Source organism: Morganella sp. HMSC11D09 (assembly GCF_001807955.1).
Lineage (GTDB): Bacteria > Pseudomonadota > Gammaproteobacteria > Enterobacterales > Enterobacteriaceae > Morganella > Morganella morganii.
On sequence record NZ_KV791691.1, the window covers coordinates 1 to 57,671 of the forward strand.

Below are 57,671 nucleotides of genomic sequence, written 5' to 3' on the forward strand. Positions count from 1 at the left end.
GTCATTTCGCCCTCAGCCGGAACCGACCCCTATATGACAAAGATGAAAGAAACGGCGTTGTTCACTGCGCCGCTGACGCGGCGCGGGTTTGTCAAAGCCTCCGGTGCGGCCGGCGGTCTGGCAGTTGCAGCGGGCGGGTTATCCCTCCCGTTCAGCCATGCGGCGTCTGCCGCTGAAACTACCCCGGCACCTGCGGCGGCTTCTGATGAGAAAGTGGTCTGGAGTGCCTGTACGGTTAACTGCGGCAGCCGCTGTCCGTTACGGATGCATGTGGTTGACGGCGAAATCAGATATGTTGAAACCGACAATACCGGTGATGATGTCTACGAAGATCTGCATCAGGTACGCGCCTGCCTGCGCGGCCGTTCCATGCGCCGCCGGGTGTACAACCCGGATCGCCTGAAATACCCGATGAAACGTGTGGGTAAACGCGGTGAGAACAAATTCGAGCGTATCACCTGGGAAGAGGCGTTTGATACTATCGCCGGTACCATGAAACGCCTGATCCGCGATTACGGCAACGAATCTATCTATCTTAACTACGGCACCGGCACCCTCGGCGGCACCATGACCAAATCCTGGCCGCCGGGAGCAACACTGATTGCCCGTCTGATGAACTGCTGCGGCGGTTATCTGAATCACTACGGTGACTACAGTACCGCGCAGATTGCAGCCGGTCTGAATTACACCTACGGCGGCTGGGCGGACGGTAACAGCCCGTCAGATATTGAAAACAGCAAGCTGGTGGTTTTGTTCGGTAACAACCCGGGCGAAACCCGCATGAGCGGCGGCGGTGTGACCTATTATGTTGAGCAGGCACGCGAAAAATCAAATGCCCGCATGATTATCATCGATCCGCGTTATACCGATACCGGTGCAGGGCGCGAGGATGAATGGATCCCGATCCGTCCGGGTACGGATGCCGCACTGGTCAGCGCGCTGGCGTATGTGATGATCAAAGAAGACCTGGTGGATAAGCCGTTCCTTGACAAATATTGTGTCGGTTATGACGAAACCACCATGCCTGCCGGTGCACCGGCCAACGGCCACTATAAAGCGTATATTTTAGGTGAAGGGCCGGACGGCGTGGCGAAAACCCCGGAATGGGCAGCCAAAATCACCGGTATTCCGGCGGCGCGGATTGTGAAACTGGCGCGGGAAATCGGTACTGCCAAACCGGCGTATATCACTCAGGGCTGGGGCCCGCAGCGCCGCTCAAACGGCGAAACCGCATCCCGTGCCATTGCCATGCTCTCTATTCTGACCGGTAACGTGGGGATTAACGGCGGTAACACCGGTGCGCGTGAAGGCTCTTACGCAATCCCGTTTGTCCGTATGCCGACCCTGACTAACCCGGTGAAAACCAGTATCTCCATGTTTATGTGGACAGATGCGATTCTGCGCGGCGAAGAGATGACCGCCACCCGGGATGGTGTGCGCGGTAAAGACAAACTGGATGTGCCGATCAAAATGGTCTGGAACTATGCCGGTAACTGTCTGGTGAACCAGCACTCCGAAATCAACCGCACCCATGACATCCTTCAGGATGAGAGCAAGTGCGAGATGATTGTGGTGATCGATAACCATCTGACCTCGTCCGCCAAATATGCGGATATCCTGCTGCCGGACTGCACCGCTTCCGAACAGATGGATTTCTGCATGGATGCCTCTGCAGGCAACATGGGGTATGTGATTTTTGCCGATCAGGCAATCGCCCCGCGCTTTGAAAGCCGCAATATCTATGACATGACCAGCGAAATCGCCAAACGGATGGGGGTCGGTGATCAGTTTACCGAAGGCCGTACCCAGGAAGAGTGGCTGCGTCACCTGTATGAGCAGTCCCGCGCCGCGCTGCCGGAACTGCCGGAGTTTGATGAGTTCCGCAAACAGGGTATTTTCAAAAAACGTGACCCGCAGGGACACCATGTGGCGTACCGTGATTTCCGCAACGACCCGCAGGCAAACCCGCTGACCACGCCGTCAGGTAAAATCGAGATCTATTCCGCACAGCTGGCGGAACTCCGTGATACCTGGGAACTGAACGAAGGGGATGAAATCCATCCGCTGCCGGTTTATTCCGCAGGCTTTGAGCATGCCGGTGATCCGCTTCAGGAAAAATACCCGTTACAGATGACCGGTTTCCACTACAAATCCCGGACTCACTCCACTTACGGCAACGTTGATGTGCTGAAAGCCGCCTGTCCGCAGGAACTGTGGATTAACCCTGTCGATGCCGCGAAACGCGGGATTGCGCACGGTGATAATGTGAAGGTCTTTAACGATCGCGGGGAAGTGCGCGTCAATGTGAAGGTCACACCGCGTATTCTGCCGGGCGTTGTCGGTCTGGGTGAAGGTGCATGGTACAGCCCGGACGGCGATCGTATCGATCACGCGGGCAGCATTAACGTGTTAACCACTCAGCGCCCGTCGCCGCTGGCGAAAGGGAATCCGTCCCATTCCAACCTGGTTGAAGTCGTTAAGGCCTGAGGAAGCGATTTATGTCAACGCAATATGGTTTCTACATTGATTCAAGTCGCTGCACCGGCTGCAAAACCTGCGAGCTGGCCTGTAAAGACTTTAAAAACTTATCTCCGGAAGTGAATTTCCGCCGTATCTATGAGTATGCAGGCGGCGACTGGACAGAGCAGGATGGTGTGTATCAGCAGAATGTGTTTGCTTACTATCTCTCCATCTCCTGTAACCACTGTGATGATCCGGCCTGTGCCAAAGTTTGCCCGAGCGGTGCAATGCACAAGCGGGAAGACGGCTTTGTGGTGGTGAATGAGGAAGTATGTATCGGCTGCCGTTACTGTCATATGGCGTGCCCGTACGGCGCACCGCAGTTTGATGAGGTCAAAGGCCATATGACCAAATGTGACGGCTGCTATGAGCGCGTCGCGGAAGGCAAAAAGCCGATTTGTGTTGAATCCTGTCCGCTGCGGGCACTGGATATGGGACCGATTGAAGAGCTGCGGGCTAAATACGGCACACTGGCGGAAATCGCGCCGCTGCCGTCTGCGGAATACACACATCCGAATATCGTTTTAAAACTGAATGCCAACAGCCGTCCTGTCGGGGATACCACAGGCCATCTGGCGAACCCGGAGGAGGTATAACATGGGATCGGGAATTCATGAATGGCCGCTGATGTTTTTTACCACCATCGGGCAGAGTGTGGCAGGGGCATTTATTGTGATGGCGGCAGTGCTGCTGTCCGGAAAACTGTCACCGGAACTGAACCGTAAAGTGCATTACAGCATGTTCGGCCTGTGGGTGCTGATGGGCGTGGGTTTCCTGCTCTCCATGATGCACATGGGCACGCCGCTGCGTGCGTTTAATGCGTTTAACCGCCTCGGCAGTTCATCGCTCAGTAATGAAATTGCGGCCGGTTCGGTCTTCTTCGCTGCCGGTGGTTTTTACTGGCTGCTGGCGGTACTGAACAAAATGCCGGCGGCGCTCGGTAAGCTCTGGCTGCTGGTGGTAATGGTTCTGGCGGTGGTCTTTATTTACGCCATTCCGCAGGTTTACCAGATTGCCACGGTGCCGACCTGGTATACCCCGTACACCACGGTTCACTTTGTGCTGACAGCTCTGCTGGGCGGGCCGGTACTGGCTGCTCTGCTGCTGCGGATTGCCGGGTTTGACCTGCGCTGCATCAGCTGGCTGCCGCTGGTGGGTATCGTTGCGTTGGTGGCGAGTGCGGTCGCAGTGACGTCACAGGCGTTTGATCTGGCCTTTATCCGCAGTTCCGTACAGAGCGCTTCCGCGCTGGTACCGGAATTCGGCCTGTATATGGGCTGGCGTCTGGTTCTGCTGGCGCTGGGTCTGACCTGCTGGATCCTGCCGCTGGTGAAACGGACAAATCCGCCGGTGATTATGATGCTGATTGGTTTTGTTCTGGTGTTATCCGGGGAAATTATCGGCCGCGGTATTTTCTACGGACTGCACATGACAGCCGGTATGGCCTATCTGTCCTGATACAATCAGCGCGTATCCTGTTACTGTTTTCCGGACGGAAATCGTGGCAGGATACGCGGATATTTTATTGTGAGAGTCCTGAGTTATGAGTGAGCAAGCTGTCAGTGATGTTGCCTTAACGGCCCGTATTCTCGGGGCGGCATTTTACTACCCGCCGTCAGAAATCGTACAGATAACGGAACTGCTCTCTTCCGGGGAGTGGGTGGCGGAATGGCCGTACGGTAATGATGCGCAAAAGCAGGCCGCCGCACAGAAACTGGGTCTGACTGTCACCGGTGAGGAAACTTTAGCGCAGGCCTATCAGCGGCTGTTTATCGGCCCGCAGGCACTGCCCGCATCGCCGTGGGGCTCTGTCTGGCTGGATAAAGAACAGGTGCTGTTCGGGGATTCCACTGTTGCCCTGCGTGAGTGGATGCGTGCACATCAGGTGGATATTGTGCTGTCGCAGAATGAGCCGGAAGATCACATCGGCCTGTTACTGATGATGGCGGCCTGGACGGCGGAAAATCGTCCGGATGCCCTGAATTCACTGCTGGCGGAACACCTTCTGCCGTGGGCACGCTTTTATCTGGCGCGGATGCAGGAAAAATGCGGCAGCCCGTTCTATGAAGGATTATCTGCTCTGACGGCTCTGACTCTCAGAGGCTGGCAGGATGCACTGCTGGTGATCCCGGCAGAGAAAACCATTTTCGCCTGAGATATCACACTATCAGATCAAAAAGCCCTTCCGGTGCAGACCGGAAGGGCTTTTTTTACGGCGGATGTTACTGGCCGAGGTCAAATTCATTAATTTTTGCGAGCATCTCCGGGTCATTGCGGTACTTTTCACGCAAGACTTTTTGCTGCTCTTTGGCCGGAGGACAGGTTTCATCCAGTGCTTTTTTGATATCTTTTTTCTGATCTGCCGGCAGGGACACATCCCATTCACCGGCAAAATGGATGCAGTTTTCTGCATTATCCGTAAAGATTTCCAGCTCATCCGCACTGTTCTGATCTGCCGCGGCGGCGGGCAGTGAAAGCGCTGCCAGGCTCAGCAGCATTATCAGGTATTTCATCCGTGTCTCCTGTTTAAAAGGTCGTCTGTGTGTGCTGCGGGGTCAGCAGCGGTCATCGTGAAACGAGTATGATAATCACACATTCCGGAACGGGTTTAAAGCAGGGAGAACCCGGGATTACATATTCTTACACGGCTGCGGCGGAGCCGAATAACCGGCGGTTAAAATCCTCGATTTTACCGGTCATCAGACGGCGCTGCATGGTCAGTGTCCAGCTGGCGGAAAGTCCGGATGCCTGTAACAGATAACGGTATTCTGTTTCATCAAACGGCAGATGAAAAGCGATGGCAGCGGCTTCCCTGACAGACACCGCGCTGGTGCGGGTCAGCAGTTTCAGCGGCTGATCACTGCTGACATCCCCTTTCCCGACGACACGGTACAGCCAGCCGGTACGGCCGCAATCCTGCATCACCTGTGCAAAATCAGACACATCTGTCAGCGGATTCAGTTTGTAGCACGGTGAGCGCGGCTGGGTGACCTGAATCACGGCGCTGCCCCACTGATAAATATCCCCGATGAATACGGTTTCTTCTGTCATACCGAGGGTGGATATATTTTCCCCGAAGAACGGCGTGACAAAGCGATCCTCAATCTCCGGATACATCATTTTCCAGTAGTCGTAGTGTTCGCGGGGATAGTGACACAACGCACGGTCAGGGCCGCCGTGAAAGGCTTTTTCCGCCTGCTCGTCACCGGCGAGTCCGGTGGCACTGAGGGCAATCACGCCTTCGGTCTGACGCTTTTCAATTGCGCTGCGCCCGCAGCGGGCTGTATCCCTGACGGGACCGGTGAAAACTAAAGGTGTGTATGCCATGCCGCCTCCGTATTGAGTGAGACGGATATCATAATCGAAAGCGGGAAAGAAGAATATGTGCGGACAGCGTCCGCACATATTTCAGGACTTATTTTGCAGAAGCGAAACGCGCTGCTGCCTCATCCCAGTTCACCACAGACCAGAATGCTTTGATGTAATCCGGACGGCGGTTCTGGAACTTCAGATAATAGGCGTGTTCCCACACATCCAGACCGATGATCGGATAACCGGAGGTGCCGGAAATCGCTTCACCCATCAGCGGGCTGTCCTGGTTGGCGGTTGAAACCACAGCCAGTTTGCCGTCTTTCAGCACCAGCCAAGCCCAGCCGGAACCGAAACGGGTTGCGGCGGCTTTTTCAAACTCAGCCTGGAACGCCTCAACGCTGCCGAAATCGCGCTCAATCGCTGCTTTCAGGTCGCCCTGTAATGTGGTACCGGTTTTCAGGCCTTTCCAGAACATGCTGTGGTTGGAATGACCACCGGCGTTGTTGCGGATAAAGGTACGTTTGTCCGCCGGGAATTTATCCAGCTGTGTGATCAGATCGTCGATATCCAGATTTGCCATCTCAGGGAAGGCTTCCAGCGCGGTGTTGGTGTTATTCACATACGTCTGATGATGTTTGGTATGGTGAATTTCCATTGTCATTTTATCGAAATGCGGTTCTAACGCATCATAAGCGTACGGTAATGCAGGTAATACATAGCTCATAATTATAACTCCAGTAATTGACCGAACCGCTCACACCGTGTGTGAACAGGCAGACATTATAATGAAACAGATGATAATGAAAACGATTATCAGATCTGTGCGATCTGTGCGGATTCTTTTTATTTGTTAGTTTACTGTCTTATTTTAGTTAAATATTTTAGTTGGCGCTTCTCATCTGATGTCATGTGCTGTTTTTTATGTAACAGGTGATTTTTTATATCGCCGGTGGTTTTCGCATCAAATGATAACGCTGTGAATACCCCCTTTTTCAATCCGTGATCTTTAGCGCAAAAAAGAAACAAAGGCGGAAAGGTAACTTTATTTAACGTGATTTTGACATAGCATTAACAATTGAAAGGAGATGCATCATGACAAAAATAACGAAATATCCTGTACCCGAAGCAATTGCAGAAAACGCGCTAATCAATCATCAGCAGTATCTGGACGAGTATCAGCGGTCTGTTGAGGATCCCGACAGCTACTGGCGTGAGAAAGGTCAGATTGTAGACTGGATAAAGCCCTATACGCGGGTGAAAAACACCTCTTTTGATCCGGGCCATGTCAGTATTAAGTGGTTTGAGGACGGCACACTGAATCTCAGTGCCAACTGTCTTGACCGGCATCTGGCGGAGCGTGGTGATAAACCGGCGGTGATCTGGGAAGGTGACAGCCCGGATGAGTCCCGCACACTCACTTACCGTGAACTGCATCATGATGTCTGCCAGTTTGCCAATGTCCTGAAACAGCAGGGGATCCGCAAAGGTGATGTGGTTGCGATTTATATGCCGATGGTACCGGAAGCGATGGTTGCCATGCTGGCCTGTGCCCGTATCGGTGCGGTGCACTCGGTGATTTTTGCCGGGTTCTCACCGGAGGCGGTGTCCGGCCGTGTTATTGATTCCGGGGCAAAAATGGTGATTACGGCAGATGAAGGTCTGCGCGCCGGGCGCACTATCCCGCTGAAGAAAAATGTGGATGACGGCCTGAAAAACCCGGGCGTGACCACCGTCAGCAGTGTGATTGTTTTCCGCCGCACCGGCAATCCGGTGGAGTGGCAGGAAGGGCGTGATATCTGGTGGCATGACGCTGTCAGCGGTGTCAGTGCGGACTGCCCGCCGCAGGAGATGAATGCGGAAGATCCGCTGTTTATCCTCTATACCTCCGGCTCAACCGGCAAGCCGAAAGGCGTGCTGCACACCACCGGCGGTTACCTGGTTTATGCCACTCTGACATTTAAATATATCTTTGATTATCATGGTGATGAAGTGTTCTGGTGTACAGCGGATGTCGGCTGGGTAACCGGACACACCTACCTGGTTTACGGCCCGCTCTCCAACGGGGCCATCACGCTGATGTTTGAAGGCGTACCGAACCATCCGAAGGTCAACCGGATGTGTCAGATTGTCGATAAACATCAGGTCAATATCCTGTATACCGCACCGACCGCGATCCGCGCCCTGATGGCGGAAGGTCTCAGTGCGATTGAAGGTACCTCCCGCAAATCACTGCGCATTATGGGATCAGTCGGCGAGCCGATTAACCCGGAAGCCTGGGAGTGGTATTACAAAACTATCGGTGACAGCCGCTGCCCGATTGTCGATACCTGGTGGCAGACCGAAACCGGTGCCTGCATGATAGGTGCGATGCCGGGAGCGATTGAACTGAAACCGGGCTCCGCGACCGTCCCGTTCTTTGGTGTTCAGCCTGCGCTGGTGGATAACCAGGGTGAAATTCTGGACGGCGAAACCGAGGGGAATCTGGTGATCCTCGACTCCTGGCCGGGCCAGGCCCGTACCCTATTCGGTGATCATGAACGTTTTGAACAGACCTATTTTTCCGCCTTTAAAGGTATGTATTTTGCCGGGGACGGTACCCGCCGTGATGAAGACGGCTATTACTGGATCACCGGGCGGGTGGATGATGTGCTGAATATCTCCGGGCACCGCCTCGGTACCGCCGAAGTGGAATCCGCACTGGTTTCACACCCGAAAATTGCCGAAGCGGCCGTGGTCGGGATCCCGCACAGTATCAAAGGGCAGGCTATTTATGCCTATGTCACACTCAATCACGGCGAGGAGCCGACACCAGAGCTGTATGCGGAAGTGAGGAACTGGGTCCGTAAAGAAATCGGCCCGATTGCCACCCCGGATATTCTGCACTGGACCGACTCTCTGCCGAAAACGCGATCCGGTAAAATTATGCGCCGTATCCTCCGTAAAATCGCCGCCGGTGATACCGGTAATCTGGGTGATGTATCAACACTGGCCGACCCGGGTGTGGTCGAAAAACTGCTCGAAGAAAAGCAGGCCATCAAAATGAACTAGCACGCTAACCTCAGTCAGTGCCGTGTTACGCGGCACTGACACTCCGGATAACAAAAACAGAGGAGTATCCTCAATGAGCGCATCCATTTATCAGCAGGTGGAGAATGACCCTCGCTTTCAGGAACTGGTCAGAAAGCGCAGTCGGTTCTCATGGACATTGTCCGCTATCACACTTGTGCTGTATGTCAGCTTTATTATTCTGATTGCATTTGATCCGCAATGGCTGGGCACGCCACTCGGCGAAGGTCTGACGATTACCCGCGGGATCCCTGTCGGCGTCGGGCTGATTGTCAGTGCGTTTGTCCTGACCGGTATTTATACCATCCGCGCAAACGGGGAATTCGACCGTCTGACCGCCGAAATCATCAGCGGGGTGAAACAATGAAAACGCGCCTTTCTGCTCTTCTGTTATCCCTGCTATTTCCGCTGCTCAGTCACGCGAATGCCATCAGCGGGCCGGTGGAGCGCCAGCCGGTAAACTATCAGGCCATTATTATGTTCCTGGTTTTTGTCGGCCTGACACTGTACATCACTTACTGGGCGGCAAAACGGACACGTTCCCGCGCAGAGTATTACACCGCCGGGGGAAAAATTACCGGGTTTCAGAACGGGCTGGCGATCGCCGGTGACTTTATGTCTGCCGCCTCCTTCCTCGGGATCTCCGCACTGGTTTACACCTCCGGTTATGACGGCCTGATCTACTCCATCGGTTTCCTGATCGGCTGGCCGGTGATCCTGTTCCTGATTGCGGAACGTCTGCGTAACCTCGGGCGCTACACCTTTGCGGATGTGGTTTCTTACCGTCTGAAAGCCAGGCCGATTCGTGTGCTGTCTGCCAGCGGTTCGCTGGTGGTGGTGGCGCTGTATCTGATAGCGCAGATGGTCGGGGCCGGTAAGCTGATTGAGCTGTTATTCGGGCTCAACTATATCGTGGCGGTTGTGCTGGTCGGCATCCTGATGGTGTTTTATGTTCTGTTCGGCGGCATGCTGGCAACGACCTGGGTGCAGATTATCAAAGCGGTTCTGTTACTCGCCGGTGCCAGCTTTATGGCACTGATGGTGATGAAAGCTGTAGATTTCAACTTTAACACCCTGTTTAAAGACGCGGTTGCGGTACATAAAAACGGATTGGCGATTATGAGCCCGGGCGGCCTGGTATCAGATCCGATCTCCGCATTATCGCTGGGGCTGGCGCTGATGTTCGGTACCGCCGGGCTACCGCATATTATCATGCGTTTCTTCACGGTCAGTGATGCCAAAGAAGCGCGTAAGAGTGTGTTCTATGCCACCGGATTCATTGGTTACTTCTATATCCTGACCTTTATTATCGGCTTCGGCGCTATTTTGCTGGTCAGCCCGAACCCGGTATTTAAAGATGCGGCGGGGGCACTGATCGGCGGCACCAACATGGCGGCGGTGCATCTGGCGGATGCAGTCGGTGGTAATCTGTTCCTCGGCTTTATCTCCGCCGTGGCATTCGCGACCATTCTGGCGGTGGTTGCCGGTCTGACCCTGGCGGGGGCTTCTGCGGTTTCCCATGACCTGTATGCCTGTGTTATCAAAGACGGCAAAGCCAATGAACGGGATGAATTAAAAGTCTCCAAAGTGACGGTGATTATTCTCGGGATTGTCGCCATCGGGCTGGGTGTTCTGTTTGAAAAACAAAATATTGCCTTTATGGTGGGGCTGGCTTTCTCTATCGCGGCGAGTTGTAACTTCCCGATCATTCTGCTCTCCATGTACTGGAAACGCCTGACCACACGCGGTGCACTGGCCGGAGGCTGGCTGGGATTATTAACCGCTGTGATCCTGATGATCCTGGGACCGACTATCTGGGTCAATATTCTCGGGCACGAAAAAGCGATTTATCCGTATGAATATCCGGCACTTTTCTCAATGTTTGCTGCCTTTATTGCGGCCTGGCTGGTGTCTGTGACGGATAACTCCGCACAGGGTCAGGAAGAACGCAGCCGCTTTGAGGCGCAGTTTATCCGCTCTCAGATAGGCATCGGAATCGAGCAGGGCAAATCTCACTGACAGACGTCACAGCGCGGTCTCCGTTCCGGAGGCCGTGTTTTTCTTTCTCTCCGGCACTTGTTTTATCAGGTTGTTAATGGTTTACTGCAACCCGCTTGTTTATGTTATTTAAAAGTTAATTTATGCGTCTGTTTTCTTCTGTTTTACTGATTGTGCTGATTGCTCTGGCACCGGCGGTGTTATCCGGCGGACCGGGGGCGGAGTACAATGTGAAAATTACGGTGATGGGCACATTATTGCTGCTGGCGAATGTGTATCTCTGCCGCTATACCGCGGGCAAAATAGTTGTTGGCCTGCTGACCATTTTGTGGGGGCTGAATTTATCTGCCTCTGCGCTTTTCCGCCGCGAGGCGGGCGCTGAATATCTGACGAACCTTCCTGAGCTGCTCCATCAGGGCTATCCGTTATCAGCCGGTGATTTCCTGTCTGAAAACAGTGGTATCGTACTGTTTTTTATCGTGGTTTCTGTGGCGTATTTCGCGGTGGTTCACCTGCTGAGCCGTGCGTTGCCGCGCCGTGCTATCCGTAATGCCGGTATCTCGCTGTTATTACTCTCGTTTATTCTGCCCGTTGAATATTACGCGATGGAAAAAGATAAAACGCCGGGGCTGACGGTGTATGACCACTACCTGCTGGGTACGCCGCTCTATAATCTTGCCACAGTACCGATGGCATGGCGGGGATGCACCGGTATCAACTGAACAGCAGCAGCCGTCCGGGAGATCCGGACGGCTGCTGTATCAGTCAAACTGCAGAATAAATTGTGTGTTTGCTTCCAGCCTGCCGGGTTTAACGGAATCGCCATAGCGGTAATATTCAGCAACAAGCGGAACACGTGTTTTTCCGTCCTGTAAGTCCGCGATTTTAACAAACTCCTGATTAACCAGTACGGCATCATTATTCATCGGTGATGTGACAACAAAACCGACACCGGACGCATTATTATTACCTTCATCATCAGGAACGATAACAGACTCTTTTCCGTTATAATTTTCTGTTTTAGCCGCCATTAATTTCATATGAGCAGACAGATCGCCGTTACATGAAATAAATAAATTATCTTCAGCTTTATAATTACCGTCCGGAAATCCTTTGGACGAAAAGGCATTTACCGGTGCCCGTGGTAATTTAAATTCCAGGTCAGAATTTTCCAGCGAACATGATGACGGTGCGCTTTCAATCTTGCCTTTCAGTCTGTAACTGTATCCTACCGCTGTTGTGCCGCCGCCGGGGTTATATGCCTGAATTAAGACAGTACCAATATATGCTCCGCCGGTTAAAGAAAGCGTATCCGGATTATCTTTTGCGGCATAAATAATAACTGTTAAGTCAAGCGGCAGGAGCGGACCTGCCGGAACCGGAATATTACTTCCCGGCTGGTTTTGAAAATGCATACCGGTTCTGTTATCGATCAGAACATAAACAAAATTCCGATCTCCGCCCGGATAAATATGATATGCAGGATAGCCGTCAATATCACCATAATGCTTGGCGACAATACCACTGCCTTCACTGTAGCTGGTATAGCCGTGAATACCGGCATTCGGTCCGCAGTCTGCCACGCCGCCGATACCGCCTTCACGGACAAATGTGAAGCGGCCGACTTCCTGATTCTGCTTTATACTGCCGGTAAGACGCAGATTGATGGTTGACGTCATTGTGGAATGGTTCTGATTTCCGCCTCTGATACAGTCCTCGAGTGCATAAGCATGGCCGGCCGTACCTAATCCGCCTGCGGTAATTATCAGAGATAATATCAGATGTCTGGTTTTTTTTATCAGGTGACAGTATTTCATCAAATCTCCCGCTGACAATTCAGCTTTGTAATATATATTCCGTTCGTGGGTAAAGTGCCGGTAATGTCATACCGGATAATGCATTGCTGCATATTTCCGTCCTGCTTCCAGGTCACGCGGATATCACCTTTTTCTTTATCCGCAATGAAATAGAGCGTATTAAAATTAGATACCAGGTATTCAGTATCACCACCCATCGTTGCTTTTGCGCCTAACGGTATTTCTTTATTATCAGGTGTTTTCAGTGTGATCAGCAGTTTGTAGCCTTTCTTCACATTGAAATCGGCCAGAATTAGCGCGCCTTTTGTCGGAACAATATCGTTAATAATATTATTTTCGATCTCGGTATCACCGGGGATGGTCTGAGTATCAATCACAATATTATTTTTCCGGTATGGCGTCATACCGGAAACAACAGCAAGGCCCGAATTATTTGTCTGAGCAGACTGACCGTTAATGATACCCACACCGGCAGTATCTTTGGTCAGTACCAGTGCATTGGTATTCTGCAATGCGGGAGCGGTAACTACGCCATATTGTGTGGCCAGCAATGAACCATTCATACCATAGCTGAGATTTTTATTATTTTTACTGTATGAATAACCGGCATTAACAGACGCATATTGTGAGCGATAGGAACTACTCAGACCGCCTGAATTCCCGGTGCCTTTATTACCCTGACTCTGATAAATATCCCAGCTGCCTTGTTGGTTCTCACCATAATTCCCGCTGAGCCCGGCAGTCTGTAACGTCTGATGATCGGCATCGGAAGAAATATTATAATTTGCCCAGATGGTATTATCTTTAATATTGAGCGGAATATTAAGGTTCATACTGACATTATAGGTATTATTTTTACCATTCTCAGTTCTTGTGCCCTGATAATAATTATAATATATACCGTAGTTCATTTTGTTAAATGAGCTGTTGAACCCGGCATTATAGGATTTTTGTCTTTTACCGGATGTATATTCATAAATAACAGTCGACAGATTAAGCGATGAATTGCCGGAAAAAACAGGCTGATTCAGTGATAAAGTGTATTCATTTTTAAGTTTATTATGGTCGTTCCGGTTTTCATCATATGACATTGCATCCTCGAAACGATAAAATTTAGCATCAAAGTGACGGTAACCCACCAGGGATACGCTGGTATTTGTTGCTTCTATTCTCTTTGAGTAGTTAACGCGAAACGCATTCCCGGCAGAGGCTTTATCGTGATTAAGAGTTGCTTTTGCATGCAGGATATCGGCTGTGATTGCACCAAAAGCACCAAAGTTAAATGCAGCACCGATACCGCCGGATTGATAATCTTTGGCAACAAATGCTCCGCCGAAAACGGTGACAAAATCGGTCAGGCCATAAAATATTTCTGCCTGATTGATTTTCTTTCCGTTACCTTTGTTATTGCTGTCATAGGTTCCGCCGGAAATGCTGTAACGCATATTTCCTTTCTTTTCCAGTGTGGAAATTGAAGAGAAAGGAACGATGAAATTTTTCTCACTACCATCAGTTTCTTTAACATTAACATACAGGTTTCCGCCATTACTCATCGGGTAATATTCGGTGAGATTAAACGGACCGGCAGGAACACTTTGTCTCAGGATAATTTCACCATTCTGAACAACAGTGACAACGGCTTCTGAATTTGCCATGCCGGAAATTGACGGAACATAGTTTGTTTTACTGACCGGATCCATGGTTCTGTCTGTTGTCAGACGAATACCACGAAATTTAACAGAATCAAATAACTGTGATGATGAATATAAATTACCGACAGTAAATTCACTTTTCAGTGAATTTATGTTTCTCGATAAGGTATTACTGATATTTTTCCATTTGTTTTTATTATTATCATCATTCATCCAGGTAGAATAATTCTGATAACGCCATGCGCCCAGATTGACTCTGGTCTGGATATTTCCATAATAGCTGTCTTTTGTTTCGCCATTGTGCTGACGATTTACTGCCGAAAATAAATAGTTAACAAAAAGTGCAGGGATACCATTATCCCAGTTTTCCTGCTCTAATGCTTCCAGTTTATCTTTATTAATGTATGACTGTGGTGTTGTCAGTGCATAAATCCGGGTGTTAAGGTCGAGATAGCCATGCGTATATTCAATGTCATTGATATTAAAACAGCCACCGGTATCATCATTATCTGATGACGGAAAATCGAGTCCTGTGTTTTCCCATTCTTCTCTTGAAAAACAGGGAATGAGCTTTTCATTACCAGCTTTGTTTTTTTTCAAAACAAAATCAATCTCTTTTGTGGTAATTTTATTATTGTTAATAACAAGAGTTACTTTGTATTTTCCGGGCGCATTATCATTTTCTTTGAAAACATTGACATCTTCATTAGTCAGTTGTGAGTTACTGCCGGGAATGTTAAATAAACTGGCCGGATAATAATCATCGGCCATAACGGAGAAAGATGTCCCTGCCATAAGGACAGGCATCACGGATAATGACATAAAATGGTTTTTATTATGATATTTTTTCATCATCATTATCATCTGTTATTTAGCAGAATAACTTAATTCAACGGCTTTACCGTAATCATTTATGTATGTCAGTTTTACATTTGCAGGTGCTTTAATTGCCTGCGGGACAGTTATTGTTTCCACCGATTTAGGCGATATATATCCGGCAGGCAGTTTTACTTCCTGGTTGTTGACGGTGATTTTTGAAATATTTACATAATAAGGCGTGCTGTTATTAACCGTAAGGCGGTTACCTGAAACAGACCAGTCTAACTTATTCGCATAGGTTTCAATATCACGGCTGTTATCGAGAGCCGCCGGACGATACAGGATTTTTATTCTGTTGGTCATCGAGTAGCGCAGAACGTTTTCCTGGCCTTCCTCACTCGGCGCCACAAACTTAACATTCAGCCAGTAAAGAGACTCTCTGTCAGCCGGTAATGGCGCCACTTTTGTGATCTGTAATGTATTCTTTTTTTCAGCCCGTAATTTGACGAGTGGTGGTGTTGAAACAAAATCAGGGCTGACATTTCCTGCTTTATCTTCAACCCATGACTGCAAAAGATAATTTCTGCCTTTGTCGGTATTAAAGGCAACAACACCCTCGCTGTTATTTTTTTCATGATAAATAACGCGGGTTGTTTCTAAACCAAAACCGGCATAGCTTTCTGATACCAAAAGAAGTAATGCACAAGCAGAGAGAATATTTGTTTTAGTGAACATGATTAATCCTTGGTTATTTTATTATAGTGAGGGCGCGCAGAGTATTTCATCTGCGCATAAATATTAATTATATGAGAGCGTATAATTCAGCGTTGCATCCGCCTGGCCGGCTTCAACGTCGTCAGCGGTACTGTAGTAGTATGCGGTATAACTTCCCTTCCATGATGCGCTGGAAGATACGTTATATTCCTCTGTTTTTGAGCCATCAATCACAACAGGGTCATTATTGGTATCACCATTCTCAAATATAAGGACAGCAATATTTTTAGCCGTTGTACTTGCGTTCGGGTTATCTAATTCTAACAGCTCGTTATCACCATCTTTTGGCTTACCATGTAACTGTAATTTTACTTTTCCCTGATCCGGGCAGTCTGTTAATGAAATATTCAGTTCACCGTAGCCATCTTTTCCGCCAACCATAGTGCCGGTTTCTGTAAATGCACTGGTCGGATAACGACCCATTAACACATCAACATTAGGAGAGTTAGTATCGTTAAGATCAATCGAACAGGTGGCATTATAAATAAAGCCTTTAAAGGAAATTGTACCTGTCTGATCAACTGCGGATGCACTCATAGCAGTACCGGCAAGTAATGCAGAAATTAATGATTTACCAATTATAGATTTTTTCATCTTAAACCTTATTTAAATGAGTTTTTTATTATTCAGTGTCAGCTGAATAAAAATGAGATCGTGGTGTTTTATGCGAAACAATAATGAATAAAGGCAGAAATAATTCTGGTAATGATAAATACAATTTTCATTGTCCGGAGTTGAAGATTATTTTTTCTGCTGCTTACTATTTGTCTGGTTTAATGTATAGATATATGAGTGTCTCTGAATAACTCACAGAATGAGTATATCGAAATAATGTATTGAGAATACCCTGCGGTGTATCTCTGTGTAATCTGATGTTTCAAACTATTGCGCTGTTAGTATTGGATTTAATCTTTTGATTTTTATGTGTATTTTTATTGTATTTATTTTATCTTATTTCTTTTTCACCGGATGTGAACAAAATGAATAGTAAGTAATGATTTAAATATCAATAGGTTGAGTAATAATAAATGAAAGAAAAACGGGGAGGAAATGCATTATTTACTTACATCTCACACGCGTATTTTTTTTAAAAAAGAACACAGGAAATGATTTTTTATCGGCCTGAATAATGATTTACATCGGAATTTGATGTGTGATTTTTTCCGGAAATGAGAGGTATTATCAGAGAGGCGGGAAATAACAGATACCGGAACAGGGGATATTGCCGGTATCTGTCAGATGTTATCTGTAAATTATAATATTATGGCGGACAGCTTTATATTGCTGCGCTCACTTCCTGATAAGCGAACAGTCCGGCGGCACCGCCGGTGTGCACAAACAGAAGTGGTGAAGTATCTTCCGGGTGTCTGCGAACCTGGTCAATCAGCCCGGCCATGGCTTTACCGGTGTAAACCGGATCCAGCAAAATACCTTCGTGACGCGCCAGCAGTTCAATGGCTTCCAGCCCGCCGGCATTCGGCATGCCGTATTCCGGGGCAAAATAGCTGTCCCACAGCACAATCGGTGCCGGTGTTTCAATATCAAACAGCTGTGCCAGTTCGTTTTGCAGTTTAACCACTTTCGGCGCCTGGTCAGCATATACCCGCGATACGGTGACACCGATAACCGGGGTCTGCGGCATCACCAGCTGTAATCCGGCAGACAGCCCGGCGTGTGTTCCGGCGCTGCCGGAGGCGACCACGACAGCACCGAATTCTGTGCCTTCCGGTGTCTGCTGCACGATTTCCATGGCGCACTCCGCATAGCCGAGGGAACCCAGCATATTGGAGCCGCCGACCGGCACGATATACGCATCACTGAGCTGCATATGGTTGATCAATGCCTGCATCTGCGCATCCGGGTCAGTCAGGGCATCACACATCACACAGTGTGTGCCAAATAAATCCGTCAGCAGCTTGTTGCCGTTATTCAGAAAATTGGCTTCCTGACTGCCGATCGGGTTTTCCAGCAGCGCCACACATTTCAGGCCGTACATTGCCGCAACAGCCGCTGTCTGGCGGACGTGGTTGGACTGAATGGCTCCGGCAGTGACAATAAACTGTGCGCCTTTTTCCAGGGCATCCGCCATCAGGAATTCCAGTTTGCGCAGCTTGTTGCCGCCTGCCGCCAGCGGTGTCAGATCATCACGTTTGATGTAAATCTCCCGTCCCAGCAGGCGGGAGAGATTATTCAGTTTATTCAGCGGCGTGACACCGCTGAGCAGATTAAGCTTACTGAACTGCGCCAGTGTCTGTTGCAGCCGGGTTGCCCCGGCAGTGTTTACAGAAGAAGACATATCATTTCCTTATTGAATTCGCAGTCATACTCAGTAGGTGAATCCTAGCCAGAGATAGACGGCCAGCGCAAAACTCGCGGTTAATACCGCATACGGCATCTGGGTACGGATATGCTCAATATGGTCACAGTCTGTCGCCATCGATGCCACGATCGCATCACTGGAGATAGGGGAGGTCATATCACCAAAGATAGACCCGGCGATAGCCGCACCAATCATGTATTCCGGCGGCATACCGACAGACAGACCCAACTGCACACCAATCGGGATCATGATGGCGAATGTACCCCAGGAGGTGCCGGTCGCCAGTGACATAATGGCACTGATCAGGAAGATAAAGCCGACAGAGAAGCCCGGCGCGATAACCCCTGATGTCACCTGAGCAATATAGGCACCGGTGTTAAGGTCGGAAGAGACAGAGCCCATCAGGAAGGCGAGGATCATCACCGAGCTGATTTTAATCATATTGGCATAGCCGATATAGAGCTCTTTAAAGAAGGTATCGACATTCATCACGCGGCGCGCCAGGAACCAGACAAATGACACCGCCGTCCCGAACATTACGCCCCAGTAAACCGAGGTGGAACCACTGCCTTTGCTGAACTCGCCGTCACCGGTGATATACAGCGCGACCGGCACCATCAGAATGGTGGAAAGGATCGGGATAAAGAAGTTCAGTGACGTATGACAGTTTGGATGATCAATAATGTCTTTATCATCTTCCGGCTCGTCGTGCGTTTCTTCCGGTGTACCGGTGATAACATCCGCAGAGCTGATGAGTGCCTGCGCACGCATTTCTGCTTTGCGCATCGGTCCCCAGGAGACATTACTGAAGATATAGAACAGAATGCTGGCGAGTGAGAACCAGGCCATGATGTTGTAAACCATGGAATGTGCCAGGATATCAAACGGTTCGCCGGTGATCAGCCCCTGAGAGATCTGCACACCGATAACGCCCATCATTGCCGCACCCCAGCCGTTGATCATGGCGGAAGAACAGACAGACACACAGGCGGTCTGGATGATGTAAGACATTTTCTCCGGCGGCACGCCGTATTTTTTTGCCAGCGCTTTGGTGGAAGCACCGGAAACCAGCTGGTTAATCGAGCTTTCGATAAAAATCAGGGACGTGATAATCACCGCCAGCAGCTGAACACCCTTGCGGCCTTTGATGATCTGCGTTTTGTTGGTCAGCAGGCGGACAAGCGCCCGTACACCGCCGGTCACCACGACCAGCCGCATAATCCCGCCAATCATCAGCATAAAGATGATGGTTTTGGCGTTTCCTGATGATTTAAAGACATCAATAATCCCTTCGAGGGTCGCGCGGATCCCCAGTAAGAGGTTGTGATCATGAATAACAGTAAAGCCGACAAGTATCCCGATCAGCAGTGATAAAATCACCTGACGGGTACAGATGGCCAGAATAATTGTGACGACCGGGGTAATGACCGTCCAGATACCATAGTCCTGCATACGCTTTCTCTTTTATTATTGTGGTAGTGATGCTGTGTCAGGCCAGAGCCTGCTGTAAATCAGCCAGTAAATCGCCGATATCTTCGATGCCGACAGACAAACGCAGTGTGCTGTCAAAAACACCGATGGATTCGCGCTCTTCGCGGGTCATGGAGCCGTGGGACATGGTCGCGGAGTGATTCACCATGCTTTCAACACCACCCAGCGATTCAGCGAGCACAAAATAGCGCAGTTTTTTCACAAATGCTTCGGTTTCTGCGAGGCCGCCTTTCAGCTGAATAGTGACCACGGCACCGCCGGTGCGCATCTGTTTTTTGCATAACTCATATTGCGGATGATCTTTCAGGCCCGGATAAAATACTTTTTCAATCTTGTCGTGACCGGACAGGAATTCCGCCACGGCCTGTGCATTGCTGCATTGTGCCGCCATCCGCAGTGCCAGGGTTTTCAGGCCGCGCAGGGCGAGATAGGCATCAAACGGAGAGGCAATCGCGCCGGTGGTGGTTTTCAGGAAATTCAGTCTTTCCGCGAGGTCGTCACGGTTGGTGATCACCGCACCGCCGATTAAGTCAGAGTGACCGCCGATATATTTACTGGAGGAGACCATGATCAGATCCGCGCCCATGGTCAGAGGTTTCTGGTTCCACGGTGTCGCGAAGGTGTTATCGATGCAGGTTACGATATTGTGTTCTTTGGCCAGTCCGCAGATGGCTTCAATATCAACCAGTTCCAGTAACGGGTTGGTCGGGCTTTCTATCCAGATCATGCGGGTGTTGTCTTTGATTTTGCTGCGGACTGCGGCTAAATCATTGAGATCAACATAATCGAACTCGTGGCCGCAGTTCTCTTTTGCCACACGCTCAAACAGACGGAAAGTTCCGCCGTACACGCCTTTCATCGCAATAATATGGGAGCCCTGCGGGAAGATATTCAGCACCAGTGCCGCCGCCGCCACACCGGAGGCGGTTGCGGTGGCGTAAGTACCTTCCTCGACATCGGCCAGCAGTGTTTCATAGGCGTGGCGGGTCGGGTTACTGACACGGGAATAGGCGTATTCACCGTGCTCGCTCAGGCTGGTCTGCACAAACGTACTGGCGGTGGTGATCGCCGGGAAAATAGCATGGTTTACTTTATCCTGCTGCTGTCCGCCGTGGATCAGCACAGTGGCAATTTTCTTACTCATAGTTGGTGTCCTGTAAAATATGCGATGAATATTTAATGGTTATTGTAATGGCCGGATAGTGGCACAGGTAGTCAGAAAAAATTTTCTAAAAAAATTCCGCTGCCGCAGACGGCAGAGAATAAATTTCTCTGTTATAAAATAAGTGTTATATATCAGATAATTGCATGTTTTATATGAATGAGAGGTGAATCACACTATGAATAATAAGGTTATTATTTTTATTTTACGGTCAAAAAAACCGGGTTGATTTTGCCCGGTTTCTGGTGTCTGAGAGTAAAAAAGGTGTGCAGGGGGATCAGTTCCGCACCAGGTCAACAGGATAGGAATTGAACAGATAACCATCAAAATTCGGGTCATCGACATCCGACAGCTCCAGCAGGCGCTGTTTTACATTTTCCAGATGCTGCCACATGGCTTCTTTGGCCGCCGCCGGGTCTTTCTTAATCATGGCGGCGAGGATCACCTGGTGATCGGTCATCCACTCTTTGCGGTAATCTTTATTGGTGATGCGCGTATGCAGCTTCAGCCACATCGGGTTGTTTTCCCGCCATGCCCAGGATTGTTTCAGTAACTCCACCAGCATGCTGTTATGGGTCGCCTGCGCGATGGCCAGGTGAAACTCGCGGTCGCCGGTTTCATCTTCCCCGGTTTTCAGTTCGTCGCGTTCCCGCTGCAGGGCACTGCGCATATTGGCGATATCCACCGGTGTGGCCTGGGTGGCGGCAAATTCCGCGATATTGCTTTCCAGCAGCTGCCGCGCCTGTAACAGCTCAAACGGACCGGCGGCATTGAGCGAACCGTTATCCGTATAACCGTCTTTCTGATGCGGCAGGTCAGTAATATAGATACCGGATCCTTTACGGACCTCTATCAGGTTTTCCAGTTCCAGCATAATAAGTGCCTCGCGTACCACGGTACGGGACACACTGAGCATCTCAGCAATTTCGCGCTCAGGAGGAAGCTTATCACCCACAGCATAGTGCATATTGGTGATCATCTGACGCAATGCGTGGCCAACTTCCTGATAAGGACGTTTTGATTCGATAAATTGAGTCATCTGTGGTGCCATAAATAAAATGAAATCGGAGTCAGTTTACCAGATATTGGTCAACCAAAAATGATTTTGATGACTATAATATAAAATAAACCACCCAATATTGGTAATACAGGGTGGTTTATCTGAGAGGTGCAACGAAGATTATTTCACGTCGCGGATACGATCTGCCATTTTGGATAACTCAGGGTTGGACTTGGCAATATCGTCATACATCGGTTTTACCGCATCCTGGAAGGTGACTTTATCAACGGTGATAAATTCAACACCCTGCTTCTCAACTTTCGCACGTTCTTCTTTCTCTGAGGCTTCCCAGAGTTTCGCCATTGTCTGTGCGGAGTCTTTGGCTGCCTGCTTCACAATTTCCTGCTGTTCCGGTGTCAGCTTATCCAGTGATTTGGTCGACATCACCAGCACATCCGGCACCATTGTATGCTCATCCAGAGAGAAGAACTTGGTGACTTCGCTGTGACGGCTCAGTGTATAGGACGGGATATTGTTTTCTGCCGCATCCACCACGCCCTGCTGTAAGGCGGTATAGAGTTCACCGTAAGCCAGCGGGGTCGGGTTACCGCCGAGTGCTTTTACCATTGAGATAGCCGTCGGGCTCGGCTGTACGCGGATTTTCAGACCTTTCAGATCGTCCGGTGTGCGGATAGGTTTCTTGGCATAGAAGCTGCGCGCGCCCGCATCATAGTAAGTCAGACCGACAAACCCGCTGTCTTTGCTGGAGTCGAGGATCTCCTGTCCGATATCACCGTAGATAATTTTTTCGTAGTGTGGTTTGTCACGGAACAGGTAAGGCAGGTTAAAGACGGAGTAAGCCGGTGAGAAAGCTTCCAGTTCAGCAGCATTGGATTTGACGATATCCAGTGCACCGTTCTGCATTAATTCCATGGATTCACGCTGGTTGCCCAATTGCGCGTCCGGGTAGATACGGATGCGGACGTCACCGTTTGTTTTGGTTTTTACGTCATCCGCAAACTGTGTCATGGCTTTGTGAACAGCATGATCACGGTTCTGGTTATGGCTGAGTTTCAGCGTGGTGGCGGCGAAAGCCTGGGTAGCGCTGAGAGCAAATACCGCGCCGATAACAGTGCTGAGGATACGTTTGCTGTTTTTCACGTTAGGGTTCTCCGGAGGAAAATGAGCTTCTTATTATGTTGTCTCACCTTAATCACAAGTCACTAAGTGGTCAAAAGGTAAACCTTCATTGGTTGACCACTATCACAAAATAACCCCAATCTCTGGTTAACCAAATCATAATGTGATCACCGTCACTCACTGTTTTCAGCGGGATAGACTATGCTCGAACAGCAAAATTTGTATTTGGTGTGACAGTTGCCAAATTGGTTAACCAAAATAAGAACAAGGACAAGGCCAATGAAAAACCTTGTAGCGCTGATTAATAAAGGGCTTGCTGTTTTTACTATCTGTTTATCAGCATTCCTGGTGTTCTGTGTGACATGGCAGGTGTTATCCCGCTATATCCTCAGCTCCCCGAGTACCATTACTGATGAACTCGCCCGTTACCTTTTTATGTGGGTCGCCATGATTGGTGCGGCTTACACCACAGGACAACACCGGCACCTCGCGATTGATCTTCTCGTTATGAAACTGTCAGGTGCAAGAAAGCAGTTTGTCAGTTTATTTATCCAGATTGCCATTATTGCCTTTGCAGGCATTGTGCTGGTGTACGGCGGCAGCACACTGGTCTCTTCCACACTGGAAAGCGGTCAGATCACCCCGGCACTGGGCTGGCAGATGGGTTACATCTATCTCTGTTTACCAATCAGCGGCTTACTGATGATTATGTATGCACTGGTTGATATCTTTTCACTCTTTCAGCCGGGTTCAGCAAATACTGAACTGACTGACAGCCATTAATGGTGCGATGAGAGGTTAATTATGGATTGGTATGTGATTGCCGCGCTCTTCGGCACCTTTGCGTTTCTGCTGGTTCTCAGTGTTCCGGTTTCCTTCGCTATCGGCCTGTCATCGTTAGTGGCGATTGCCATGACGCTGCCGCTCGACTCCGCGATTACTGTTGTCGCCCAGCGTATGGCGGCAGGGGTGGATAACTTCTCGCTGCTGGCGATCCCGTTCTTTATTCTCGCCGGTAACATTATGAACCAGGGCGGTATCGCTGCCCGGCTGATTAATGTGGCAAAAGTGATCGGCGGTCGTCTGCCGGGCTCACTGCTGCACGTGAATATCATGGCGAACATGCTGTTTGGTGCGATTTCCGGTTCTGCAGTGGCTTCTGCGGCTGCGGTCGGCGGCACCATGTCCCCGATGCAGAAAAAAGAGGGGTATGACCCGGAACTGTCCGCTGCAGTGAATATTGCGTCCTGCCCGTCAGGCCTGCTGATCCCGCCGAGCAACACGCTGATTGTTTACTCGCTGGTTTCCGGTGGTACGTCGATTGCCGCACTGTTCCTGGCCGGGTATATTCCGGGCATCCTGATGGGGCTGTCTCTGATGATCGTTTCCGGGATTATCGCGAAAAAACGCGGTTATCCGGTTGCACCGCGCCCGACATGGAATGAGTTTTTCTCAACCCTCTGGAAAGCTGTTCCGTCACTGATGCTGATCGTGGTGATTATGGGCGGGATTATCGCCGGTATCTTTACCGCGACAGAAGCATCCGCGATTGCCGTGATCTACAGCTTTGTTCTGGCCGTGATTATTTATCGTGAAGTCAGTTTCAGCCGCCTGCCGAAAATTATTCTGGAATCGGCAGTGACAACTTCTATCGTGCTGCTCCTGATCGGTGCCTCCATGGGGATGTCATGGGCGATGGCGAACGCGGATCTGCCGTATCTGATTGCTGACGGTCTGATGGCGATTTCCGATAACGCGCTGACTATCCTGCTGGTCATTAACATCATCCTGCTGATTGTCGGTATCTTTATGGATATGACGCCGGCGGTGCTGATTTTCACCCCGATTTTCCTGCCTGTCGCCATGGATATGGGGATTGACCCGGTACACTTCGGGATCATCATGACATTCAACCTGGCTATCGGTATCTGTACCCCGCCGGTCGGCAGCGCACTGTTTGTCGGGTGTTCCGTGGGCGGCGTCAGTATTGATAAAGTCCTGAAACCACTGGTGCCGATGTATATCGCACTGATTGCGGCGCTGGCGGTGGTGACCTATTTCCCTCAGCTCAGCCTGTGGCTGCCTGAGTTAGTCCTGAACTATACACCATCGTAATACCGGTGTTGTCACTCATCTGCCCTGCCGGATGAGTGACCGTTTTGGTTTACCTATTTAGTGAAATGAAAGTAACAAAAACGCACTTTTCGTTGATGTATTTTTATTTACAGTAAAAACAATAAATTAATCATAAAACAAAATGTGATATTGGTTGACCAATATTGTTTTCAGGCTTGACGTCTCTCTGTGTTGATAGGAAGATGACAACGCTGTACACGTGACAGCAAGGTTTGACAGCAATACTCGTCACACCGGGGATTTAATTGGTCAACCAAATACACAGTGATGATATTCGCGGAGCATAAACGAGGTTTAGTATGAAACAAACTTGGCGTTGGTACGGACCGGCAGATCCGGTTACTTTATCTGATATTCGTCAGGCGGGCGCTACCGGTATCGTGACAGCGCTGCACCATATCCCGAACGGTGAAGTCTGGACCACAGACGAAATTCAGAAGCGCAAGGCGCTGATTGAAGCTAACCATCTGGAATGGACCGTGGTTGAGAGTGTGCCTATCCACGAAGATATCAAAACACAGACCGGTGAGTATGAAAAATGGATTGCCAACTATCAGCAATCGCTGCGTAACCTCGCCGCCTGCGGGATTTATACTGTCTGCTACAACTTCATGCCGGTTCTTGACTGGACCCGTACTGACCTGGAATATGAGCTGCCGGACGGCTCAAAAGCATTACGTTTTGATCAGATTGAATTTGCGGTGTTCGAAATTTACCTCTTACAGCGCGAAGGGGCTGAGCAGGACTACACCGCAGAAGAACTTGCGCAGGCCAAAACCCGCTTTGAAACCATGCGGGATGACGAAAAACAAAAACTGATAAACAATATTATTGCCGGTCTTCCGGGGGCGGAAGAAGGCTATACACTTGAACAATTCCGCCAGCACCTGAAACGTTACGCCGGTATCGATAAAGCGAAATTACGTGAGCACTTTGCGTATTTCCTGAATAAAATCATTCCGGTGGCTGAAGAGTGCGGCCTGAAAATGGCTGTGCATCCTGATGATCCTCCGCGTCCTATCCTCGGCCTGCCGCGCATTGTCTCCACGATTGAAGATATGCAGTGGATGGCGGATACCGTCAACAGTGATGCCAACGGTTACACCATGTGCACCGGCTCTTACGGCGTGCGTGCTGACAACGATCTGGTCAATATGATTCAGACCTTTGGTCCGCGGATTTACTTCCTGCATCTGCGTTCAACCATGCGCGAAGAAAATCCGAATACTTTCCATGAAGCGGCGCATCTGGCCGGTGATGTGGATATGTATAATGTGATCAGCGCGGTTGCCGCCGAAGAGAACCGCCGCCGTGAGAGCGGCTCTGAGTCTCTGATCCCGATGCGTCCGGATCACGGTCATCAGATGCTGGATGACCTGAAAAAGAAAACCAACCCGGGCTATTCCGCCATCGGCCGTCTGAAAGGGCTGGCTGAAATCCGTGGTCTGGAAATGGGTATTCACCGCGCATTCTATACAAAATAATATCTCATACCTTTGTACCTGCCGGGCTGCGGGATCTCTCCCGCAGCCTGCTCCCCGGGAGCCTGTAATGGAAAAGAATCTTGTCACTGCGGACATCACCGCAACGCGTCCTGACTGGACGACTGATCGTCTCACCACCCGTATTGTTCACCTCGGCTGCGGCGCGTTTCACCGCGCACATCAGGCGCTGTATACCCATCACGTATTAGAAAAAACAGACAGCGACTGGGGTTACTGCGAAGTTAACCTGATGTCGGCACAGGATGCGGCACTGATCGAAGGGCTGAAAGCCCAGTCCATGCTGTATACCGTGGCGGAGAAAGGGGTGGATAAAACAGAGCTGAAAATTATCGGTTCAATGAAGGAAGCGATGCACCCGCTGATCGACGGTATTGATGCGGTGATTGAGAAAATGGCGTCTTCGGATGTCAGTATTGTTTCCCTGACTGTGACCGAAAAAGGCTACTGCACCGATCCGGCGACCGGGCAGCTTGACCCGGAAAATGCACTGATTAAACAGGATCTGGCCACACCGGAGACCCCGCGCTCTGCTATCGGCTACATCACTGCAGCACTGAAACGCCGTCGTGAACGCGGTCTGCCGCCGTTTACTGTGCTCTCCTGTGACAACGTCCGTGAGAATGGTCATGTTGCCCGTGAAGCCGTACTCGGCCTGGCGCGGTTACAGGATCCGGCGCTGGCGGCGTGGATTGAAGCCAATGTTACTTTCCCGTGCACGATGGTTGACCGTATTGTTCCGGCGGCCACCCCGGAAACACTGGCGGAAATCGCGCAGCTTCTGGGAACAGAGGATAACTGTGCTATCGCCTGTGAGCCGTTCCGTCAGTGGGTGATTGAAGATAATTTTGTCAACGGCCGTCCTGAGTGGGATTGCGCTGGTGCGCAGTTTGTGCAGGATGTGGTGCCGTTTGAATTAATGAAGCTGCGGATGCTCAACGGCAGTCACTCCTTCCTGGCGTATCTCGGCTATCTCGGTGGTTATGCCCATATTTCCGACACCATGACCAACCCGGATTACCGCAAAGCTGCCCGCGCGCTGATGCTGGATGAGCAGGCTCCGACTCTCACCATGCCGGAAGAAACCGACCTGGTTGCCTATGCGGATAACCTGATTGACCGGTTTACCAACCCGTCCCTGAAACACCAGACCTGGCAGATTGCGATGGACGGCAGCCAGAAGCTCCCGCAGCGCCTGCTGGACCCGGTTGCGCAGCATATCGCGGACGGCAGTGATTACCGCCATCTGGTACTGGGCGTGGCGGGCTGGATGCGTTATGTCAGCGGCACCGATGAACAGGGCAATAAAATCGATGTGCGTGACCCGCTGGCAGAAACCTTCGCGGCAATCTACGCAAAACACGGCCTGTCTGTGGCGGTGGTGGATGAGCTGCTGGCAATTGAATCCATTTTCGGTAACGACCTGCCGAAACAGCAGGGCTTTGTTGATGCGGTGAAGCGCGCGTATCAGCAGTTACTTGATGTCGGTGCCCGTCAGGCCGTTGCCGCACTGTAATCCCGGAGAGTTTATGAAACAGTTTCTTTGCGAAGATTTTTTACTGCACAGCGACATTGCCTGCCGTCTTTATCATGACTACGCGGCGGACATGCCAATCTATGATTATCACTGCCACCTGAATCCGCGTGAAATCGCGGAAAACCGCCGTTTTGATAACCTCGGGCAGATCTGGCTGGAAGGGGATCACTACAAATGGCGCGGCATGCGTTCGGCGGGGATCCCGGAGCAGCTTATCACCGGGCGCGACAGCAGTGATTATGAAAAATATCAGGCGTGGGCAAAAACCGTGCCGATGACTCTGGGTAACCCGCTTTATCACTGGACACATCTGGAACTGCGCCGCCCGTTCGGTATCTCCGGCAAAGTGTTCGGGCCGGAAACGGCGCAGAGCATCTGGGATGAAGCCAATGAAAAACTGGCACAGCCGGAATTTTCCTCACGCGGCATTATGCAGCAGATGAATGTGCATATGGTCGGCACAACAGATGACCCGGCAGATTCGCTGGAATACCACCGGCAGATTGCACAGGATGACAGCTTTGATATTGAAGTGCGTCCGAGCTGGCGTCCGGATCGCGCTTTTAAAATTGAACTGGACGGCTTCACGGACTATATCACGAAGCTCGGACAGAGTGCCGATGTGGATATCCGCCGTTTCAGCGACCTGCTGACCGCGCTGGAACGCCGTCTGGCACACTTTGCGCAGCATGGTTGTGTTGCCTCTGACCACGGTATTGAGATCCTGCGCTACGCACCGGTACCGGATGAATCGGTGCTGGATGCGATTCTGCAGAAACGTCTCGCCGGGGAAATCCCTGATGAAACCGCCACCGCGCAGTTCGCAACGGCGGTGCTGGTCTGGCTCGGAAAACAGTATGCGAAACGCGGCTGGGTGATGCAGCTGCACATCGGTGCGCTGCGTAACAACAATACGCGCATGTTTAAGCTGCTCGGTGCCGACAGCGGTTTTGATTCCATCGGTGACGCGCCGGTGGCTTATCCGCTTTCACGTCTGCTTGATGAAATGGATAAAACCGATGAACTGCCGCGCACCATCCTTTACTGCCTGAATCCGCGTGATAACGAAGTGCTGGCGACCATGATCGGCAACTTCCAGGGCGGCGGTATCGCAGGTAAAGTGCAGTTCGGTTCCGGCTGGTGGTTCAACGACCAGAAAGACGGCATGCAGCGTCAGCTCGAACAGCTGTCACAACTGGGACTGTTAAGCCAGTTTGTCGGGATGCTGACAGATTCACGCAGTTTCCTGTCCTATACTCGTCATGAATACTTCCGCCGCATTCTGTGTAATATGCTCGGCACGCTGGCGGTAAACGGTGAAATTCCGGCGGATGAGAATATGCTGGGGCAGATGGTGCGTGATATCTGCTTCAATAATGCACAGCGTTATTTTTCCGCTGCAAAAGGTGAATAATGACAGTGAAACGCATTGGTCTGATCGGCGAGTGCATGATTGAACTCAACGGTGCGCCGTTCGGGGAGATGGTTCAGCGCTACGGCGGTGATGCCCTGAACAGTGCGGTTTATCTGGCCCGCGCGGCCGGAGACGCCGTTGAGGTGAATTTTATCTCTGCCATGGGAACCGACCCGCTCAGTAAAGGCATGATCAGCCGCTGGCAGGCGGAAGGGGTCAATACTGCGCATGTACTGATCGACCCGCATCATCAGCCGGGGTTATACCTTATCCAGCTGGATGAGCAGGGCGAGCGCACGTTTCTTTACTGGCGCAATGATTCCGCAGCGCGTTATCTTGTCCGCCATCCGGAATACCCGGCGCTGCTGGCACAGATGGCGCAGATGGATGCCATTTACCTCAGCGGGATCAGCCTTGCCATTCTGCCGCCGCAAGACCGGCTGCAACTGCTGGATGACCTGAAAACGCTGTCACAGCAGGGCAAGACCATTCTGTTTGACAGCAACTACCGCCCGGCACTGTGGGCGGATGAAAATGAAACCCGTGACTGTTATCAGGCAATGTATGCACTGACCGACATGGCACTGGTCACTGATGATGATGAAGCACGTCTGTGGGGCGACAGCGACCGCAACTCCACCTTTGCCCGTCTGGCAAAAGCCGGGGTGAAGCAGGCGATTATAAAAGCGGGTGCTCAGGGGTGTGACTACCGTGATCTGCGCACTGACGCACCGGCCATCACTATTGCCACCACCCCGGCGGAACAGGTGGTTGATACCACGTCAGCCGGTGATGCATTCAACGCCGGGTTCCTGGCGGGCTGGCTGACCGGCGCGGATATTGAACGCGCTGCCCGGATGGGCCACCGGCTTGCGGGTGTGGTGATTCAGCACAAAGGGGCGATTATCCCGCAGGCGGCGACCCGCCCGGTCACTGATACTTTACTGAATAACACGTTTTAACGGGAAAAGAGGAGAACGAGATGTCCGAATTACAGGCAATGATTACCCGTTTCCGGCAGCTGAAAATTGTGCCGGTGATCGCCGTGGATAACGCGGAAGATATTATCCCGTTAGGCAATGCGCTGGCGGATAACGGTCTGCCGGTGGCGGAAATCACTTTCCGTACTGAGTGTGCGGCGGAAGCGATCAAACTGCTGCGCGAAGCCCGCCCGGATATGCTGGTAGGCGCGGGAACCGTGATTAACCGCGAACAGGTGCGTCAGGCGAAAGCCGCCGGGGCGCAGTTTGTCGTCTCTCCCGGTCTGAACCCGAACACCGTGCAGGCGTGTCAGCAGATTGATATCCCGATTGTTCCGGGGATCAACAACCCGAGCGCGGTTGAGCAGGCTCTGGAGCTGGGCATCGATTTTGTGAAATTCTTCCCGGCGGAGCCGTCAGGCGGTATTCCGATGATCAAAGCCATGCTGGCGCCGTATCACCAGTTACAGGTGATGCCGACCGGTGGTATCGGGCTGAACAATATCCGCGACTATCTGGCTATCCCGCAGATTGTGGCCTGCGGCGGCTCGTGGATGGTTCCGGCTTCGCTTATCAAAGCAAAAGACTGGGCAGCCATCGGCAAACTGGCGCGTGAAGCCAGTGAGTTTGTGAAGTAAGGATTTTTTACCGTTCCGGCAGCAGATCCCCTCTCTGCTGCCGTATTATCAGTTTTCTCCTGCCTGTAACATTCTAAATCATCAATTATCCTGTTGTTTTTACAGAGATTCCGGAACTATGACCGTTCGCAAAGATATTTTTTAATCAGTTGTATATGCTGGTGAATCATACTGCTTTTCAGACGGGCCTTCTGTGTTGCATAAATATTATCCATTCAGTCTGCGTGACAAACTCATATTGATGGCTATTCTGCTGGTCACCGTACCGACACTTATCATCGGTTATTTTGTGGAAACAGAGGGGCGTTCCGCGTTGTTGCAGGAGAAACGGAACAAACTCTATTCTGTTGCCGGGTTGCTGGAACAGGCGCTGAATGATGAATATGACCTTGCCGCATCCCTGCCGCGTGACCAGCGCCTGGCGCTGATCAGCGAAAAGCTGTATCCGGCGGCGGAAATTATCACCTCCACCTTCCCGGGGGTCGGCGCCGGGTATTACCACCGTGAGCTTGACGGTATTGTGACCTATTCTCCGCGTGCCCGTTACGGTAACAAAACCGGCACCCGAATCAGTGAGGATCACCCCGGCCGTCATGTGATGGCAACGGGAGAGCCGGAGGTCGGCTGGGGAAGCCAGGTGCGCGGTAATATTATGAACGCCATGATTCCGGTCAGGCGTAACGGCGAGGTGATCGGCTATATCTGGGCGAATGAACTGACGGATGATATTGACCGCCAGGCGCTGGCGATGGATGTCAAAATTATCGCGGTTATTGCTCTCGGGATCCTGTTCAGTCTGCTGATTATTATCGTCTTTTCCCGTCATTTCAGCCGGGATATCGGCGCGATAAAAAGCGGCCTCAGTGATCTCTCCCGTGATCTCAATACCCATCTGCCGATGATGAAAGGGGAAATGGGGGAGATCAGCGACAGCGTCAACGCCCTGGCACAGACACTGCGGGAGATGAAAACCCTCAACGAACTGATTATTGAAAGTGCGGCGGACGGTGTGATCGCGGTGGATATCAACGGCTGCGTCACCATGATTAACCCGGCGGCAGAAGAGATAACCGGCTATCTGGAGCGGGATCTGCACGGCAAATATTACGGTGATGTTTTTGAGGGGCGCAGTTTCTCCAGCCCGGTTCTCGATACCCTGAAGCGCGGTATTGAGCACGTCAGTCTGGAAATTGCCTATCCCGCCCGTGACCGCACCATTCAGATAAACGTCAGCACCAGCCGCATCCGTAATGCGGGCGGGGAGCTTATCGGCGCGCTGGTGATATTTAAAGATCTTACTGCGCAGAAAGAGGTTCAGCGCCGTATGCAGCAGGCGGAAAAACTCGCGACACTCGGCGAGCTGATGGCGGGAGTGGCCCATGAGGTGCGTAACCCGCTGACGGCGATCAGCGGTTTCGTGCAGATCCTCAAAGAACTGGAAAATCACCCGGATAAACTGGAATACATCAGTATTATTCTCAAGGAAGTGGATTCCATTGACCGGATCATCCGCCAGCTGCTTGATTTCTCCCGGCCGCAGACCGGCACATTCCGCCCGATCAGCGTCAACCGGCTGATTGAGGAAGCCCTGGTGCTGGTCAAAACCAAAGGGGTGGAAGCGCGGGTCACCTTTACCTGGGAGCCGGATGACACACTGCCGCTGATTGAGGCCAACAGCGAGCTGCTGCGTCAGGTGCTGCTCAATATCATGATAAACGCGGTGCAGTCGATTCCGGCCAGAGGCAATCTCTTTATCTCCACCTGTTACATGGAAGAGCAGCGGGTCATGGTGGTGATCCGCGATGACGGCACCGGAATTCCGGCGGCGCTGCAGAAGAAAATTTTTGACCCGTTCTTTACCACCAAAGCCTCGGGAACTGGGCTGGGACTGGCTATCAGCCAGCGGATCATTGCCGGTCACGGCGGTGATATTTTCCTTGAAAGTCAGGAACATCATGGAACGACGTTCACCATAACGTTGCCGATAACGCAGGGTAAGAAAAATGATTACACATAAATCGTACCGGCTTCTGATAGTTGATGATGAAAAGAATCTCTGCCGGATGTTACAGACCGCCTTTTCTATTGATGGTCATGAAACCCGGGTGGCGGAGGACGGCGAGGCGGCGCTGATAAGCTTTGTGCAGGATAAACCGGATGTGGTGCTGATGGATATCCGCATGCCGAAACTGGACGGTATTGAGGCCCTCAAACGGATGCGGGAGCTGAACCCGGAAGTGCCGGTCATTCTGATGACCGCCTATGCCGCTGTGGAAACGGCAGTGGACGCGCTGCGTCTCGGGGCGTTTGATTATGTGATAAAGCCCTTTGACCTGACGGAGCTGAAACTGCTTATCTCCCGTGCATTACAGTTGCAGGAGATGAAACAGGAAATCAATCTGCTGCACCGCGAACTGAGCGACAGCTACCAGTGGGGACGGGTGCTGACCCGTAACCCGAAAATGATGGAAATCTGCCGCGATATCGCCAAAGTCTCGCGCAGTCAGGCGACAGTGCTTATCACCGGGGAAAGCGGCACCGGGAAGGAAGTGGTGGCGCGGGCAATCCATTACAACAGCGAAAGGGCCAACGGCCCCTTTATTAAAGTGAACTGCGGGGCGCTGCCCGGCTCGCTGCTGGAAAGTGAGCTGTTCGGCCATGAAAAGGGCGCATTTACCGGGGCACAGGTACAGCGTCAGGGATTATTTGAACGCGCCAGCGGCGGAACATTGCTGCTTGATGAAGTCGGTGAAATGCCGGCGGATTTACAGGTGAAACTGCTGCGGGTGGTGCAGGAGAAAGAATTCGAACGGGTCGGCGGCAGTAAAACCATCCGTGTGGATATCCGCATTATTGCCGCGACCAACCGCGATATGCATGAACGGGTGCGGGAAGGGCATTTCCGCCAGGATCTGTTTTACCGTCTCAATGTTATTCATCTGAACCTGCCGCCGCTGCGTGAGCGGCCGGAGGATGTGGGTTTGCTGGCCTCCCATTTTCTGCAGAAATTCAGTCAGGAAAATAACCGCGATATTGTCGAGCTGGCACCGGAAACCCTGGCATTGCTGATGAACTACCAGTGGCCGGGCAATGTACGGGAGATTTCCAACGTGATTGAACGGGCAGTGATTATGAGCACCGGTTATGTGATTTTCCCCGAAGATCTGCCGGAGCAGTTACTGGCACAGGTCCGCAGCCAGCCGGTGGCACTGATTCCGGTCACGCAGGAGCCGGGCCTGAACCTGAAAGAGAATATTAAAGCTTACGAGAAAGAGCTGATTATTTCCGCCCTGGCGGAATTTCAGAATAACAAAACCCATACCGCATCTGCGCTGGGGATCAGCCGCCGGGCATTAATGTATAAATTGCAGGAATACGATATTGAATAATTAATAATAATTTTATAAAAATAATTTTAAAAAGCACGGTGAAAATAAATTCACCGTGCTTTTTTTGTTGTGAATAAATTTTCACACTGTGCATTTTATTTCACCATCAGGAATGAATCATTTATTTATAATATGTTAATAAGTTTATTTTTATAATATTTAAAGCAATATATATCAGTAAGTTAAAGTGATGTAAATATAACAAAATACAGGTTTTATTATTGGCATAGCGCTTGCTATTACCTTTGTGTCTATATTTTTTTATAAAAGGGAAGTGCTATGAAGAATAAACAAATAACGGTGAAAAAAGCCGGTGAATTTTTTCGTGACGGCATGACAATTATGGTCGGCGGATTTATGGGGGTCGGTACACCGCCGCGTTTAATGACTGAATTATTAGAATCCGGCGTCAAAGAGTTAACCATTATCGCCAATGATACCGCATTCGTGGATACCGGCCTGGGCCCGCTGATTGTCAACGGACGGGTGAAAAAAGTCATCGCTTCCCACATCGGGACAAACCCGGAAACCGGGCGGCGCATGATCGCCGGTGAAATGGAAGTACAGCTGATCCCGCAGGGCACGCTGGCAGAGCAAATCCGCTGCGGCGGTGCCGGACTGGGCGGATTCCTCACCCCGACCGGTGTCGGTACGGTCGTGGAAGAAGGCAAACAGAAAATTACCCTCGATGGCCGTGATTACCTCCTTGAACTTCCCCTCCGCGCTGATCTGGCGCTGATTCAGGCACAAAAAGCCGACCCGCTCGGCAACCTCACCTATGACCTCAGTGCCCGCAACTTTAACCCGCTGATGGCGCTGGCGGCGGATATCACCATTGCCGAACCGGACGAAATGGTCGCGGTGGGGGATATCGACCCGGATTGTGTTGCCACACCAGGGGCAATTATTGACTGGCTGATTGCAGAATAAGGAAAACATCATGAATGCAAAAGAATTAATCGCCCGCCGTGTGGCACTTGAACTGAATGACGGTGATGTGGTGAACCTCGGGATCGGGCTGCCGACACAGGTGGCGAACTATCTGCCGGAAGGTGTGCATATCACATTACAGTCAGAAAACGGCTTTCTCGGCCTCGGGCCGGTAACCACGCCGGATAAGAATCTGGTCAATGCAGGCGGTCAGCCGTGCGGCATCCTGCCGGGCGCGTCGATGTTTGACAGCGCCTTCTCCTTCGCCCTGATCCGCGGCGGTCATGTGGATGCCAGCGTACTGGGCGGCTTACAGGTGGATGAACAGGCCAACCTAGCCAACTGGGTGGTACCGGGAAAAATGGTGCCGGGTATGGGCGGCGCGATGGATCTCGTGACTGGTGCGCGCAAAGTGATCATAGCCATGGAACACTGTGCAAAAGACGGTTCCGCCAAAATCCTGCCGGAGTGCACCATGCCGCTGACCGCCGTGAAAGCGGTGGATGTGCTGGTAACGGAACTGGCGTTATTCCGCTTTGAAAACGATCAGATGATTTTGTGTGAATACGCGCCGGGTACGGATATCGATACTATCCGCGAAAAAACCGCCGCGCATTTTATTGTTTCACCGGCTATCTGTGAAATGCCGCTGGTGACTGCGGGGGAAGCCGTATGATAGGACGCATCTCACGAGTCATGACCCGTGTGGTGAGCCGTTATCTGCCGGATCCGCTGATCTTCGCAATGCTGCTGACCATGCTGACGTTTATCATCGCGCTGGCACTCACACCAAGCACACCAATGGATCTGGTGAACTTATGGGGGAACGGATTCTGGAACCTGCTGGCGTTCGGGATGCAGATGGCGCTGATCATCGTGACCGGTCACGCGCTGGCCAGCTCCCCGCCGGTTAAACGTATTCTGCGGCTGACCGCCTCACTGGCAAAAACCCCGGTTCAGGGGGTGATGCTGGTGACGTTTTTCGGCTCGGTTGCCTGTGTCATTAACTGGGGTTTCGGGCTGGTGGTCGGGGCGATGTTTGCCCGTGAAGTGGCCCGCCGTGTACCGGGCTCTGACTACCCGCTGCTGATCGCCTGTGCCTATATCGGGTTTATGACCTGGGGCGGCGGTTTCTCCGGCTCTATGCCGCTGCTGGCCGCCACACCGGGTAACCCTGTCGAGCATATCGCCGGGCTTATTCCTGTCAGCCAGACCATGTTCACCGGGTATAACCTGTTTATCACCCTGACACTGATTCTGGTGATGCCGTTTGTCACCCGCATGATGATGCCGCGCAAAGACGACATCATGATGATCGACCCTGCGCTGCTCGAAGAAGAGCCGGATTTCCAGAAAAAATTACCGGAAGACGCGCCGGTTTCTCTCCGGATGGAAGAAAGCCGCCTTATCGCATGGATTATCGGGATTCTGGGCTTCACGTTCCTCGGCATGTATTTCATCAAAAACGGTTTCAACATCACCATTAACACCGTGAATATGATTTTCCTGCTGACCGGTCTGCTGCTGCATAAAACCCCTATGGCGTATATGCGTGCCGTCAGTGCCGCCGCCCGCAGTACCGCCGGGATCCTCGTGCAGTTCCCGTTCTATGCCGGTATCCAGCTCATGATGGAAGGCTCCGGACTGGGCGGGCTTATCACTGAATTCTTTATCAACGTCGCCAACAAAGAAACCTTCCCGCTGATGACGTTCTTCAGCTCTGCGCTGATCAACTTTGCCGTGCCGTCAGGCGGCGGTCACTGGGTGATTCAGGGGCCGTTTGTTATTCCGGCTGCCCAGGCGCTGGGGGCTGATCTCGGTAAGTCCGTGATGGCGATTGCCTACGGTGAACAGTGGATGAACATGGCGCAGCCGTTCTGGGCGCTTCCTGCACTGGCGATCGCCGGGCTGGGGGTCAGGGACATTATGGGGTACTGCATCACCGCCCTGCTGCTCTCGGCACCGATTTTCATTATCGGCCTCGCTTTCTTCTGACAGATACTAAACAGTAAGGATTTCGCAATGGAAAATATCGTTATTGTCAGTGCCGTGCGTACCGCAATCGGCAACTTTAACGGCGCACTGGCGGGTGTCAGTGCCGTGGAACTCGGCTCGGCAGTGGTCAGCGCGTTACTGAAAAAAACGCAGCTGGAACCGGGGCTGGTGGATGAAGTGATTATGGGGAACGTGCTACAGGCCGGACTCGGACAGAACCCTGCGCGCCAGATCCTGCTGCGCAGCGGTATACCGGAAAGCGCCTGTGCTTTCACCGTCAATAAAGTGTGCGGCTCCGGCCTGAAGAGTGTTGCGCTGGGCGCACAGGCGATCAGCAGCGGTGACGCGGACATTATTATCGCGGGCGGCACGGAAAATATGAGTCAGGCGCCGTATCTGCTCGACAGCCGTGCCCGCTGGGGTTACCGCCTGGGCGACGGTGCAGTGCATGATGTGATTCTGCGTGACGGGCTGTTATGTGCCGAGAATAACTATCACATGGGGATCACAGCGGAGAACATCGCCAAAGCCTATAACCTGACCCGCGAAGAGCAGGATGCACTGGCACTGTCATCACAGCAGAAAGCCGTCAGCGCGATTGAGCGCGGCGCCTTTAAGGCTGAAATCGTGCCGGTGACGGTGAAAAGCCGTAAAGGGGATATCGTGGTGGATACCGATGAATTCCCGAAAGCCGGATCAACGGCAGAAGGGCTGGCGAAACTGCGCCCGGCCTTTGATAAAGCGGGAACGGTGACTGCCGGTAATGCCTCCGGTATCAATGACGGTGCGGCAGCTCTGATGCTGATGACGGAAACCCGTGCTAAATCACTGGGACTGACACCGCTTGCCCGCATCCGGGGTTATGCCTCCGGCGGGGTTTCACCGTCGATGATGGGGCTGGGGCCGGTTCCGGCCACGCGGAAAGTGCTGGAGAAAACGGGGCTGTCACTGAAGGATATCGATCTTATCGAAGCCAACGAAGCATTTGCCTCCCAATTTCTCGCGGTCGGCCGTGACCTGGGTTTTGATCCTGACAAAGTAAACATCAACGGCGGGGCGATTGCCCTGGGTCACCCGATTGGTGCGAGTGGTGCCCGTATCCTGGTGACACTGCTGCATGCATTACAGGCTCAGAATAAAACCACCGGTCTGGCGACACTCTGTATCGGTGGCGGGCAGGGGATCGCGATGGTGATTGAACGTCTGTAATCCGGTGAAATAACAGGCGGATATTCAGCCGGTGGCAGGGTAACTGTCACCGGCTTTTTTGTGCCGGTTTCTGTGTTTCTGACAAAATTCGAATTAAGTTAATTTTTCGTGTAAAATATTTACATTAATTTAATTTATTAACTGCGGTTTGCTGTTCATATTAGGATGAGTCATCAACCTATTATGCTGAAATCCGATGTGTGGGATCAAACACACTTTTTCACATCCTGTAAAAACTCGGAATTTGTATTTGAATGGAGTGAAAACATATTTTTTTTCTAATTATTTGGTATATAACACTTATTCTACTAATTCATTGTACTTTCAATCGATTAATATTTTGTAATATTATTTCGTTACACTATGATTTTAAAGGCGAAATATATCGAAACATTCAGTCTCATTTACCCCCTCATGTACTCACAAACAGCATAACCTTTGGTTTTTCAAAAATGGCCCTATGTACGATAAACTACTTATAGTTTTAAGTGTTTTTTCTATGATCAGTGAGCTAAATAAGGAATTTTAGTGATGGTCTTTATAGGGTTATTGATTAATGATGAAGAAATATGCGATATCCGAAGCTATCGGACAGGTTATCAGACAATACCGGACCAATGCAGGTTTAACCACAAAGCAGCTGGCACACAGAATAGGGATTAGCCAGCAGCAGCTCTCGCGTTATGAGCGGGGGTAAACCGTATTGATGTGGATACGTTGTTGCGTGTCAGTCTGGCCTTTAAACTCACTCCGGGTCGTTTCTTTGAGGAAATGAATATGACCGGCACCGGGCTGGATGACATTCTTTATGAAAATGAAGAAGGGGATATTCAGGAAATCCGGATGAGCCTTATTGCGGACAGTATTATTTCCCCGCGCGATTTTTAATCACCATAATTTCCGCTTTTAAATAAAAAAGACAGACCAGTACAGCTGATTTGCGGATTACTGTACGGGTTTGCCGTGCCCGCCATCCGGCAGAAACAAAACTGTAATACAGATGACAGAGCAGCACCGGGACAAATTTCAGACGAAAAAAAGCGGGAGATGATATCTCCCGCAATATGCTAACCAATCAAGGAACTTAATAATATATTGGTCAGAAGGACAGAGGTTTTTTTATTCAGACTGCGGTGCTGAGTTTTTTAACTTTCCGGAACCGGTGCTGTGACCGGTTCCTGGTTTTACTTTATTTCAGTCAGTGCGGGGCACCGACGGATGGCCTGTTTTCTCTTACCCGTCACTCAAGGTATTTGAAGAACGGTGCGATGAGCAGCAGGATACCGAAGCCCATAACACACCAGGCTTTCCAGTCTTTGAATTTTTTCAGTTTCGCGACACGGAATACCAGGTAAACAGGAATTAAGCAGGAAACGATAGCGTATAACGGACTACCAATCTGGAAGAAGACAACCACGGAGAACCCTGTTGACACCCATGCAGTCAGTAATGCAACGATGAAGACAGAGATACAGATGTTTAATACGGTGTGGTTGATTTTCTCTTTATCCATGAAGCGGGAAAGGATGTTAACCGCAAGGCCTTTCACTGATTCCTGGAAGCCCAGATAGATACCGAAGAATGCTGTCAGAACTGCAAAGATGTTCAGAACGGTGGTCATCACACTCACGACCGCGCCCGGGATAACCTGAGCAGCAATAGCCAGTGCAGAAATGTTCTGTTCAAACGCGGATACGGCCTGCTCATGACTGATAGAGAACGTAAAGGAGAATGAGAAGAACAGGATGATTGTCACCAGGGTGATATAGGCCACGCGGTGAGCGCGGATAGCACGGTAGGTGGCAACACGTTTGTCTGATTCCAGTTTACGGTACGCGATATTCATCGGGTTCAGAATCTGAACGAAGACCGCAGAGAAGAACGCAAACGGTACAGTCAGCAGCACGTCACGGGTAAAGTCACCAATCGGCGGGAATGCAGTGATGTTATTGAAATCCCAGTGAGGGATCATCACCAGACCCAGCGATACAATGATACCGACTTTGACGATAACCATCGGACCGGAGATTTTAAACAGCAGTTTCTCGCCCTTGGAGGCAATGAAAATCAGCGCGGCAAAGACAGCCACACGATAGATCAGTGAGCTTGAAAGCACACCCTCTGTAACACCAAACGTATGGAGATAAGAGGCACTGTCGAAAATAACAGAGAGAGAGTAAATAAAGATACCGTGGATAAGCATCAGGAAGTAAATAACCCCCAGCGCCACACCCCAGTTACTGCCCAGATACTGTGTGATTATGTTTGTGTAGTCTTCACATTCTTCACTTTCAGACAGCGTATTCATGTACAGCTTCTGCAACATATAGGTTGCCGGATACGCAATCATGAAAGCTAAAATAAATACCCAAATACCTTTCAGACCGATCTGAATCGGCATTACAACGGTACCGGCACCGATCGCCATACCAATACAAAGTACTACCCAGCCGGCGTCATACATTGTAAATGGTATTTTGCCCAGCGCTTTCGCGGAATTCTCGGTTGAGGTCATGTCCGCCATACTAAGCCCCCTTGGTTTTCATAATAATTTATTGTGATTATGGTTTCTAAAAAATTTCAGCACTGCGTTGTTCTTTTTATTACCGCTAAAAATAACCTGTTAAATACTTAAAAAGCACGCCGGAGAGAATTCAGAGTGGCTCTCAATGAATTTTTCCGCGTGCTTCGTGTACTCACCCCGTCTGTGTGTTAACGGCAAATGAGGTGAGTACATACTGCAGGACTTAATTTTCCGCTCTGGTCTTAAGCAACTGCTTTCGCAATAGCCTGTTCCAGGTCAGCAATGATGTCTTCAGGTGTTTCCAGACCGACAGAGATACGAATCAGACCATCGGTGATACCTGCTTTCAGACGCTCTTCAGCCGGAACCGGAGAGTGAGTCATTGATGCAGGGTGCTGAATCAGAGTTTCAGTATCGCCCAGGCTTACTGCCAGCATGCATAACTCAACAGAGTCCATCACTTTACGGCCTGCTTCGATACCGCCTTTGATTTCAAAGCTGATCATACCGCCGAAGTTGCTCATCTGTTTTTTCGCTAACTCGTGCTGCGGGTGAGACGGCAGACCAGGGTAGAATACTGCTTCTACGTTCGGGTTAGATTCCAGATATTTAGCCACTTTCATTGCGTTAGAGCAGTGACGTTCCATACGGACGTGCAGTGTTTTCAGACCGCGCAGGGTTAACCATGCGTTGAACGGGCTCATTACACCACCGGTGATGTCTTTAACACCAACCAGACGGGCAGGAACCAGGAAGTCAGCAGGACCGACAATCACACCACCGATAACGTCGCCGTGGCCGTTGATGTATTTGGTCACACTGTGAACCACGATGTCTGCACCTAATTCCAGAGGACGCTGGCAGTACGGAGACATGAAGGTGTTATCCACAACCAGCATTGCGCCGCCTTCGTGAGCAACATTTGCCGCTGCTTCGAGGTCGATCATTGCCAGAGTCGGGTTAGCCGGAGTTTCGACGTAAACCATTTTGGTGTTTGGTTTCATCGCCGCTTTGATGTTCGCAGGGTCATTTGCACGAACGAAAGTGACTTCGATACCGAATTTAGGCAGGGTGTGAGACAGCAGAGCATAAGTACAGCCGTACAGAGTGTCAGAAGCAACGATATGGTCGCCCTGGCCGCACATAGTCAGGATAGTGGTAGAGATAGCTGCGATACCGGAAGAAGTCGCCAGAGCTGCTTCGCCGTTTTCCAGTACACGCATTTTTTCTTCTAATGCTGCGTTAGTAGGGTTACCTAAACGTGAGTAGATATAACCTTCTTCTTCTAATGCGAAACGTGCTGCCCCTTGTGCTGCGCTGTCGAAGACGAATGTAGAGGTCTGATAGATTGGGGTTGATAACGCACCAGTCAGTGGATCAGCCTGCTGGCCAGCGTGAACAATCTTAGTGTCATAACCTTTATTCGTATAATCGTGCATAAATCCTCCAAAGAATAATTTTTTATTATGCCAACATGTGTTGTTGTTGCAGTAATAAAAGCAATAGCCGTGCCAACTCAGGAGTTATTTTTATAACACATTGAATTAAAAGAGATAAATAATTTTAAGGTATAGATTAGACAAAGTCAGTGCGGAGGAAGTGGAAAGCGGACTGTAAGTAAAAATGACAAAGTGGAAAGAAAGTTGACAGTAAGTTGCCACTTTCTGATAGTGAGGTTAATCACATTGAGGGATAAAACCGGACTTGCGTCACATTATAGCCCCAAAAGGGAAGGGTGATCCAGATCTCTTTTTAAATTTTTTCCTGAATCGATACGTCCGGCGGTTGATAATGATCAAAGCCATGAATAATCAATTCCATTAATTACCGCGCGTTTAATGATTTGCCACTCCAATAAATGCAGGTGTAAACCTGACAATCTGCGGACTTTTTTTCATAGAATTGAGATATCTGGCGGGTACAAGCCGACTGAACTTGTTTATAGTAAGTAACGTAACAAAACCCAAAATAACAATTACACTCTGTATGATAAGGCTACTTATCATATGGTTTTTTTATTGCGCACTATTTTGTTGTATTTCGCCCTTTGTTCACCTCTCAGTGATTACCTAAGATGGGTTAACCCTGGTCGGGTGGGTGAAAAATGAGCACTACATACACTAACCGGGAGTGACTAATCACATGTCTGCATATAGATGGTTAATTAATACCATTGACCGCGTCGCCATGGTGGAAGAAGTCATCAATGAATTTTCGGCCTCCGAAATCAGCATTAATTCCATGGAAGTCTTTCCGTGCAAAATTTATGTCAAATTCAATACGGAGTGCGAGCGGGATGTTAAGCTGCTGCTGAGCAAACTCCTGCTTAATCCTGATGTTATCAGTGTCACCCGTTCCAAATTACAGCCCTACGAGCGTAAAGAAAAAGAATTACAGGCGATTCTGGAATCCACCACGGACGGCATTATCGGTATCAATAATCAGGGTAATATCAACTACTTCAACAAAGTGGCGGAAGACTTTTTCTCGATCTCACGGGAAAATATTGTCGGCGTCAATATCAGCAAAATTCTCAGCGGCAAAAACCAGTCGGTGCTCACCAAACTGCTCGGCGGCAACAGTTTCGATCACTATCAGATGGTCACCAGTACGCCGAAAGGGGAGTTGTACTATATCTGCTCCGGCCGTCCGATTCTGAGTGAAGAGTCTCAGGTGATGGGGGCGGTTATCACCTTCAAGAGTCTGCGCTCAGTGCAGCAAATGGCGTCTTCGGTGAATAAAAGCCTGCCGTTCAGCTTTGATGACATTATCTGTGAAAGCGAAATCATGATGAACCTGATTGATTTCGCTAAAAAAATCTCAATAAGCCCGTATACGGTACTGATCCGCGGTGAAACCGGTACCGGTAAAGAGCTGTTTGCCCGCGCCATTCATAACGCCAGCGACCGCAGCGCTCACCCGTTTGCGCCGATTAACTGTGCGGCACTGCCGGAAAACCTGATTGAAAGTGAGCTGTTCGGTTATGAGGGCGGCGCGTTCAGCGGCGCCAGCAAGGGCGGAAAGATGGGGTTGTTTGAATCCGCCAACCACGGCACCGTGTTTCTGGATGAATTCGGCGAGCTTTCCCTTATCCTGCAAAGTAAATTACTGCGGGTATTACAGGAAGGCGTGATCCGCCGCGTCGGCGGGCACAAAGAGATCCCGGTGGATGTGCGGATCATTGTCGCCACCAACCGGAATCTGGAAGAGATGATCGAGAACAAATCGTTCCGTGAAGATCTCTATTACCGGATCAACGTGATCCCGATTAATATCCCGCCGCTGAAAGAGCGGAAGACGGATATCCCGCTGTTACTGCAGCGCTTTATCAGCAAATACACGACAGAGCTGAATAAACAGCTCAGTCTGTCCCAGGATGCATATCACCAGTTAATGGCCTATTCCTGGCCGGGTAACGTGCGGGAACTGCAAAACGTGATTTTGCGGGCCATCCATCTGGCTTCCGGCCGGGAAATTACCGTCGGGGATCTGTGGCTGCCCCATGAGGAAGTGATGGCCTCTCCGGTGCTCAGGCCGCAGCCGGTACCGAAAACGGAAATACCCCCTGCGGTATTGCCGGTGCAGGAAGATATCAACCTGAAAGAGTCTCTTGCGCGGCAGGAAAAAAGCCTGCTGGAAGATTATCTGCGCCGCTACGGTTCGGCCCGCAAAGTGTCCCGTGAAATCGGGATGTCTCACACCACCGTACTGAATAAAGCCCGTTACTATAATCTGGAGCATCTGCTGACCTACAGCACTGTGCGCCGGTCAGCAGACAAAACAGATTAATACGGATTATCATCCCCGCCGGCAGCGGTCCGGCGGGCGGTTTCGTAAGCATCGATAGCGCGGATCCTCGCCATCCGGTGATCCACCACCGGTTTCGGATAATCAATCTCACGCTGATTTTTCTCCGCCCATTCATGGGGTGTATGAATGTATTTCGCAGGTACTTCTGCCAGCTCCGGCAGCCAGCGGCGGATAAAGCTGCCGTCCGGATCAAACCGTTTTCCCTGCGTGACCGGGTTGAAAATCCGGAAATACGGCACCGAATCATGACCGGTGGAGGCCGCCCACTGCCAGCCGCCGTTATTGGCGGCAAATTCACCGTCAATCAGCTGTGACATAAAATAGTGCTCGCCGCGCCGCCAGTCAGTCAGTAAATCCTTGACCAGAAAACTGGCCGTGATCATCCGCAGGCGGTTATGCATCCAGCCGGTTTCATTCAGCTGGCGCATGGCCGCATCGACCAGCGGGAACCCGGTTTTACCCTGCTGCCAGGCAAGCAGCCCGCTGTTATCCGGTGACCAGATAATGGACTCTGTCCAGCGCTGCATCGGGCGGTGACGGCTGATATCCGGGTGCTGTGCCAGCTGATGCAGATAAAATTCCCGCCAGATAAGCTCACTGAGCCAGGTATAAGCGCCGCTTTCCGGCTCATCAGCGACCATCGGGAAATGCAGGCGCAGACGGCTCAGGCACTGGCGGGGGGACAAAATTCCGGTGGCGAGATACGCGGAGATGCGGCTGGTGCCGTCAATCGCCGGAAAGTCCCGTTCTGTTTTGTAATCCGCAGCCTGTTTCTGACAAAAATCCGCCAGCCGCTGCAGTGCGGCCTCTTCTCCGGAAGGGAAGAGGGCATGCTCCTGCTGCGGCAGATTAAGCGGTGCCGGGGAGACCGGCTGGCCTTTGGCCTCCGGTACCGGCAGCACGCGGACGGTGGTCTGCATCAGTGCGGTGAGAAATGCGCGCCGGAACGGGGTGAACACTTTGTAGAGTCCGCCTTGTTGTGTGCTCACACTGCCCGGCGGCAGCAGGACACTGTCATCAAAGGCATAAAAGCGGCAGGTGTCCGGCAGACGCGCGGCAAAGCGGGCATCACGGCGCTGTTCATTCAGCCCGTACTGTTTATTGACATAGACAGCGGGGATACGATGTTCGCGGCACCACGCGGCCAGCCAGTCAGCGGCATCCTCAAAGGTATGGCACGGCTGCACATGCAGGGTGATCCCGAGTGCGGCTGCGGATGTGTTCAGCGCGTGCAGCTGACAGAAAATCAGCGCCTGCTGTGACGGGGACATAGCGTGCTGCTCCCACTGTCCCGGCGTGAGTGTAAAAATCAGTTTTACCTGCCGGTGTGCCTGACAGGCGGCGTAAAGCGCCGTGTTATCTGTCAGCCGCAGATCGTGCCGCAGCCAGACAACGGCCGGTGCTGAATCCGTCATAACTTTACCTCCCGCATAAACAATAAAAGGGCCCGCATCCGGAGAGGCGGGCCTGAGCAGGACATCAGTCCAGTTTAGGGTGCTGATCAATCAGTGACTGACGGCGTTTCTGCAACGCGGCAATCTCCTCATCAATCGCCTCAATCTTGTGTTCGATATTATCGTAATGCTCGAGCAAAATCTCTTTGGCTTCCGCGCGGTCAGATGCGGCCGGTGTGGCACCGCGTAACGGCTTATTGGCGGTTTCTTTCATCACAATCGCGGTAATCATCCCGATAACGGCAATCACCATCAGATAATAGGCCGGCATATACAGATTATTGGTCGCCTCGACCAGCCAGGCGGCGGCGGTCGGGGTGGCACCGGCAATCAGCACTGAGATATTGAATGAGATAGCCAGTGCACTGTAACGGATTTTTGTCGGGAAAATGGCCGGTAAAATAGAGGCCATCACACCGGTAAAGCAGTTAAGCAGCACCGCCAGGATCAGTAAGCCTAAGAAAATCAGGCCGATGACACCACTGTTAATCAGCATAAATGCCGGAATGGCCAGCACAAATAACCCGATACTGCCCGCGAGGACAAACGGTTTACGGCCGATGCGGTCACTCATCATCCCGATCAGAGGCTGTACGAACAGCATGCCAATCATAATCGCGATAATAATCAGCACACCGTGATCCGCACTGTAATTCAGGTTATGCGACAGATAACTCGGCATATAGGTCAGCAGCATGTAATAAGTGACGTTGGTGGCAATCACCAGCCCGACACAAATCATCAGACCCTTACCGTACTGTGAGGCAATGCTGCGCAGTGAAACGCGGGGCTTATCTTCGCCGGTTTCCGGGTTGGCATTTTTCATATCCTCAACATGCTGCTGGAAAGCCGGTGTTTCCTCCAGGGCATGACGCAGATACAGGCCGATAACGCCCAGCGGCAGCGCCAGGAAGAACGGGATACGCCAGCCCCATTCACGGAAGGTTTCCTCACCGAGAATACTGGAGATCAGCACCACCACACCGGCACCGCAGACGAAACCGGCAATCGAGCCGAAGTCCAGCCAGCTGCCCATAAATCCGCGTTTACGATCCGGTGAATATTCCGCTACAAAGATAGCTGCACCGGAATACTCACCGCCCACGGAGAAACCCTGAGCCAGTTTTGCCAGCAGTAACAGCACCGGTGCCCAGATCCCGATACTTTCATAAGACGGGATTAGACCGATACAGAAGGTACTGACAGCCATAATAATGATGGTGACGGAAAGCACTTTCTGGCGGCCGAATTTGTCGCCCATAATGCCGAAAAAGACCCCGCCCAGCGGACGTACCAAAAACGGTACGGAGAACGTCGCTAACGCCGCGATCATCTGTATGCCCGGGGAGGCGGAAGGGAAGAAGACCTGACCCAGTACATACGCCAGGAAGCCGTAGACCCCGAAATCAAACCACTCCATGGCATTACCCAGAGAGGCGGCGGTGATGGCTTTCTTTAATTTTCCATCATCAATGATAGTAATGTCATTGATATTTAAAGGTTTTTGTTTTGTTTTCTTGCGTCTCATCGTTGTATCCTTTTGTTTTATGACGGGGATTCACGTAACTGAGATTTCACTCAAATCTGCAATGACTTTTTGTGTGATAGTGAATTCATCGGCAGCAGGAGATGTTTAATACTAAATTGGTAAGTATAAATACGTATTTTTTCCCGTATTCATGTTTCCCGTTAAATAGATTGATTGTTGAATATGTGACGCTAACGGCAGACGGTACAGGAAACCGCAGACAGGACAGGAAGAATAGGAAAGTATTGTGTTGTAATAACCAAAAAAAGCACCTTTGTTTTGAAACGAGGTCACCTAATTTAGCATAAATCATATTTTTTGTAAAATTAGTGGGTTTTTGTACTGATTAATATCGTGTATTTGGCATTTAACTTCTCTGCATCGTAAAATGTTCAATGCTATTTTTTTCTGAAAAATCAACGGAAGTGCAGATCACCCCGGAAATAAGGCATCTTAAACGGATGCTTTTCAGCATATTTTGTTGTGTGAAACGGAACATGTTTAGTATCACAATCCGATGTATTTTAAATTATCAGCATAATTATAATGTGAGTGGTTTAAATTTAAGCAATATATAGGGCGGTTTCAGAAAACAGACAATGTTATCAGTATGTTTCACCTGATTTCTCAATTTTCTGTATGCGTTTTCCTGATAATTACATCTGATGTAATTAACGCATAATCACAGTCCTCAATGATTTCTTTACGTAATAATAAGATAAACTTTGGTGTTATCTGCTGAATATGAAAATCATGCAGTGATATCTGCCAACAGCAATTTAAGAAAGATATAAATGTTTCAAGATATATCGTTTTTTTTCCATTTAATTGTGGTTTGTTACTCTATTAAAGCTAAATAATTACTATTTTATACCACTAATGAGTCATTTTATTTTTAGTGGTTTATACCTGGTACGGGGGTGAAAGAAAAGGTAAATATACTATAATACATAGGGTTATCACTCTTTCGGACACCGAATAATTCTTTTTTTTACAATTCGTTAGGTGTCTGAGTGGCAGGTTTCAATTTGGTAAATGAATATGTAATATGTGTTTCAACATGTGTACGAGGCTGGTTTGCATAAGTACATACATGCGGCAGTTAAAACAACAACAAAGAGTAAAACTTTGTGAATATCAATTGGTCCACTTTCTTTAATAAACGCATATTTTTGTTAGTCATCAGAGAGGAATCTGATGGTTATCACAGCCATATGTGAGGGATAGCGACATGACCAAAGCAAAAAACTCGATAGCACGCGCCGTCGGGCAAAAAATTCAGGTGTTACGAAAAGATCACGGCATTACTGCAGCAAGACTGGCTGAAATGATTGAAATCAGTCAGCAGCAGATGTCACGTTATGAACGTGGTGTAAACCGTGTTGATGTGGATTGTTTAGTCCGTATTGCGGATATCTTTGAAGTACCGGTTGGCTGGTTCTTCACCGAGATTGAAGGCCGGGGTAAACGCGACAGCGGAAATGAACGGGAATCCTGGAAAGCAGAAACCGTTATTTTGCCGGTCGAATCTGAACTGATGTAATTTCGTGATATTGAGTGATACTGAATCTCATCTCAAAAATCCGTTATTAGCCCGCTAATAACGGATACCGCTTTTTGCGGGACGTGTTTATTTCTTCATCACCCGCCTTGTGCTATCATCCTGATACACAGCATGTTGTATTACTCTTATAACCCTGTTTATTAATAATTTTAATATTTTGAATCCGTTTTATAACTGGATAAATAAGCAATGAACATTAATCAGCTCAAAAGTTTTGTTGAGGTGGTCAGGAGTGACTTTAATATCACGAATGCCGCCGAGAAGCTGTATACCTCGCAGCCGACAGTGAGCAAGCAGCTTAAAATTCTTGAAGATGAACTGAACGTTTCTTTATTCAACCGGAAAAATAATAACTTATTATCGCTCAGTCCGATTGGTGAAGAAGTTCATCGTGTTGCCTGCGATATTCTGGCGCAGTTTGATAAAATTAAAAGTCTGGTATCACACGAAGATACCACGACAAAACAGAATCTCCGTATTGCCACCACCCACACGCAAATCCGTTATAAATTACCGAAAGTGATTGAACGCTTTAATGCGCGTTACCCGAACATTTCGCTGCATTTCCATCAGGGTGCTCCGGCACAGCTGGCGGAAATGGTGAAAAACGGGGATGTGGATTTTGCAATCGCCACCGAATCCCTGCATCTGTATGACGATTTACTGACACTGCCGTGCTATCAGTGGTCCCGCAGTGCGATTGTACCGCACGATCACCCGCTGGCACAGAATGAGCAGCTGACGATTCAGGAGCTGGCTCATTATCCGCTGATCACCTATGTATTCGGATTCACCGGCCGTTCCAAGCTGGATCAGGTATTTTATCAGAACCACCTGACGCCGAATGTGGTATTAACCGCGGTCGATACGGAAATTATTAAATTCTATGTGAAGCGCGGAGCGGGTGTCGGTGTTATTTCCACCGTGGCGTTTGATCCGGCGGAAGACAGTGACTCACTGCGCTGTATTAATATCGGTAATCTGGTGAAACCGAGCTATACCCATATTTGTATCAGCCGTCATACACATCTGAAGGATTATATGTATGACTTTATTTCCTGTTATGCGCCGCATCTTGACCTGAATTATATTCACCAGCCGGAACAGTGGCTGCCGGTTGATCCTAAAGCCCGTGACCGGCTTTACCGCGCATTGCCTGAGCTCTGATTCCTTTGTATTCCGGATAAAAAAAGCCCGGTAACGTCTGTTACCGGGCTTTGTGTTTGCTGTGTGTAATCTTTTTTAGCGGGTGGCAATATTAATAAAGATTTGCGCACCGATCAGCAGGCAATCGTCATCAACAAAATACGGATTGGCATGCAGATAGTTATTAATTCCTTTGGCTTTGTTACCGCTGCCGAGGAAATACATGGCACCTAATCTGTCTTTGGTGGCATTAATCATATAGCTGAAATCTTCACTGCCGGTCATCGGCTTACCGTTTGAGTCAATATTTTCAGCCGGTAAGAAGGCCGCTGCCGCGTTTTTAATGACTTCCGCTGCCTGCGGATGGTTAATTACGGCCGGGTAACCGCAGGCTTCCAGTGTGGTTTTAAAACCACCGGCTTCACTGCGGGCAACAATCTCTTTAAAGCTGGCTTTTAAGATTTTATCGGTTTCTTCATCCATAGAACGGATGGTGCCGCGTGCCTGCACATAATCAGCCAGCGCATTCGGGATGGTACCGCCGTTGATCATACCGCAGCCGAAAACAGCCGGGCTGAAAGGATCGGTTTTCTTGGCGACGATATAATCCATGTAATCAATGATACGGGTGGCTTCGCGGATAGCATCCAGCCCTTTGTGCGGCGTGGAGCCGTGCGCGGAAACACCGTGTACATCCAGCGTCCAGGCGGAGCCGTAAGAAGACATCACACCCGCGTTAAAACGGATGCAGCCGGTTTCAATCGCGGCGTCGTTATGCAGCCCGTAGACTTCATCCACACCGTCCATGCAGCCCATTTCCACCATTTTATCCGCACCCGGCACACGCATATCTTCTTCCGCCATCTGGAAGACAAAACGGACATTGTGTGTCAGTTCATCGCGGTGTTCGCTGAGGTATTTTGCCGCAGTCAGCGCGATGGTCATATGGGTGTCGTGACCACAGTTGTGGGCGCAGCCTTCGTGTACGGAACTGTGCTCGTTGCAGGTCATGTCCGGCATTTCCAGGCCGTCGATGTCGGTGCGGTAAGCAATCAGGCGGTATGCCGGATTGACGGTCAGTTCAGCGGTAAAGCCGGTGTATCCCTCAAACTGACGGATGGTGTAGCCGAAGCTTTCCATCAGTTCGCGGCAGTATTTTGAGGTTTTATATTCTTCACCGGACAGCTCAGGGATTTTATGTAAATCCTGGCGCGTTTTCTTGCTGAACGCCTCAAGCGCAAAGAGTTTTTCACTGACATTGTATTTATTGGTCATTACATTTACCCCGTAACTGAAACCGGTTTGTGTGCTGATAAAGAATCCCTGATGTAAGCGCGGGTATGACCGGAAACCGGTCATACCACAGCGCCGGCGCAACATGAGTACATTTTATTTTTACGAAAAAAAGTCTGCCTTCCGGAACCGGCGGGTTTCTGTCAGCAGCTGTTTTCGTTATTATTTGCAGGAGGGATTTTAACGTCAGTATTAAAAAAGTGAGCGTGACGGAGATCGTGTTTATATCATATCAGTATTTCATGGTGCATGAATAATAAGGATGATATCGGTAAAAAATAATATCACCGTGATAAAATCATATTATATTATTTATTAATATCAATATGTTATATAAGCCCTGGTTTCCTGATTTTTTATTTTTATTCTGCGTGAAATATAAATTCGCCACCCGAAATAACAATAATATTAATATTATTAAACAGAAATTAAGAAAAGTGTATTTATATATCCTTGCAGCCATTTTTGTATTATTCCGCCGGATCTCCGGCAATATCCTGAATTAGTGCTGAAAATTTACCTTATTACTGGTGGTTTTATCTGCGGCGCGCCCGGGCTACACTGAAATGACAGGATAAACACACAGAGCAGGCCGGTATTGTTCTGTGCAGCATCTTATTGCGAATCAGATTTATCACCAGTATGAGGGAAGATTTACGATGAAGCAGACTGTAGCGGGTTATATCGCAAAAATGTTGGCGGATGCAGGAATCAACCGTATCTGGGGTGTCACCGGAGACTCACTGAACGGGTTAAGTGACAGCTTACGTAAACTGGGCAGCATTGAATGGATGGGCACCCGGCATGAGGAAGTGGCCGCGTTTGCCGCCGGGGCGGAAGCCCATCTGACCGGTAAACTGGCGGTGTGCGCCGGTTCCTGCGGGCCGGGTAACCTCCACTTAATCAACGGATTATTTGATTGTCAGCGCAACCGCGTGCCGGTGCTGGCAATTGCCGCACATATTCCTTCCGGCGAAATCGGCAGTCATTACTTCCAGGAAACCCATCCGCAGGAGCTGTTCCGTGAGTGCAGCGTCTATTGTGAGCTGGTTTCCAATCCTGAGCAGATCCAGCAGGTGCTGGGTATTGCCATGCGCAAGGCGATTCTGGAGCGCGGCGTGGCCGTGGTGGTCATTCCGGGGGATGTGGCATTAAGACCGGCACCGGAATCGGCCCGCAATGTCTGGTATGAGCCGTCTCTGCCGCTGGTGATGCCGCAGCGGGATGAGCTGGTGAAACTGGCGGATGCCCTTAACGGTGCGAAAAACATCACACTGATGTGCGGAGCCGGATGTGCCGGGGCACATGATGAAGTTATCAAACTGGCGGAAACCCTGAAAGCACCGGTGGTGCATGCACTGCGCGGCAAAGAGCATATTGAGTATGATAACCCGTACAGTGTCGGGATGACCGGGCTTATCGGATTTTCCTCCGGGTATTATGCGATGGAAAACGCAGATACCCTGGTGCTGCTCGGCACGCACTTCCCGTACCGCGCGTTTTATCCGGCCAAAGCAAAAATTATTCAGGTGGATATCAACCCGGGCAGCCTCGGCGCGCACTGTGCGGTGGATATGGCGGTTATCGGGGATATCAAAGCCACACTCAATGCCATTCAGCCGCGCCTGCAGGCCAAAGAGGATCGCACCCATCTGGATGCGGCGCTGAAACACTATCAGACCGCCCGCAGTGACCTCGATGCACTGGCAACCGCAAGCAAACGGGAACTGATCCATCCGCAGTATCTGGCGAAGAAAATCAGTGAGCTGGCGGATGATGACACCGTATTCACCTGTGATGTGGGCACCCCGACGGTCTGGGCGGCGCGTTATCTCACCATGAACGGCAAACGGCGGCTGATTGGCTCCTTTAACCACGGCTCGATGGCGAATGCTATGGCGCAGGCTATCGGTGCTCAGGCGCATGACCGTAAACGCCAGGTGGTGGCGATGTGCGGTGACGGCGGGTTCAGTATGCTGATGGGGGATTTCATTTCCCTGGCGCAGATGCAGCTGCCGGTGAAAATCGTCATCTTTAACAACAGCGTGCTGGGTTTTGTGGCGATGGAGATGAAAGCGGGCGGTTATCTGACTGACGGAACCGATCTGCACAACCCGGATTTTGCCGCGATGGCGAATGCCATGGGGATCAAAGGGATCCGCGTTGAAGACAGCGAGTCACTGGACGATGCGCTGAAAACCGCATTTGCCCATGACGGCCCGGTTCTGGTGGATGTGGTGACGGCCAAACAGGAACTGGCCATGCCGCCGGAAATTAAGTTTGAGCAGGCCAAAGGCTTCAGTCTGTATATGCTGCGCGCGATTATCAACGGGCGCGGTGATGAGATTGTGGAGCTGGCAAAAACCAACTGGTTGCGCTGAGTTCACAGAGAGAAAAAATGCCGCATTTGCGGCATTTTTTTTGCTCAGTACCCGGCGGCAGACTCCAGCCGCCACAGATGAGCAGCCATCAGAGCCCGCCACGGGGCGAAATCTGCCAGCCATTCCTGAGTTTCATCCGCCGTTATTTTTTCATCCCGCGCCAGCAGGCGCTGCAGATTACGCCGTACCGCAACATCACCGTGCAGTGAGCCGTTCAGATAGTTAAAGCCGCGCAGCAGGGCATAGCTGACCGTCCAGGTGCCGATACCTTTGATCGCCGTCAGTGAGGCGGAAACCGCGTCTGCATTCTCCGGTGTGACCACATCCGGCAGCACCAGCGCTCCGCTTTCCAGTTGCTCACTCAGTGCCAGCAGGGCATTGGCTTTACCGACAGAGAAACCGCAGCTGCGCAGCCCGTCAAAATCGGTCTGTAAAATATGTGCCGCATCCGGATAGCACCACAGTCCGGAGGAGTGGCGCAGGCCGATATGCTGAATCAGGCGGCGGCGGATGGAAATCGCGGCCTGAACGCTGATTTGCTGACCGATAATCGCCCAGTTAATGGCTTCAAACGGTGTGGCGGACTGGTAGATCCGCAGCCCTTTCTGTTGCCGGATAAGGGGACCGGCCAGCGGGTGATCCTGATATTGTGTCTCGAATTCCTCCACCGGCTGGATCAGACCGAGCATATGCCGGGCAAGATAATGCATACGGGCTTCGTCTTCCGGCAGGGGGCCGGGACCGTCAGTACTGAGGGTGACACGTGCTTCTCCTGAACTGATTTCCAGCGTCAGTAACGCAGGATGGCTGTGCAGGCAAATCCCTTTCATCACCCGGTTTTCCGTGACCTCTTCGGCCACATGGTGATTATCACGTAAATGAAATGCGAGAAAATCCGCTGTATGATAGGGCTCAGGTAACGGAACAGTAATCGTTAACTTTTTGTTATTATTCAACTTTTCATACCTCAGAACAGGGCGGGCAATTGACCGGATTATAGCCGTTTTTGCTCCCGGACGTACGATTTTGGTCAAAATGTATATTTACAGAATAATAGGTGGATTATTCTGAATGAACTCCGCATACAAAATGTGGTACTTATACGTATGAACAAATGAGTTTAATTTCAGCACAGCAGCACAACTCAGAACGGATAAAGGCATTACCGATGGATATAAAACAATATTACCTTGAGGTTGCGGAAGGTAAAGGTAAGAGGATGACGTCGGAGGTTGTGGCATTCTCTCCCTCGCGGCTCAACCTGGCAGAGTTAGAAGAGCGTCTGGCATCACAAACCTTTTTCACACAGGGTGATATTGAATACGCGGAACATGATGAGAACAGCTTTTATTACACCTGTCATTACGGCGATGAAGAACTGCTGTTTCTGGTGTCACTGGCACCGCGGGCACCGGAACTGGAAATCAATCCTTACTATTCAACTGATCCGCTGTCTGCCGGACTGCTGGCCGAAGTCAACCAGACCGGGCAGGACATTTATGTTGAATGCCTTTTACAGAATGACGTGCTGCGAAGTTACCGGTACCAGCTGAAGATGGTACAGATTCTGGTGCCGGATTTATTGCTGGGCATCGATATCTCGGCAGCCGGGCGCGGTTTTACCCGTGAGTGGCTCAATTTTCAGCTGGAAAACGACGTGCAGCTGAACATTGAATCTCTGTATACCATTCATGCAATCTATGACACGGAAAATTCCCCGCCGACCATGTACTGGTTCCACACACACGGCCTGCTGCGCTGCGGGATCCCGGAAGTGGAACTGCTGCTGCCGCATACCATTAATGCGTACTACGGCATTCCTGATCTGCTGCGCAGTTTTATCGGGCAGAGTCTGAATGAAGGTAAGGTACTGTTTAATGAGCCGATGTTGTGCGGCCAGACGGAAAAACAGCTGGAATATATTGTGGCGCTGCCATATCAGGAAGGGATCCGCCAGATCAACAAAAATACCCCGATCGACCAGCTGAAGCCTCTCGAAGAGATCGATTACTCTCACGATAATATGCCGGAAAATGAATTTCTCGGCGATCGCGGAGATCGCGACGATCAGCATGACCATCCATCCTGTATGCTATTCCGTGTAAATGAAAGTTCGCCGGTGTTACAGACATTTTTCCGTGGTTTCGACGACGATGCCGCCATTATGTTTTACCGCCCGAACAGTGAAACCCATGAAATGGCGGTAAAAGCCCGCCTGCGCTGGCACTATTTTGCCCAGATGTTTGCGGAATACGGTCAGCCGGTGGTCAAAACGAAAAAAGGTCTGCTCGGTGGATTATTCGGTAAAAAAGCCCGTGATGAAGAAGATGAACATCCGTGGGCGTTTATGGTCAAATGCGGCATTCCGTACGGGGATGAGGATGACCTGGAGCACATGTGGTTTATCCCGGAAACTCTGGATAATGACGTGTTTACCGGCAAACTGATCAACCAGCCGTTTTATGTTGAAGAGATGGAAGAGGGGGGCGTATATCCGCTGAATACGGAGATGCTGACTGACTGGAATATCTATTTTTCCGGTGAGAAATATACCCCGGATACCATTTATCAGCTGCTCAGCCCGTCACAGGTTCACTGAGAACAGACGGTCCCGGAAAAAGCGCTGAAATGAAGGCGCTTTTTTTATGCCTGCGATTTTGTGCAGTAACCCACGTTATTAATACATACTGAATTATATCGTTGCTGCTTTTTTTTTGTTCCGGCTATAATCAATGATCGCCTGTTCCGGGTGGTTATATATCCTGTAAAACCAATAATCTATCTTATAATCTGTTATGCATTATCTGTCATGGAGTGCATTATGCCTGATTTGACGTCATTGCTCGGATTTGCCCTGGTTGCACTGGGAATGGTATTAACGCCCGGCCCTAATATGATTTATCTGATCTCCCGCTCACTCTGTCAGGGAAAGCGGGCCGGATATATTTCTCTTGCCGGTGTCGGCCTGGCATTTATTTTTTATATGCTCAGTGCGGCATTTGGTATCACCGCGCTCTTTTTTGCTGTTCCTTATGCCTATGATGCTTTGCGTATTGCGGGGGCATTGTATCTGCTCTGGCTGGCGTGGCAGTCGGTCAAACCGGGCGGACGCTCTGCATTTTCGGTGCGGGATTTACCGGAAGATAAGCCGAAAAAATTGTTCACCATGG

General features: G+C 50.4%; 47 protein-coding genes (1 of these 47 running past the window's edge). 29 read left to right on the plus strand and 18 right to left on the minus strand.

All coding sequences use genetic code 11. From position 1 onward, the window contains the following. Window positions 1-33: 33 nt before the first annotated feature. The 4 genes from dmsA to dmsD all read left to right on the plus strand — a co-directional run bounded on the left by dmsA (window position 34) and on the right by dmsD (window position 4,675). The gene (gene dmsA, locus HMPREF3119_RS09610) at window positions 34-2,487 is read left to right on the plus strand and encodes a dimethylsulfoxide reductase subunit A (protein ID WP_036418277.1); all 2,454 of its coding nucleotides are present in this window, start codon (window positions 34-36) and stop codon (window positions 2,485-2,487) included. Window positions 2,488-2,498: 11 nt separating this feature from the next. Beyond that, a complete protein-coding gene (locus HMPREF3119_RS09615) occupies window positions 2,499-3,116 on the plus strand; it encodes a DMSO/selenate family reductase complex B subunit (protein ID WP_004237907.1) in 618 nt (205 codons plus the stop codon). Window position 3,117: 1 nt separating this feature from the next. Continuing rightward, window positions 3,118-3,978 (plus strand): DmsC/YnfH family molybdoenzyme membrane anchor subunit, encoded by an 861-nt coding sequence (locus tag HMPREF3119_RS09620; RefSeq protein ID WP_004237908.1) that lies wholly within the window; start codon window positions 3,118-3,120, stop codon window positions 3,976-3,978. Between the two features lie 85 nt (window positions 3,979-4,063). Next, on the plus strand, window positions 4,064-4,675 hold the full coding sequence (dmsD, locus tag HMPREF3119_RS09625; RefSeq protein ID WP_004237909.1) for a Tat proofreading chaperone DmsD: 612 nt from the start codon (window positions 4,064-4,066) through the stop codon (window positions 4,673-4,675). Window positions 4,676-4,742: 67 nt separating this feature from the next. Here the strand turns inward: dmsD and HMPREF3119_RS09630 are convergent, their stop codons facing one another. The 3 genes from HMPREF3119_RS09630 to sodA form a co-directional block, all read right to left on the minus strand. Then, a complete protein-coding gene (locus HMPREF3119_RS09630; protein WP_004237910.1) occupies window positions 4,743-5,033 on the minus strand; it encodes a hypothetical protein in 291 nt (96 codons plus the stop codon). Window positions 5,034-5,160: 127 nt separating this feature from the next. Continuing rightward, window positions 5,161-5,847 carry a 6-hydroxyaminopurine reductase gene (gene yiiM, locus HMPREF3119_RS09635; protein WP_070579532.1) on the minus strand — a complete coding sequence of 229 codons (687 nt, stop codon included), beginning with the start codon at window positions 5,845-5,847 and terminating at the stop codon, window positions 5,161-5,163. An 88-nt stretch (window positions 5,848-5,935) separates the two neighbouring features. Further along, the gene (sodA, locus tag HMPREF3119_RS09640) at window positions 5,936-6,556 is read right to left on the minus strand and encodes a superoxide dismutase [Mn] (RefSeq protein WP_070579536.1); all 621 of its coding nucleotides are present in this window, start codon (window positions 6,554-6,556) and stop codon (window positions 5,936-5,938) included. A 368-nt stretch (window positions 6,557-6,924) separates the two neighbouring features. Here sodA and acs point away from each other — a divergent pair, with 368 nt between their 5' ends. From acs to HMPREF3119_RS09660, 4 genes are all read left to right on the plus strand, one after another. Next, on the plus strand, window positions 6,925-8,880 hold the full coding sequence (acs, locus tag HMPREF3119_RS09645; RefSeq protein ID WP_024474702.1) for an acetate--CoA ligase: 1,956 nt from the start codon (window positions 6,925-6,927) through the stop codon (window positions 8,878-8,880). Window positions 8,881-8,953: 73 nt separating this feature from the next. After that, window positions 8,954-9,265 carry a DUF485 domain-containing protein gene (locus HMPREF3119_RS09650; protein WP_004237915.1) on the plus strand — a complete coding sequence of 104 codons (312 nt, stop codon included), beginning with the start codon at window positions 8,954-8,956 and terminating at the stop codon, window positions 9,263-9,265. Beyond that, window positions 9,262-10,917, plus strand: a complete 1,656-nt coding sequence (locus tag HMPREF3119_RS09655; RefSeq protein ID WP_070579539.1) for a cation acetate symporter — start codon at window positions 9,262-9,264, stop codon at window positions 10,915-10,917. Before HMPREF3119_RS09650 ends, HMPREF3119_RS09655 begins: the two co-directional genes overlap by 4 nt. 122 nt (window positions 10,918-11,039) lie before the next feature. Beyond that, window positions 11,040-11,618 carry a hypothetical protein gene (locus HMPREF3119_RS09660; RefSeq protein WP_070579542.1) on the plus strand — a complete coding sequence of 193 codons (579 nt, stop codon included), beginning with the start codon at window positions 11,040-11,042 and terminating at the stop codon, window positions 11,616-11,618. A 39-nt stretch (window positions 11,619-11,657) separates the two neighbouring features. Here the strand turns inward: HMPREF3119_RS09660 and HMPREF3119_RS09665 are convergent, their stop codons facing one another. From HMPREF3119_RS09665 to HMPREF3119_RS09705, 9 genes are all read right to left on the minus strand, one after another. Further along, window positions 11,658-12,575, minus strand: coding sequence for a fimbrial protein (locus HMPREF3119_RS09665; protein ID WP_225310072.1), 918 nt, complete (start codon window positions 12,573-12,575; stop codon window positions 11,658-11,660). Between the two features lie 137 nt (window positions 12,576-12,712). Then, window positions 12,713-15,223 carry a fimbria/pilus outer membrane usher protein gene (locus tag HMPREF3119_RS09670; RefSeq protein ID WP_083297270.1) on the minus strand — a complete coding sequence of 837 codons (2,511 nt, stop codon included), beginning with the start codon at window positions 15,221-15,223 and terminating at the stop codon, window positions 12,713-12,715. Between the two features lie 9 nt (window positions 15,224-15,232). Then, a complete protein-coding gene (locus HMPREF3119_RS09675) occupies window positions 15,233-15,919 on the minus strand; it encodes a fimbrial biogenesis chaperone (RefSeq protein ID WP_070579551.1) in 687 nt (228 codons plus the stop codon). A 63-nt stretch (window positions 15,920-15,982) separates the two neighbouring features. Beyond that, a complete protein-coding gene (locus HMPREF3119_RS09680; protein WP_032098619.1) occupies window positions 15,983-16,552 on the minus strand; it encodes a fimbrial protein in 570 nt (189 codons plus the stop codon). 682 nt (window positions 16,553-17,234) lie between these two features. After that, a complete protein-coding gene (locus tag HMPREF3119_RS09685; RefSeq protein WP_004237922.1) occupies window positions 17,235-18,254 on the minus strand; it encodes a D-cysteine desulfhydrase in 1,020 nt (339 codons plus the stop codon). A 30-nt stretch (window positions 18,255-18,284) separates the two neighbouring features. After that, window positions 18,285-19,730: a Na+/H+ antiporter NhaC family protein gene (locus tag HMPREF3119_RS09690; protein WP_004904626.1), complete on the minus strand. Its 1,446-nt coding sequence runs from the start codon at window positions 19,728-19,730 to the stop codon at window positions 18,285-18,287. Between the two features lie 37 nt (window positions 19,731-19,767). Continuing rightward, window positions 19,768-20,913, minus strand: a complete 1,146-nt coding sequence (locus tag HMPREF3119_RS09695) for a trans-sulfuration enzyme family protein (RefSeq protein WP_024474710.1) — start codon at window positions 20,911-20,913, stop codon at window positions 19,768-19,770. A 295-nt stretch (window positions 20,914-21,208) separates the two neighbouring features. After that, complete coding sequence (locus tag HMPREF3119_RS09700; protein WP_370531206.1) at window positions 21,209-21,970, minus strand: FCD domain-containing protein; 762 nt, start codon at window positions 21,968-21,970, stop codon at window positions 21,209-21,211. A 141-nt stretch (window positions 21,971-22,111) separates the two neighbouring features. Next, window positions 22,112-23,092, minus strand: coding sequence for a TRAP transporter substrate-binding protein (locus HMPREF3119_RS09705; protein WP_015422348.1), 981 nt, complete (start codon window positions 23,090-23,092; stop codon window positions 22,112-22,114). A 258-nt stretch (window positions 23,093-23,350) separates the two neighbouring features. Between HMPREF3119_RS09705 and HMPREF3119_RS09710 the strand changes: the two genes are divergently transcribed. The 15 genes from HMPREF3119_RS09710 (at window position 23,351) to HMPREF3119_RS19795 (ending at window position 39,689) form a co-directional block, all read left to right on the plus strand. Next, window positions 23,351-23,854: a TRAP transporter small permease gene (locus tag HMPREF3119_RS09710; protein ID WP_004237927.1), complete on the plus strand. Its 504-nt coding sequence runs from the start codon at window positions 23,351-23,353 to the stop codon at window positions 23,852-23,854. A 21-nt stretch (window positions 23,855-23,875) separates the two neighbouring features. Beyond that, window positions 23,876-25,186: a TRAP transporter large permease gene (locus HMPREF3119_RS09715; RefSeq protein WP_070579554.1), complete on the plus strand. Its 1,311-nt coding sequence runs from the start codon at window positions 23,876-23,878 to the stop codon at window positions 25,184-25,186. 320 nt (window positions 25,187-25,506) lie between these two features. Further along, complete coding sequence (gene uxuA / locus HMPREF3119_RS09720) at window positions 25,507-26,691, plus strand: mannonate dehydratase (RefSeq protein ID WP_004237929.1); 1,185 nt, start codon at window positions 25,507-25,509, stop codon at window positions 26,689-26,691. A 67-nt stretch (window positions 26,692-26,758) separates the two neighbouring features. After that, window positions 26,759-28,225: a fructuronate reductase gene (locus HMPREF3119_RS09725; protein ID WP_070579558.1), complete on the plus strand. Its 1,467-nt coding sequence runs from the start codon at window positions 26,759-26,761 to the stop codon at window positions 28,223-28,225. A 13-nt stretch (window positions 28,226-28,238) separates the two neighbouring features. Next, window positions 28,239-29,660 (plus strand): glucuronate isomerase, encoded by a 1,422-nt coding sequence (gene uxaC / locus HMPREF3119_RS09730; RefSeq protein ID WP_070579561.1) that lies wholly within the window; start codon window positions 28,239-28,241, stop codon window positions 29,658-29,660. Next, window positions 29,660-30,622: a sugar kinase gene (locus HMPREF3119_RS09735; RefSeq protein WP_046024993.1), complete on the plus strand. Its 963-nt coding sequence runs from the start codon at window positions 29,660-29,662 to the stop codon at window positions 30,620-30,622. Before uxaC ends, HMPREF3119_RS09735 begins: the two co-directional genes overlap by 1 nt. A gap of 20 nt (window positions 30,623-30,642) precedes the next feature. Next, entirely contained in the window at window positions 30,643-31,278 is a 636-nt protein-coding gene (locus HMPREF3119_RS09740; RefSeq protein WP_004237933.1) for a bifunctional 4-hydroxy-2-oxoglutarate aldolase/2-dehydro-3-deoxy-phosphogluconate aldolase, read from the plus strand. Between the two features lie 196 nt (window positions 31,279-31,474). Beyond that, complete coding sequence (atoS, locus tag HMPREF3119_RS09745) at window positions 31,475-33,295, plus strand: two-component system sensor histidine kinase AtoS (RefSeq protein ID WP_032098645.1); 1,821 nt, start codon at window positions 31,475-31,477, stop codon at window positions 33,293-33,295. Then, window positions 33,282-34,667, plus strand: coding sequence for an acetoacetate metabolism transcriptional regulator AtoC (atoC, locus tag HMPREF3119_RS09750; protein ID WP_004237935.1), 1,386 nt, complete (start codon window positions 33,282-33,284; stop codon window positions 34,665-34,667). The genes atoS and atoC overlap by 14 nt, the downstream gene beginning before the upstream one ends. Before the next feature lie 279 nt (window positions 34,668-34,946). Then, the gene (gene atoD / locus HMPREF3119_RS09755) at window positions 34,947-35,597 is read left to right on the plus strand and encodes an acetate CoA-transferase subunit alpha (protein WP_004237936.1); all 651 of its coding nucleotides are present in this window, start codon (window positions 34,947-34,949) and stop codon (window positions 35,595-35,597) included. 10 nt (window positions 35,598-35,607) lie between these two features. Further along, a complete protein-coding gene (locus HMPREF3119_RS09760; protein ID WP_036424804.1) occupies window positions 35,608-36,273 on the plus strand; it encodes a 3-oxoacid CoA-transferase subunit B in 666 nt (221 codons plus the stop codon). Then, complete coding sequence (locus HMPREF3119_RS09765) at window positions 36,270-37,592, plus strand: TIGR00366 family protein (protein ID WP_015422346.1); 1,323 nt, start codon at window positions 36,270-36,272, stop codon at window positions 37,590-37,592. The genes HMPREF3119_RS09760 and HMPREF3119_RS09765 overlap by 4 nt, the downstream gene beginning before the upstream one ends. A gap of 27 nt (window positions 37,593-37,619) precedes the next feature. After that, the gene (locus HMPREF3119_RS09770) at window positions 37,620-38,801 is read left to right on the plus strand and encodes an acetyl-CoA C-acetyltransferase (protein WP_004237939.1); all 1,182 of its coding nucleotides are present in this window, start codon (window positions 37,620-37,622) and stop codon (window positions 38,799-38,801) included. 559 nt (window positions 38,802-39,360) lie between these two features. After that, the gene (locus HMPREF3119_RS19790; RefSeq protein WP_243703002.1) at window positions 39,361-39,498 is read left to right on the plus strand and encodes a helix-turn-helix domain-containing protein; all 138 of its coding nucleotides are present in this window, start codon (window positions 39,361-39,363) and stop codon (window positions 39,496-39,498) included. 11 nt (window positions 39,499-39,509) lie between these two features. Continuing rightward, on the plus strand, window positions 39,510-39,689 hold the full coding sequence (locus HMPREF3119_RS19795; RefSeq protein WP_243702999.1) for a hypothetical protein: 180 nt from the start codon (window positions 39,510-39,512) through the stop codon (window positions 39,687-39,689). 352 nt (window positions 39,690-40,041) lie between these two features. Here the strand turns inward: HMPREF3119_RS19795 and HMPREF3119_RS09780 are convergent, their stop codons facing one another. Both HMPREF3119_RS09780 and megL read right to left on the minus strand, forming a co-directional pair. After that, window positions 40,042-41,325: an SLC5/6 family protein gene (locus HMPREF3119_RS09780; RefSeq protein ID WP_004237942.1), complete on the minus strand. Its 1,284-nt coding sequence runs from the start codon at window positions 41,323-41,325 to the stop codon at window positions 40,042-40,044. 242 nt (window positions 41,326-41,567) lie between these two features. Then, a complete protein-coding gene (megL, locus tag HMPREF3119_RS09785; protein ID WP_004904656.1) occupies window positions 41,568-42,764 on the minus strand; it encodes a methionine gamma-lyase in 1,197 nt (398 codons plus the stop codon). A gap of 703 nt (window positions 42,765-43,467) precedes the next feature. Between megL and HMPREF3119_RS09790 the strand changes: the two genes are divergently transcribed. Continuing rightward, window positions 43,468-45,114, plus strand: a complete 1,647-nt coding sequence (locus HMPREF3119_RS09790; RefSeq protein ID WP_004237944.1) for a sigma-54 interaction domain-containing protein — start codon at window positions 43,468-43,470, stop codon at window positions 45,112-45,114. Here HMPREF3119_RS09790 and phrB read toward each other — a convergent pair. Both phrB and proP read right to left on the minus strand, forming a co-directional pair. After that, window positions 45,111-46,550, minus strand: coding sequence for a deoxyribodipyrimidine photo-lyase (gene phrB / locus HMPREF3119_RS09795; protein WP_036418262.1), 1,440 nt, complete (start codon window positions 46,548-46,550; stop codon window positions 45,111-45,113). The genes HMPREF3119_RS09790 and phrB overlap by 4 nt on opposite strands. Window positions 46,551-46,614: 64 nt before the next feature. After that, a complete protein-coding gene (gene proP / locus HMPREF3119_RS09800; RefSeq protein WP_004237946.1) occupies window positions 46,615-48,117 on the minus strand; it encodes a glycine betaine/L-proline transporter ProP in 1,503 nt (500 codons plus the stop codon). 1,231 nt (window positions 48,118-49,348) lie between these two features. On the opposite strand from proP, the gene HMPREF3119_RS09805 reads away from it, so the two are divergent. Together HMPREF3119_RS09805 and HMPREF3119_RS09810 are read left to right on the plus strand one after the other, a co-directional pair. Then, window positions 49,349-49,660: a helix-turn-helix domain-containing protein gene (locus HMPREF3119_RS09805; protein WP_004237947.1), complete on the plus strand. Its 312-nt coding sequence runs from the start codon at window positions 49,349-49,351 to the stop codon at window positions 49,658-49,660. 210 nt (window positions 49,661-49,870) lie between these two features. Next, complete coding sequence (locus HMPREF3119_RS09810) at window positions 49,871-50,848, plus strand: LysR substrate-binding domain-containing protein (protein ID WP_004237948.1); 978 nt, start codon at window positions 49,871-49,873, stop codon at window positions 50,846-50,848. A 75-nt stretch (window positions 50,849-50,923) separates the two neighbouring features. Here HMPREF3119_RS09810 and HMPREF3119_RS09815 read toward each other — a convergent pair whose 3' ends face one another. After that, window positions 50,924-52,102 (minus strand): M20 metallopeptidase family protein, encoded by a 1,179-nt coding sequence (locus HMPREF3119_RS09815; RefSeq protein ID WP_032098644.1) that lies wholly within the window; start codon window positions 52,100-52,102, stop codon window positions 50,924-50,926. Window positions 52,103-52,779: 677 nt separating this feature from the next. Here HMPREF3119_RS09815 and poxB point away from each other — a divergent pair. Continuing rightward, window positions 52,780-54,501: a ubiquinone-dependent pyruvate dehydrogenase gene (gene poxB, locus HMPREF3119_RS09825; protein ID WP_049241476.1), complete on the plus strand. Its 1,722-nt coding sequence runs from the start codon at window positions 52,780-52,782 to the stop codon at window positions 54,499-54,501. Window positions 54,502-54,545: 44 nt separating this feature from the next. On the opposite strand, the gene HMPREF3119_RS09830 is transcribed toward poxB, so the two are convergent. Next, window positions 54,546-55,457 carry a DNA-3-methyladenine glycosylase family protein gene (locus tag HMPREF3119_RS09830; RefSeq protein ID WP_070579564.1) on the minus strand — a complete coding sequence of 304 codons (912 nt, stop codon included), beginning with the start codon at window positions 55,455-55,457 and terminating at the stop codon, window positions 54,546-54,548. A gap of 212 nt (window positions 55,458-55,669) precedes the next feature. Between HMPREF3119_RS09830 and HMPREF3119_RS09835 the strand changes: the two genes are divergently transcribed. Both HMPREF3119_RS09835 and HMPREF3119_RS09840 read left to right on the plus strand, forming a co-directional pair. Next, on the plus strand, window positions 55,670-57,100 hold the full coding sequence (locus HMPREF3119_RS09835) for a DUF4026 domain-containing protein (RefSeq protein ID WP_070579565.1): 1,431 nt from the start codon (window positions 55,670-55,672) through the stop codon (window positions 57,098-57,100). Between the two features lie 222 nt (window positions 57,101-57,322). After that, window positions 57,323-57,671, plus strand: partial view of a LysE family translocator gene (locus tag HMPREF3119_RS09840; protein ID WP_070579568.1) — the 5' portion only. It continues 284 nt past the right edge of the window; only the first 349 of its 633 coding nucleotides appear in the window; it begins with the start codon at window positions 57,323-57,325; its stop codon lies beyond the right edge, outside the window.

Coding starts and splice junctions, on each gene's coding strand:
- HMPREF3119_RS09715 (WP_070579554.1), top strand. CDS start 23,876: ATGGATTGGTATGTGATTGCCGCGCTCTTCGGCACCTTTGCGTTTCTG.
- HMPREF3119_RS09695 (WP_024474710.1), bottom strand. CDS start 20,913: ATGAGTAAGAAAATTGCCACTGTGCTGATCCACGGCGGACAGCAGCAG.
- poxB (WP_049241476.1), top strand. CDS start 52,780: ATGAAGCAGACTGTAGCGGGTTATATCGCAAAAATGTTGGCGGATGCA.
- HMPREF3119_RS09655 (WP_070579539.1), top strand. CDS start 9,262: ATGAAAACGCGCCTTTCTGCTCTTCTGTTATCCCTGCTATTTCCGCTG.
- dmsA (WP_036418277.1), top strand. CDS start 34: ATGACAAAGATGAAAGAAACGGCGTTGTTCACTGCGCCGCTGACGCGG.
- HMPREF3119_RS09685 (WP_004237922.1), bottom strand. CDS start 18,254: ATGTCTTCTTCTGTAAACACTGCCGGGGCAACCCGGCTGCAACAGACA.
- HMPREF3119_RS09770 (WP_004237939.1), top strand. CDS start 37,620: ATGGAAAATATCGTTATTGTCAGTGCCGTGCGTACCGCAATCGGCAAC.
- HMPREF3119_RS09835 (WP_070579565.1), top strand. CDS start 55,670: ATGGATATAAAACAATATTACCTTGAGGTTGCGGAAGGTAAAGGTAAG.
- HMPREF3119_RS09630 (WP_004237910.1), bottom strand. CDS start 5,033: ATGAAATACCTGATAATGCTGCTGAGCCTGGCAGCGCTTTCACTGCCC.
- HMPREF3119_RS09765 (WP_015422346.1), top strand. CDS start 36,270: ATGATAGGACGCATCTCACGAGTCATGACCCGTGTGGTGAGCCGTTAT.
- HMPREF3119_RS09650 (WP_004237915.1), top strand. CDS start 8,954: ATGAGCGCATCCATTTATCAGCAGGTGGAGAATGACCCTCGCTTTCAG.
- HMPREF3119_RS09620 (WP_004237908.1), top strand. CDS start 3,118: ATGGGATCGGGAATTCATGAATGGCCGCTGATGTTTTTTACCACCATC.
- HMPREF3119_RS09815 (WP_032098644.1), bottom strand. CDS start 52,102: ATGACCAATAAATACAATGTCAGTGAAAAACTCTTTGCGCTTGAGGCG.
- HMPREF3119_RS09760 (WP_036424804.1), top strand. CDS start 35,608: ATGAATGCAAAAGAATTAATCGCCCGCCGTGTGGCACTTGAACTGAAT.
- HMPREF3119_RS19790 (WP_243703002.1), top strand. CDS start 39,361: ATGAAGAAATATGCGATATCCGAAGCTATCGGACAGGTTATCAGACAA.
- HMPREF3119_RS09780 (WP_004237942.1), bottom strand. CDS start 41,325: ATGGCGGACATGACCTCAACCGAGAATTCCGCGAAAGCGCTGGGCAAA.
- HMPREF3119_RS09740 (WP_004237933.1), top strand. CDS start 30,643: ATGTCCGAATTACAGGCAATGATTACCCGTTTCCGGCAGCTGAAAATT.
- HMPREF3119_RS09675 (WP_070579551.1), bottom strand. CDS start 15,919: ATGTTCACTAAAACAAATATTCTCTCTGCTTGTGCATTACTTCTTTTG.
- HMPREF3119_RS09680 (WP_032098619.1), bottom strand. CDS start 16,552: ATGAAAAAATCTATAATTGGTAAATCATTAATTTCTGCATTACTTGCC.
- HMPREF3119_RS09725 (WP_070579558.1), top strand. CDS start 26,759: ATGGAAAAGAATCTTGTCACTGCGGACATCACCGCAACGCGTCCTGAC.
- HMPREF3119_RS09690 (WP_004904626.1), bottom strand. CDS start 19,730: ATGCAGGACTATGGTATCTGGACGGTCATTACCCCGGTCGTCACAATT.
- uxaC (WP_070579561.1), top strand. CDS start 28,239: ATGAAACAGTTTCTTTGCGAAGATTTTTTACTGCACAGCGACATTGCC.
- HMPREF3119_RS09665 (WP_225310072.1), bottom strand. CDS start 12,575: ATGACGTCAACCATCAATCTGCGTCTTACCGGCAGTATAAAGCAGAAT.
- sodA (WP_070579536.1), bottom strand. CDS start 6,556: ATGAGCTATGTATTACCTGCATTACCGTACGCTTATGATGCGTTAGAA.
- yiiM (WP_070579532.1), bottom strand. CDS start 5,847: ATGGCATACACACCTTTAGTTTTCACCGGTCCCGTCAGGGATACAGCC.
- HMPREF3119_RS09710 (WP_004237927.1), top strand. CDS start 23,351: ATGAAAAACCTTGTAGCGCTGATTAATAAAGGGCTTGCTGTTTTTACT.
- proP (WP_004237946.1), bottom strand. CDS start 48,117: ATGAGACGCAAGAAAACAAAACAAAAACCTTTAAATATCAATGACATT.
- HMPREF3119_RS09790 (WP_004237944.1), top strand. CDS start 43,468: ATGTCTGCATATAGATGGTTAATTAATACCATTGACCGCGTCGCCATG.
- dmsD (WP_004237909.1), top strand. CDS start 4,064: ATGAGTGAGCAAGCTGTCAGTGATGTTGCCTTAACGGCCCGTATTCTC.
- megL (WP_004904656.1), bottom strand. CDS start 42,764: ATGCACGATTATACGAATAAAGGTTATGACACTAAGATTGTTCACGCT.
- atoD (WP_004237936.1), top strand. CDS start 34,947: ATGAAGAATAAACAAATAACGGTGAAAAAAGCCGGTGAATTTTTTCGT.
- acs (WP_024474702.1), top strand. CDS start 6,925: ATGACAAAAATAACGAAATATCCTGTACCCGAAGCAATTGCAGAAAAC.
- HMPREF3119_RS09615 (WP_004237907.1), top strand. CDS start 2,499: ATGTCAACGCAATATGGTTTCTACATTGATTCAAGTCGCTGCACCGGC.
- atoC (WP_004237935.1), top strand. CDS start 33,282: ATGATTACACATAAATCGTACCGGCTTCTGATAGTTGATGATGAAAAG.
- HMPREF3119_RS09700 (WP_370531206.1), bottom strand. CDS start 21,970: ATGACTCAATTTATCGAATCAAAACGTCCTTATCAGGAAGTTGGCCAC.
- HMPREF3119_RS09805 (WP_004237947.1), top strand. CDS start 49,349: ATGACCAAAGCAAAAAACTCGATAGCACGCGCCGTCGGGCAAAAAATT.
- HMPREF3119_RS09670 (WP_083297270.1), bottom strand. CDS start 15,223: ATGATGATGAAAAAATATCATAATAAAAACCATTTTATGTCATTATCC.
- phrB (WP_036418262.1), bottom strand. CDS start 46,550: ATGACGGATTCAGCACCGGCCGTTGTCTGGCTGCGGCACGATCTGCGG.
- HMPREF3119_RS09735 (WP_046024993.1), top strand. CDS start 29,660: ATGACAGTGAAACGCATTGGTCTGATCGGCGAGTGCATGATTGAACTC.
- HMPREF3119_RS09810 (WP_004237948.1), top strand. CDS start 49,871: ATGAACATTAATCAGCTCAAAAGTTTTGTTGAGGTGGTCAGGAGTGAC.
- HMPREF3119_RS09660 (WP_070579542.1), top strand. CDS start 11,040: ATGCGTCTGTTTTCTTCTGTTTTACTGATTGTGCTGATTGCTCTGGCA.
- uxuA (WP_004237929.1), top strand. CDS start 25,507: ATGAAACAAACTTGGCGTTGGTACGGACCGGCAGATCCGGTTACTTTA.